This window comes from Peribacillus sp. TH27, assembly GCF_016650915.1.
Lineage (GTDB): Bacteria > Bacillota > Bacilli > Bacillales > DSM-1321 > Peribacillus > Peribacillus butanolivorans.
This window is the reverse complement of sequence record NZ_JAEKEV010000002.1, coordinates 5,030,658-5,088,328: the sequence shown is the minus strand read 5'-3', so window position 1 is coordinate 5,088,328 and position 57,671 is coordinate 5,030,658. Positions and strand designations below refer to the sequence as shown.

The 57,671-nt window shown below is 38.9% G+C and carries 64 protein-coding genes and 1 pseudogene (2 of these 65 cut by a window edge); 14 read left to right on the top strand and 51 right to left on the bottom strand.

Annotated features, from left to right (window positions below):
- The 7 genes from JFU24_RS25955 to JFU24_RS25925 all read right to left on the bottom strand — a co-directional run.
- Window positions 1–721, bottom strand: the 5' portion of a protein-coding gene (locus tag JFU24_RS25955) for an FAD-dependent oxidoreductase (protein ID WP_201223750.1). It extends 926 nt beyond the left edge of the window; the window shows 721 of its 1,647 coding nt (coding positions 1–721); it begins with the start codon at window positions 719–721; its stop codon lies beyond the left edge, outside the window.
- 174 nt (window positions 722–895) lie between these two features.
- Window positions 896–1,459 carry an alkyl hydroperoxide reductase subunit C gene (gene ahpC / locus JFU24_RS25950; protein ID WP_053346830.1) on the bottom strand — a complete coding sequence of 188 codons (564 nt, stop codon included), beginning with the start codon at window positions 1,457–1,459 and terminating at the stop codon, window positions 896–898.
- Window positions 1,460–1,922: 463 nt separating this feature from the next.
- The gene (locus JFU24_RS25945; protein WP_201185678.1) at window positions 1,923–2,810 is read right to left on the bottom strand and encodes a superoxide dismutase; all 888 of its coding nucleotides are present in this window, start codon (window positions 2,808–2,810) and stop codon (window positions 1,923–1,925) included.
- A gap of 121 nt (window positions 2,811–2,931) precedes the next feature.
- Window positions 2,932–3,420, bottom strand: coding sequence for a YpuI family protein (locus tag JFU24_RS25940; RefSeq protein WP_053346832.1), 489 nt, complete (start codon window positions 3,418–3,420; stop codon window positions 2,932–2,934).
- Between the two features lie 22 nt (window positions 3,421–3,442).
- A complete protein-coding gene (locus tag JFU24_RS25935; protein WP_201223749.1) occupies window positions 3,443–3,859 on the bottom strand; it encodes a hypothetical protein in 417 nt (138 codons plus the stop codon).
- Window positions 3,860–3,914: 55 nt separating this feature from the next.
- Entirely contained in the window at window positions 3,915–4,496 is a 582-nt protein-coding gene (gene scpB / locus JFU24_RS25930) for an SMC-Scp complex subunit ScpB (RefSeq protein WP_053346834.1), read from the bottom strand.
- Window positions 4,483–5,250: a segregation/condensation protein A gene (locus JFU24_RS25925; RefSeq protein ID WP_056525164.1), complete on the bottom strand. Its 768-nt coding sequence runs from the start codon at window positions 5,248–5,250 to the stop codon at window positions 4,483–4,485. Before JFU24_RS25925 ends, scpB begins: the two co-directional genes overlap by 14 nt.
- Window positions 5,251–5,466: 216 nt before the next feature.
- On the opposite strand from JFU24_RS25925, the gene JFU24_RS25920 reads away from it, so the two are divergent.
- Both JFU24_RS25920 and JFU24_RS25915 read left to right on the top strand, forming a co-directional pair.
- Complete coding sequence (locus JFU24_RS25920; protein WP_083450810.1) at window positions 5,467–5,550, top strand: YjcZ family sporulation protein; 84 nt, start codon at window positions 5,467–5,469, stop codon at window positions 5,548–5,550.
- Between the two features lie 153 nt (window positions 5,551–5,703).
- A complete protein-coding gene (locus JFU24_RS25915; RefSeq protein WP_309557873.1) occupies window positions 5,704–6,249 on the top strand; it encodes a DUF309 domain-containing protein in 546 nt (181 codons plus the stop codon).
- 29 nt (window positions 6,250–6,278) lie between these two features.
- Here JFU24_RS25915 and JFU24_RS25910 read toward each other — a convergent pair whose 3' ends face one another.
- Window positions 6,279–6,623: a GNAT family N-acetyltransferase gene (locus JFU24_RS25910; protein WP_201185680.1), complete on the bottom strand. Its 345-nt coding sequence runs from the start codon at window positions 6,621–6,623 to the stop codon at window positions 6,279–6,281.
- A 586-nt stretch (window positions 6,624–7,209) separates the two neighbouring features.
- Between JFU24_RS25910 and JFU24_RS25905 the strand changes: the two genes are divergently transcribed.
- On the top strand, window positions 7,210–8,079 hold the full coding sequence (locus JFU24_RS25905; RefSeq protein ID WP_446728295.1) for a DUF1002 domain-containing protein: 870 nt from the start codon (window positions 7,210–7,212) through the stop codon (window positions 8,077–8,079).
- A gap of 40 nt (window positions 8,080–8,119) precedes the next feature.
- On the opposite strand, the gene lysA is transcribed toward JFU24_RS25905, so the two are convergent.
- The 17 genes from lysA to spoIIM form a co-directional block, all read right to left on the bottom strand.
- Entirely contained in the window at window positions 8,120–9,448 is a 1,329-nt protein-coding gene (gene lysA / locus JFU24_RS25900; RefSeq protein WP_201250691.1) for a diaminopimelate decarboxylase, read from the bottom strand.
- Between the two features lie 302 nt (window positions 9,449–9,750).
- Window positions 9,751–11,241 carry a spore germination protein gene (locus JFU24_RS25895; protein ID WP_397443368.1) on the bottom strand — a complete coding sequence of 497 codons (1,491 nt, stop codon included), beginning with the start codon at window positions 11,239–11,241 and terminating at the stop codon, window positions 9,751–9,753.
- Window positions 11,198–11,803 carry a stage V sporulation protein AE gene (locus JFU24_RS25890; protein WP_201185683.1) on the bottom strand — a complete coding sequence of 202 codons (606 nt, stop codon included), beginning with the start codon at window positions 11,801–11,803 and terminating at the stop codon, window positions 11,198–11,200. The genes JFU24_RS25895 and JFU24_RS25890 overlap by 44 nt, the downstream gene beginning before the upstream one ends.
- Window positions 11,804–11,843: 40 nt before the next feature.
- Window positions 11,844–12,266, bottom strand: coding sequence for a stage V sporulation protein AB (locus JFU24_RS25885; protein ID WP_201223747.1), 423 nt, complete (start codon window positions 12,264–12,266; stop codon window positions 11,844–11,846).
- A complete protein-coding gene (locus JFU24_RS25880; protein ID WP_201187942.1) occupies window positions 12,256–12,876 on the bottom strand; it encodes a stage V sporulation protein AA in 621 nt (206 codons plus the stop codon). Before JFU24_RS25880 ends, JFU24_RS25885 begins: the two co-directional genes overlap by 11 nt.
- A gap of 166 nt (window positions 12,877–13,042) precedes the next feature.
- Window positions 13,043–14,341, bottom strand: a complete 1,299-nt coding sequence (locus JFU24_RS25875; RefSeq protein ID WP_201250690.1) for an NCS2 family permease — start codon at window positions 14,339–14,341, stop codon at window positions 13,043–13,045.
- A gap of 324 nt (window positions 14,342–14,665) precedes the next feature.
- Entirely contained in the window at window positions 14,666–15,433 is a 768-nt protein-coding gene (gene sigF, locus JFU24_RS25870; protein ID WP_053346843.1) for an RNA polymerase sporulation sigma factor SigF, read from the bottom strand.
- 13 nt (window positions 15,434–15,446) lie between these two features.
- Window positions 15,447–15,887, bottom strand: coding sequence for an anti-sigma F factor (gene spoIIAB / locus JFU24_RS25865; protein ID WP_053346844.1), 441 nt, complete (start codon window positions 15,885–15,887; stop codon window positions 15,447–15,449).
- Between the two features lies 1 nt (window position 15,888).
- The gene (spoIIAA, locus tag JFU24_RS25860; RefSeq protein WP_201223744.1) at window positions 15,889–16,239 is read right to left on the bottom strand and encodes an anti-sigma F factor antagonist; all 351 of its coding nucleotides are present in this window, start codon (window positions 16,237–16,239) and stop codon (window positions 15,889–15,891) included.
- Window positions 16,240–16,370: 131 nt separating this feature from the next.
- Complete coding sequence (locus tag JFU24_RS25855) at window positions 16,371–17,483, bottom strand: D-alanyl-D-alanine carboxypeptidase family protein (RefSeq protein ID WP_446728308.1); 1,113 nt, start codon at window positions 17,481–17,483, stop codon at window positions 16,371–16,373.
- Between the two features lie 298 nt (window positions 17,484–17,781).
- The gene (locus tag JFU24_RS25850; RefSeq protein ID WP_056525190.1) at window positions 17,782–19,086 is read right to left on the bottom strand and encodes a pyrimidine-nucleoside phosphorylase; all 1,305 of its coding nucleotides are present in this window, start codon (window positions 19,084–19,086) and stop codon (window positions 17,782–17,784) included.
- Window positions 19,087–19,158: 72 nt separating this feature from the next.
- Window positions 19,159–19,971: a purine-nucleoside phosphorylase gene (locus JFU24_RS25845; RefSeq protein WP_201250689.1), complete on the bottom strand. Its 813-nt coding sequence runs from the start codon at window positions 19,969–19,971 to the stop codon at window positions 19,159–19,161.
- Window positions 19,972–19,988: 17 nt separating this feature from the next.
- A complete protein-coding gene (gene deoB, locus JFU24_RS25840) occupies window positions 19,989–21,176 on the bottom strand; it encodes a phosphopentomutase (RefSeq protein ID WP_201223739.1) in 1,188 nt (395 codons plus the stop codon).
- A 309-nt stretch (window positions 21,177–21,485) separates the two neighbouring features.
- Window positions 21,486–22,379 carry a site-specific tyrosine recombinase XerD gene (gene xerD, locus JFU24_RS25835; RefSeq protein ID WP_201185693.1) on the bottom strand — a complete coding sequence of 298 codons (894 nt, stop codon included), beginning with the start codon at window positions 22,377–22,379 and terminating at the stop codon, window positions 21,486–21,488.
- 5 nt (window positions 22,380–22,384) lie between these two features.
- Complete coding sequence (locus JFU24_RS25830) at window positions 22,385–22,612, bottom strand: YqzK family protein (protein ID WP_053346851.1); 228 nt, start codon at window positions 22,610–22,612, stop codon at window positions 22,385–22,387.
- A gap of 222 nt (window positions 22,613–22,834) precedes the next feature.
- The gene (fur, locus tag JFU24_RS25825; RefSeq protein ID WP_053348129.1) at window positions 22,835–23,293 is read right to left on the bottom strand and encodes a ferric iron uptake transcriptional regulator; all 459 of its coding nucleotides are present in this window, start codon (window positions 23,291–23,293) and stop codon (window positions 22,835–22,837) included.
- Window positions 23,294–23,411: 118 nt separating this feature from the next.
- Complete coding sequence (spoIIM, locus tag JFU24_RS25820) at window positions 23,412–24,059, bottom strand: stage II sporulation protein M (protein ID WP_053346852.1); 648 nt, start codon at window positions 24,057–24,059, stop codon at window positions 23,412–23,414.
- 150 nt (window positions 24,060–24,209) lie between these two features.
- Between spoIIM and JFU24_RS25815 the strand changes: the two genes are divergently transcribed.
- Window positions 24,210–24,773 carry a GNAT family N-acetyltransferase gene (locus tag JFU24_RS25815; protein ID WP_201223737.1) on the top strand — a complete coding sequence of 188 codons (564 nt, stop codon included), beginning with the start codon at window positions 24,210–24,212 and terminating at the stop codon, window positions 24,771–24,773.
- A gap of 67 nt (window positions 24,774–24,840) precedes the next feature.
- Here JFU24_RS25815 and JFU24_RS25810 read toward each other — a convergent pair whose 3' ends face one another.
- Both JFU24_RS25810 and JFU24_RS25805 read right to left on the bottom strand, forming a co-directional pair.
- Window positions 24,841–26,019 (bottom strand): endonuclease Q family protein, encoded by a 1,179-nt coding sequence (locus JFU24_RS25810; RefSeq protein ID WP_201223736.1) that lies wholly within the window; start codon window positions 26,017–26,019, stop codon window positions 24,841–24,843.
- Window positions 26,020–26,571, bottom strand: coding sequence for an NUDIX hydrolase (locus JFU24_RS25805; protein ID WP_053346855.1), 552 nt, complete (start codon window positions 26,569–26,571; stop codon window positions 26,020–26,022).
- 75 nt (window positions 26,572–26,646) lie between these two features.
- Here JFU24_RS25805 and mciZ point away from each other — a divergent pair, with 75 nt between their 5' ends.
- The 3 genes from mciZ (at window position 26,647) to JFU24_RS25790 (ending at window position 28,805) form a co-directional block, all read left to right on the top strand.
- Window positions 26,647–26,808: a Z-ring formation inhibitor MciZ gene (gene mciZ / locus JFU24_RS25800; RefSeq protein WP_082527557.1), complete on the top strand. Its 162-nt coding sequence runs from the start codon at window positions 26,647–26,649 to the stop codon at window positions 26,806–26,808.
- Window positions 26,809–26,865: 57 nt separating this feature from the next.
- Window positions 26,866–27,774: an aldo/keto reductase gene (locus tag JFU24_RS25795; RefSeq protein ID WP_201250688.1), complete on the top strand. Its 909-nt coding sequence runs from the start codon at window positions 26,866–26,868 to the stop codon at window positions 27,772–27,774.
- Between the two features lie 605 nt (window positions 27,775–28,379).
- Window positions 28,380–28,805 carry an organic hydroperoxide resistance protein gene (locus tag JFU24_RS25790; RefSeq protein WP_056525211.1) on the top strand — a complete coding sequence of 142 codons (426 nt, stop codon included), beginning with the start codon at window positions 28,380–28,382 and terminating at the stop codon, window positions 28,803–28,805.
- Window positions 28,806–28,853: 48 nt separating this feature from the next.
- Here the strand turns inward: JFU24_RS25790 and JFU24_RS25785 are convergent, their stop codons facing one another.
- A complete protein-coding gene (locus JFU24_RS25785) occupies window positions 28,854–29,291 on the bottom strand; it encodes a MarR family winged helix-turn-helix transcriptional regulator (RefSeq protein WP_201223734.1) in 438 nt (145 codons plus the stop codon).
- A 182-nt stretch (window positions 29,292–29,473) separates the two neighbouring features.
- Window positions 29,474–29,734, bottom strand: coding sequence for a YqkE family protein (locus tag JFU24_RS25780; protein ID WP_201185705.1), 261 nt, complete (start codon window positions 29,732–29,734; stop codon window positions 29,474–29,476).
- 128 nt (window positions 29,735–29,862) lie between these two features.
- Between JFU24_RS25780 and JFU24_RS25775 the strand changes: the two are divergent.
- Window positions 29,863–30,776: pseudogene (locus tag JFU24_RS25775) on the top strand (alpha/beta hydrolase).
- 51 nt (window positions 30,777–30,827) lie between these two features.
- Here JFU24_RS25775 and JFU24_RS25770 read toward each other — a convergent pair.
- From JFU24_RS25770 to JFU24_RS25760, 3 genes are all read right to left on the bottom strand, one after another.
- Window positions 30,828–31,151, bottom strand: a complete 324-nt coding sequence (locus JFU24_RS25770; protein WP_053346861.1) for an iron-sulfur cluster biosynthesis family protein — start codon at window positions 31,149–31,151, stop codon at window positions 30,828–30,830.
- A gap of 397 nt (window positions 31,152–31,548) precedes the next feature.
- The gene (locus JFU24_RS25765; RefSeq protein WP_201250687.1) at window positions 31,549–32,562 is read right to left on the bottom strand and encodes an ABC transporter permease; all 1,014 of its coding nucleotides are present in this window, start codon (window positions 32,560–32,562) and stop codon (window positions 31,549–31,551) included.
- Window positions 32,562–33,290, bottom strand: coding sequence for an ABC transporter ATP-binding protein (locus JFU24_RS25760; protein ID WP_376182662.1), 729 nt, complete (start codon window positions 33,288–33,290; stop codon window positions 32,562–32,564). The genes JFU24_RS25765 and JFU24_RS25760 overlap by 1 nt, the downstream gene beginning before the upstream one ends.
- A gap of 113 nt (window positions 33,291–33,403) precedes the next feature.
- Here JFU24_RS25760 and JFU24_RS25755 point away from each other — a divergent pair, with 113 nt between their 5' ends.
- A complete protein-coding gene (locus JFU24_RS25755) occupies window positions 33,404–34,006 on the top strand; it encodes a TetR/AcrR family transcriptional regulator (RefSeq protein WP_098176785.1) in 603 nt (200 codons plus the stop codon).
- Between the two features lie 161 nt (window positions 34,007–34,167).
- On the opposite strand, the gene JFU24_RS25750 is transcribed toward JFU24_RS25755, so the two are convergent.
- Both JFU24_RS25750 and JFU24_RS25745 read right to left on the bottom strand, forming a co-directional pair.
- Complete coding sequence (locus JFU24_RS25750) at window positions 34,168–34,455, bottom strand: YolD-like family protein (RefSeq protein ID WP_242485395.1); 288 nt, start codon at window positions 34,453–34,455, stop codon at window positions 34,168–34,170.
- A 115-nt stretch (window positions 34,456–34,570) separates the two neighbouring features.
- Entirely contained in the window at window positions 34,571–35,833 is a 1,263-nt protein-coding gene (locus tag JFU24_RS25745; protein ID WP_201250686.1) for a Y-family DNA polymerase, read from the bottom strand.
- 419 nt (window positions 35,834–36,252) lie between these two features.
- Between JFU24_RS25745 and JFU24_RS25740 the strand changes: the two genes are divergently transcribed.
- Window positions 36,253–36,912 (top strand): C40 family peptidase, encoded by a 660-nt coding sequence (locus JFU24_RS25740; protein WP_201225129.1) that lies wholly within the window; start codon window positions 36,253–36,255, stop codon window positions 36,910–36,912.
- Between the two features lie 99 nt (window positions 36,913–37,011).
- Here JFU24_RS25740 and JFU24_RS25735 read toward each other — a convergent pair whose 3' ends face one another.
- The 3 genes from JFU24_RS25735 to JFU24_RS25725 all read right to left on the bottom strand — a co-directional run bounded on the left by JFU24_RS25735 (window position 37,012) and on the right by JFU24_RS25725 (window position 39,535).
- Window positions 37,012–37,542 (bottom strand): hypothetical protein, encoded by a 531-nt coding sequence (locus JFU24_RS25735; protein ID WP_201223728.1) that lies wholly within the window; start codon window positions 37,540–37,542, stop codon window positions 37,012–37,014.
- Between the two features lie 209 nt (window positions 37,543–37,751).
- The gene (locus JFU24_RS25730; protein ID WP_201250685.1) at window positions 37,752–38,543 is read right to left on the bottom strand and encodes an SDR family NAD(P)-dependent oxidoreductase; all 792 of its coding nucleotides are present in this window, start codon (window positions 38,541–38,543) and stop codon (window positions 37,752–37,754) included.
- A 23-nt stretch (window positions 38,544–38,566) separates the two neighbouring features.
- Window positions 38,567–39,535 carry an MBL fold metallo-hydrolase gene (locus tag JFU24_RS25725; protein WP_201185719.1) on the bottom strand — a complete coding sequence of 323 codons (969 nt, stop codon included), beginning with the start codon at window positions 39,533–39,535 and terminating at the stop codon, window positions 38,567–38,569.
- 525 nt (window positions 39,536–40,060) lie between these two features.
- Between JFU24_RS25725 and proC the strand changes: the two genes are divergently transcribed.
- Window positions 40,061–40,906 carry a pyrroline-5-carboxylate reductase gene (gene proC / locus JFU24_RS25720; RefSeq protein ID WP_201185720.1) on the top strand — a complete coding sequence of 282 codons (846 nt, stop codon included), beginning with the start codon at window positions 40,061–40,063 and terminating at the stop codon, window positions 40,904–40,906.
- 180 nt (window positions 40,907–41,086) lie between these two features.
- Here proC and JFU24_RS25715 read toward each other — a convergent pair whose 3' ends face one another.
- Window positions 41,087–41,518 carry a VOC family protein gene (locus tag JFU24_RS25715; protein ID WP_056525245.1) on the bottom strand — a complete coding sequence of 144 codons (432 nt, stop codon included), beginning with the start codon at window positions 41,516–41,518 and terminating at the stop codon, window positions 41,087–41,089.
- Window positions 41,519–41,803: 285 nt separating this feature from the next.
- Here JFU24_RS25715 and JFU24_RS25710 point away from each other — a divergent pair, with 285 nt between their 5' ends.
- Window positions 41,804–42,319, top strand: coding sequence for a MerR family transcriptional regulator (locus JFU24_RS25710; protein ID WP_053346874.1), 516 nt, complete (start codon window positions 41,804–41,806; stop codon window positions 42,317–42,319).
- Window positions 42,320–42,563: 244 nt separating this feature from the next.
- Here JFU24_RS25710 and JFU24_RS25705 read toward each other — a convergent pair whose 3' ends face one another.
- The 5 genes from JFU24_RS25705 to rnz form a co-directional block, all read right to left on the bottom strand.
- Window positions 42,564–43,358: an ABC transporter ATP-binding protein gene (locus JFU24_RS25705; protein ID WP_053346875.1), complete on the bottom strand. Its 795-nt coding sequence runs from the start codon at window positions 43,356–43,358 to the stop codon at window positions 42,564–42,566.
- A 4-nt stretch (window positions 43,359–43,362) separates the two neighbouring features.
- Entirely contained in the window at window positions 43,363–44,364 is a 1,002-nt protein-coding gene (locus tag JFU24_RS25700; protein WP_201185721.1) for an ABC transporter permease, read from the bottom strand.
- A 32-nt stretch (window positions 44,365–44,396) separates the two neighbouring features.
- On the bottom strand, window positions 44,397–45,392 hold the full coding sequence (locus tag JFU24_RS25695) for an ABC transporter substrate-binding protein (RefSeq protein ID WP_201250684.1): 996 nt from the start codon (window positions 45,390–45,392) through the stop codon (window positions 44,397–44,399).
- Between the two features lie 209 nt (window positions 45,393–45,601).
- A complete protein-coding gene (locus JFU24_RS25690) occupies window positions 45,602–46,423 on the bottom strand; it encodes a squalene/phytoene synthase family protein (RefSeq protein WP_201185722.1) in 822 nt (273 codons plus the stop codon).
- Between the two features lie 73 nt (window positions 46,424–46,496).
- Window positions 46,497–47,429, bottom strand: coding sequence for a ribonuclease Z (gene rnz, locus JFU24_RS25685; protein WP_201185723.1), 933 nt, complete (start codon window positions 47,427–47,429; stop codon window positions 46,497–46,499).
- A gap of 230 nt (window positions 47,430–47,659) precedes the next feature.
- Here rnz and zwf point away from each other — a divergent pair, with 230 nt between their 5' ends.
- Entirely contained in the window at window positions 47,660–49,159 is a 1,500-nt protein-coding gene (zwf, locus tag JFU24_RS25680; RefSeq protein ID WP_053346880.1) for a glucose-6-phosphate dehydrogenase, read from the top strand.
- Window positions 49,160–49,204: 45 nt separating this feature from the next.
- Here the strand turns inward: zwf and JFU24_RS25675 are convergent, their stop codons facing one another.
- The 6 genes from JFU24_RS25675 to mce all read right to left on the bottom strand — a co-directional run bounded on the left by JFU24_RS25675 (window position 49,205) and on the right by mce (window position 56,295).
- Window positions 49,205–49,366: a hypothetical protein gene (locus JFU24_RS25675; RefSeq protein WP_201185724.1), complete on the bottom strand. Its 162-nt coding sequence runs from the start codon at window positions 49,364–49,366 to the stop codon at window positions 49,205–49,207.
- Window positions 49,367–49,756: 390 nt separating this feature from the next.
- Window positions 49,757–51,169, bottom strand: a complete 1,413-nt coding sequence (gndA, locus tag JFU24_RS25670; RefSeq protein WP_201223723.1) for an NADP-dependent phosphogluconate dehydrogenase — start codon at window positions 51,167–51,169, stop codon at window positions 49,757–49,759.
- Between the two features lie 41 nt (window positions 51,170–51,210).
- The gene (locus JFU24_RS25665; protein ID WP_053346882.1) at window positions 51,211–52,485 is read right to left on the bottom strand and encodes a DNA polymerase IV; all 1,275 of its coding nucleotides are present in this window, start codon (window positions 52,483–52,485) and stop codon (window positions 51,211–51,213) included.
- 473 nt (window positions 52,486–52,958) lie between these two features.
- Window positions 52,959–54,080 carry a tripeptidase T gene (locus JFU24_RS25660; protein ID WP_053346883.1) on the bottom strand — a complete coding sequence of 374 codons (1,122 nt, stop codon included), beginning with the start codon at window positions 54,078–54,080 and terminating at the stop codon, window positions 52,959–52,961.
- 245 nt (window positions 54,081–54,325) lie between these two features.
- Window positions 54,326–55,876, bottom strand: coding sequence for an acyl-CoA carboxylase subunit beta (locus tag JFU24_RS25655; RefSeq protein ID WP_201223722.1), 1,551 nt, complete (start codon window positions 55,874–55,876; stop codon window positions 54,326–54,328).
- Window positions 55,873–56,295 carry a methylmalonyl-CoA epimerase gene (gene mce / locus JFU24_RS25650; RefSeq protein WP_201185731.1) on the bottom strand — a complete coding sequence of 141 codons (423 nt, stop codon included), beginning with the start codon at window positions 56,293–56,295 and terminating at the stop codon, window positions 55,873–55,875. Before mce ends, JFU24_RS25655 begins: the two co-directional genes overlap by 4 nt.
- A gap of 172 nt (window positions 56,296–56,467) precedes the next feature.
- Here mce and prli42 point away from each other — a divergent pair, with 172 nt between their 5' ends.
- Window positions 56,468–56,563, top strand: a complete 96-nt coding sequence (gene prli42 / locus JFU24_RS30880) for a stressosome-associated protein Prli42 (RefSeq protein ID WP_152952297.1) — start codon at window positions 56,468–56,470, stop codon at window positions 56,561–56,563.
- A 44-nt stretch (window positions 56,564–56,607) separates the two neighbouring features.
- Here the strand turns inward: prli42 and JFU24_RS25640 are convergent, their stop codons facing one another.
- On the bottom strand, window positions 56,608–57,117 hold the full coding sequence (locus JFU24_RS25640; protein ID WP_201185733.1) for a L,D-transpeptidase: 510 nt from the start codon (window positions 57,115–57,117) through the stop codon (window positions 56,608–56,610).
- 31 nt (window positions 57,118–57,148) lie between these two features.
- Window positions 57,149–57,671: the 3' portion of an aromatic acid exporter family protein gene (locus tag JFU24_RS25635; protein WP_201185735.1), read on the bottom strand. It continues 467 nt past the right edge of the window; the window shows 523 of its 990 coding nt (coding positions 468–990); its start codon lies beyond the right edge, outside the window; the stop codon is at window positions 57,149–57,151.

Here is a 57,671-nt window from a genome sequence, read left to right as displayed (position 1 = left end):
ATACGAATACTCCAAACGTACTGTCTTCTTTCTTCGCTTCATACTCAAACTCTTCCTTGGTAACGTTATTGATGAAGCGGGCACTTTGAATCATTCCATCCCCATATACCCCAAGGATTTCTGTATTGAATTTCACTTCAATCTTATCATTTGCCATTACTTTATCAACAATAGAAGGAGCACATGAGAAGCTTGATTCCCTGGCAATGATTGTGACTTTTGTAGCAAAACGAGTCAGGAAGATAGCTTCTTCAGCTGCTGCATATCCTGCCCCAATTACGAAAACTTCCAACCCTTCAAAAAATTCGCCATCACAGGTTGAACAATAAGCTACTCCACGACCAGTAAATTCTTCTTCCCCTGGGAATCCAAGTGTTCTTGGAGAGGCGCCAGTTGCAATTATTACAGCGCGCGCATGGTAATCCCCACTAAGCGTTTTAACGACCTTTACCTCACCAGAGAAATCCACTCCTGTTACATCAGCTTTGGCAAACTCCACTCCAAAATCTTCATTTTGAAGTTTCATTTCTTCAACTAACCTTGGGCCTGAAATATGACGAATACCAGGATAGTTTGCAATTTCTGATGTTGTTGCAGCTTGTCCGCCACCTGTACCCTTTTCAAGAATTATTGTTTTAATTTTAGCTCTACCTGCATATACACCCGCAGAAAGACCTGCAGGACCACCACCAATAATTATTAAATCATGTATTTTTTCCATAGTTGTTCTCCTTGCTGAATAATAATACTTACTAAAAAACAGTTTATTTTGAATAACAAAAGGCACTTATTTTAGGTAAGTGCCTTTTGTCATTAGAATCTTGTCAAACGAATTGTCTTCGTAATCAATGTGTAGATAGTGTCCAGTAACGAATTGGATTATATCCTCAAAAGATTAAAGTTTACCTACTAGATCTAAGCTTGGTTCAAGAGTAGCTTCACCTGGAGTCCATTTAGCAGGGCAAACTTTATCACCATGTTCTGCTACAAATTGTGCAGCTTGAACTTTTCTCACAAGTTCTTCAGCATTACGACCGATTCCTAAATCATTCACTTCGTATGCTTTAATTTGTCCTTCTGGGTTTACGATGAAAGTTCCACGTAGAGCTAAACCATCTTCTTCGATTAATACACCGAATTGACGAGATAAAACATTTGCTGGGTCAGCTAACATTGGATATTGAATTTTACCGATTGTATCAGTAGCATCAGCCCATCCTTTGTGGCTGAAATGAGTATCTGTTGAAACTGAGTAAACTTCACAACCAATTTCTTTGAATGTTTCATAGTTGTCTTGAAGATCAGCTAATTCTGTTGGACATACAAATGAAAAGTCAGCTGGGTAGAAGAAGAATACTGCCCATTTTCCTTTAACATCATCTAATGTTACTTCCTTGAATTCTCCTGCATGGTAAGCTTGTACTTTAAAATCTTCAACTTGTTTATTAATCAATGACATAATAAATTCCTCCAATAGATATATTTTTTAATCTGCTCCTATTTATAATAATTATTAAATAGAAACTAGTCAATAAATATACCTTAATAATTTTTAAGTTCACAAATTAGTCACAGTTTTTATATTGATATACATTAAACAATTTATAAACCGCATTGTACTTTAAAATAGCGTATTTAACACATCTTCAATGTTATATCAAGGTTAAAAATAACAACTATCCTAATTATTTCGAAAGATGATATTGTCTCCTTTTCAATAAAATAATAAATTCCAAATGAGAATCAATTGTCGATTTCATCCATACAATTTACTTCATCCTTCATATACTTCCCACATTATTCCTAATTAACCCCAAAAAACTAATCTGTACTGTCCTTTTAAACGAAAAAATGCCGAACCATAATGGCTCGGCCCTTCAACTCAAAACAATTCGTTTTTGGTAGAACATATATTTTATCCCTTATTGTTGTTTCCAAGTAAGCTTTTTCGCTTCGGTAAACCGTAATGCTGTTTGGGGCCAGTTTACAACGTCCCACCATTTATCCACATAAGAAGCTCTATTATTTTTATATTGTAAGTAATATGCATGTTCCCACACATCTAATACAAGTACTGGAATCGTATCCCATTGTGTTAAAATCATATGCAACTCTGATTGAAGAATTTCTAGTTTACGCGCACGTGGCACCCAGACTAAAATCGCCCAGCCAACACCTTCAACCTGTTTAGCTGCTTCACTAAAGTGATTTTTAAATGCTGCGAAACTTCCAAAATCCTTCTCAATCTGTTTAAGTAAGTCTCCCTTTGGCTGGCCGCCGCCTCTTGGAATCATCCCTTCCCAAAATATTGTATGCAAATAATGCCCGGATCCATGAAAGGCTGCTTCCTTTTCCCAATGTTTCAACAATGAATAATCCTTCGTCTCCCTGGCATTTTTCATCATTAATTCTGCTTTATTCAGACCATCTACATAAGTTTGGTGATGCTTATCATGGTGAAGGTACATGATTTCCTCTGAAATCGTCGGTTCCAACGCATTATAGGCATAAGGTAGCGGCGGAAGCGTATGTTTTCCAATTGGTACAGATTGAGATTGAGTTTGTCTTTGCTGAGTACCGAGATCTCTAGCTATCTCTTCAATTTCTTCGTAGACCCGAGCCATCTCTTCTTCAATCAAGACCATATTCTCATAATCTATTTCCTCTGCAACGAGATCATTAGTCCATTGGGAAAGCCTTTCAATGTTTGCCAACACTGTCGAATCGGTGATATCTATTCTCTCAAGGTATGCCATTATTTCATCAATCCAATCACTTACCTCTTTTGCATACTGTCTTACATCAGACATCTTTCAACCCCCCTGTAACCTACTTACACATAAATCATCAGAGTATTTTATGTTACGAATAAGCGAAGATTCCATTTATAAACAAAAAAAACAACAAGGCCTATTAAGCCTCGCTGTTTCTTTATCTTGACTGTAACATTTTCGTCCGGTAATCCGTTTCATAATACTCTAATTCTTCTCGCATGGTCTGAAATCCACTTTCTACAGATTTCAAAATAGATATAATGCTATCCGGTACACCTTGATGAAATTTAATCGAGTTTTTTCCCGTATAGGCAGATCGGCTGTCTTCAAACCAACGGTCCGATTTTGGGGAAAAATATTCTTCTATACATTGATGATACACTCTATATAGCGTCTTTTCAGCTGCAGCTTTATTAAAAACTTCATTTTTAAGGACGATTTGGCAAGCTTCTAAACCCTCTTCACAACTTACAAGCATTCTTCTTAAACTAGAGAGGATTCCTTTATAATAACTTTCTTCCCCGCTTTTTTCCTGTTGAAGCTTAGAATAGGTCGTCTCATTTATAAACTCTTCTAACTGAGCTACTGTCGTTTCTAAAAAGCTTTTTACATCCTCAAGCTGAGATTTTACCAATGTATTCCCCAACCGTGAACCCTCCTCAAAATGATTATGAAAGAATATTAAAATCTACATTTGATTTAATATCATATGGTTTAGCTTGGTCAATAGATATAAACACTTTCTCCAATTTTCCAAAATTTATATTTTCGAAATAACCAGCTAACTCTTTTTCTGAATTAATATATAAACGTTTTCGGCTAGCCAAATTCGGGTCTTTGAAAAGGCAAACCATTGCAATGATATCAGCCATATAAATATCTCGGTCGAAACTTTTGAATAAAGGATTGGTGGAATATGGAGTCCACCGAGCGACCATCTCATCAAAATAACGAAGATACAGCACATTCAGTGTCTTTTCTTCTCCATCCTTTATGTATTCTATAACGGATCGGTTAAAAAATTCCTCCGGAGAATTGGACTTTTCTTTTTCAAGTCCAAATCCATTGCATGCTACAATTCGCACCCGAAATCCCCCCGTATTCAGTTTTTTCTATATTATCACAATTTAAAGAAAAATGTTATTCGATTGTTTGTTGAAATTTCTCAAAAAACAAATCTGCTTCACCATTTTCGAAGCTTTCTTCTGAATTATCGGAGAGTGGCGGTAATTCTTTAATTGAGTTTAGACCGAAATAATCCAAAAACTCTTTCGTTGTCCCATATAAATAAGCCCGACCAGACCCCTCAGCACGTCCGACCTCTTTTATTAACACTTTAGTGACAAGTGTATGAATCGGCCGTTCCGTTTTGACACCGCGAATTTCATCAATCTCAGCTCTCGTAATTGGCTGCTTATACGCGATGATTGCGAGTGTTTCCAAAGCAGCCTGTGATAAACCTTGAGTACTTGAAGTTTCTACAAGTTTTTTTAAATAATCCGAGTGTTCTTTTTTTGTAGTCATTTGAAACACACCTGCTATTTCAATCACTTGAACCCCTCGTACATCCGATATATATTCTTCCTTTAAGCTTTCAATGATGTCTGTTGCTTGATATTCTGTAATTTCTAGGACAGAGGCAATTTGTTTGACTGAGAGGCCTTCATCTCCAGCAGCAAACAATAATGCCTCAAGAATCCCCTTCCAATTAATAACTTCCAACTGGTTCTACACCTTCCTTAGCTGCAATCATAATTTCCGAAAAATTATCTTCTTGTTCAACGATTATTTCATTTTGTTTCATTAGTTCCAATACCGCCATAAAAGTAATGACGATATGCTCCTTAACCGGTTGTGAAAAGAGCTCAAAAAAGCTTTTTTTCCCTTTAAATGATTGTAACTCAATCATGATTTCATCCATGCGTTTTTCAATTGATATCTCTTGTTTCGTCACTTTTGTATATAGGGGCTTTTGAATTTTTTGCCTTCGCAGTAGTTTTTGTAGAGCGCCCAACATATCGTATAGACTGATATTCAACTCTTGTTTTTCATTTTCCGTTTCTTTTACATAAACAGATAAATCACTCGGCGGTTTTGTAAACATCAAGCTTCGTTCTTCTTCCAACCCCTTAAATTCTTCTGCAGCATTTTTATACTTTTTATATTCTAATAGTTTTTCCACAAGCTCGTCCCGTGGATCTTCTTCAAATAGTTCTCCATCTTCATCAATCAATTGTTCATCTTCATGCTTGGGTAGCAACATTTTACTTTTGATAGCAAGTAGTGTCGCAGCCATTACTAAATATTCACTGGCCACATCTAATTCAAGATGCTGCATCGTATGAATATAGCCTAAATATTGCTCTGTGATATCAGCCATTGGAATATCATAGATGTCTATTTCAAGACGGTTTATCAAATGAAGGAGTAAATCCATCGGACCTTCAAAAGCATCAATTTTAATATTATAACCCATAAAAATACCCCATTTAAATCTAATTGGCCAATGTTTGGCCTATTTCTTTTACTAATCAAGTATAGTGGATTACCGGCCTTTATCCAATAATAATAATTTGGCACTTAGAAAAGTTCTTAAGAGGGATTTGTGTTTATTGGGTCAGTGCCCAATCACATTTGTAAAATTAACATAACCTAGGAATGTAAGAATACCAGAACAAAGGAGGAACTTATTATGGGTTTTGGGCATGGCGGCGGATTTGCGTTTATTGTAGTATTGTTCATTTTGTTAATTATTGTCGGTGCTTCTTGGTGTTAATTGAAGACTGATGAATCAAGCTGATTGCATAGCAATCAGCTTTCCTTATTTTCCAGGGTGTTTTTTGTGATAAACTAAAGAGAGTAAACACGCCCGGTGTAAAGCTGTTTAAAATGGCTTTTCTACCTTAAATGAACCTACCAAACAAAAGGGGTGCTCATATTGAATTACCCGGAAGACTACCTGTCTTTCCTTGTCCATTTTCATGGCACTAGGGATTACTTTGAATGTCACGAAATTCTTGAAGAATACTGGAAGGATACTGCACCAAAAGAGCGTGACTCGCACTGGGTCGGGCTGATTCAAATTGCAGTTGCCCTATATCACGACCGTAGAGGCAACAAACAAGGTGCTACAAGGACCCTTGCTAAAGCCATTGACAATCTCCGTTCGAAAAAAGTAGAGCTGCAACTGTTTGGCCTCGATCACGAAGAACTGCTTAATTTGCTTCAGAACACCCATGCACGTATGTTGTCTAAAAAACCATATGAAAGCATCAACCTTCCTATAACGGATCAAGAGTTGATTGTACAATGCCAAGCCATATGCAGTCAGGAAGGATACGTATGGTGCACAGATAGCGACATGGCTAATTTATCATTAATAGACAAGCATCTAAAGCGTGACCGTTCAGATGTTATTTCAGAAAGAGCTCGACAACTATCCCTCCGAAGAGCAAGAATAGAGGACCACTCTTAAGAGTGGTCCTCTATTCTTGCTCTCATGATCTAAGCTTCTTCACATTTGTCTAGGAAGCTTTCCGTATATTCATTTGCTTTTATTTCTTTGTCAGGATATTGCTCCTTTAGAGCCCTGACCATTGCTTTACCGATACCTTGCTTTCGAAAAGATGGATTTACAGATATATGTAGAATCTCAATGTGATTTGGAGAGACTTCTATTCCGATCAAGCCTATAATCTCTTCATCTTTCCATAAGAACAACTGTAGATTTTCATCTGTTTCGTAATTCTTCATCGTATTCCGAAGCACTTTTATCTCTTTTTCATTTGGCATGAAAGATAATAATCCCATGGCAAACTTCTCATAACTTTTCTTATACTTAATCAACATAATATCCCTCGTTACTAAATAACGTTTTTATTATCTACCTGTTTCTAATTAATTCGCTTTGAATAATAATCCCCACTTATAACATTTCCATCATACATAAAATTTTCTTTTGTTTCAACATCACTTTCAGCACTTGATTTATAGATCTCCTATGTGCTACGCGATGAACAGCCAATATACGATTCCCCACATCAAAGCGATAACAAGCATCATAAGTAAAAGAGTTTTATTACTTTTCCTCATCCCATACTCCCTTTATTCAATGGTCTAAATATTTAAATAACGAATTCATTTTACTATAACTTAGCACAATCTGACAAATACCCCTTGCAATCTTGCATTCATTTTACTACATTGATAAAGTAAACTTAGGATTCATAGCATATCTCACAGGTATATTAGACAAGGATACAATCACTTTTCGTCCTTAGTAAGAACATTAGCTATTTTGGACGAAATAAATATTTTTTATTAATCTGTATCTTTTTTACCTTTTGGTTCGTCCAATACTATGAAACTTTTATTTAAAGCGGTGCTCTTTAAATAAAAGAATCCAATTCAGCAGGAAATGTTAAGGAGGATAACAATGAAAAAAATGAAAAAATGGGTCATTGTGACCATTTTATTATGCCTATTATTGCCATATAAAGCCTTTGCGGACGCGGCTGTTGGTGAAATGATCGTCACACTAGGGGAAAATTTGACAAAAGAACAAAAAAGTATGCTATTGTCAGAAATGAAAGCTCCTGATGACGTTGAGGTTTTAACGGTTACCAATGCAGAGGAACATGAATATTTAGGGGATTATATTGCTAGCCGGCTAATTGGCACAAAAGCGATTTCATCCTCTGCTATTACATTAGAAGAAAAAGGTACTGGCATTAAATTGGAGTCGAAAAATATTAACTGGGTTACTGATGAAATGTATATCAATGCTCTGGCGACTGCTGGAGTAAAAGATGCCACCGTCTATGTCACTGCACCGATACCAGTTTCAGGTACAGCTGCTTTAACAGGAGTAATAAAAGCGTATGAGATTTCTTCCGATAAAACAATTCCGGAGGATGTGAAGCAAGCAGCTAATGAAGAAATGGTGAAGACAGCTAAATTGGGCGATGAAATCGGTACAGAGGAAGCCTCTGCACTCGTAACAAAAATCAAAGAAGGAATGGCTGAAAATCCACCGACTACGACTGAAGAAGTCCGTAAGGTTGTCGAATCGTCTGCAAATGAACTGGGAATTGTCTTAAATGAAGATCAAAAGCAAAGTTTGATTGATTTATTTAATAAGCTAAAAGAATTGAATATTGATTGGAACGCTGTTGGTGATCAGCTGACAGCAGCAAAAGATAAGCTGTCCAATTTCCTTGGATCCGAAGAAGGACAATCATTTTTAGATAAATTGAAAGAGGTTTTCAATAGTTTAATAGACGCAATCAAATCATTTTTTAACTGATTTAGATAAGAAAAGAGGATGGCATAGCCATCCTCTTTTCTTAATCCTTATTCGTAACGGCTGCTTCCTGAAGTGCCAAATCCAAATGGATAAGATCTTCGAAGGTTTCGCGTTTAATGACTAAACGAGCTTCTCTATCTTCGACGAAGACGACAGCAGGCCTCGGAATCCGGTTGTAATTATTGGACATGGAATATCCATATGCCCCTGTACAAAAGACAGCTAATACATCACCTCGTCCTGCTTTTGGCAAAGGTAAATCCCAAATCAACATATCTCCGCTTTCACAGCATTTCCCAGCAATGGACACTGTTTCTTCTACTGGATCAAGCGGCCGATTGGCAAGAATTGCATCATACTTAGCCTCATATAGAGCTGGGCGAATATTATCACTCATACCACCATCAACTGCTATATATTTACGAACATTAGGTACTTCCTTTTCAGAACCGACTTTATATAAAGTCACACCAGCGTCGCCGACTAATGAACGGCCAGGTTCAATCCAAATTTCCGGCATCTCCAAATCAGAATTAGCAACCAGGTTCTGCACTTCCCTAACGATTTCTTCTACATATTGAGAAGCTGGAAGCGGGTCGTCCTCTTCGGTATATCTGATTCCAAATCCGCCTCCAAGATTCAATACCTTTGGCTGGAAATCTAATGATTTATGCCAATTTTTAAGCTTGCTTATAATTTTTTGTGCGGCAAGCAGGAATCCAGTCGTTTGAAAGATCTGTGAGCCAATATGGCAGTGCAGTCCTAGTACTTCAATCCACTTGCTTTGTAGTGCTTGTCTAAGGGCCTCTTCAGCCTGACCGTTAATAAGATCAAAGCCAAATTTCGAATCTTCCTGCCCTGTTAAGATATAATCATGCGTATGGGCTTCAATACCTGGAGTCACACGAAGAAGAATTTTCACTTTTTGTTCTCGCTGTGTACAAATCTCTTCTAATAATGTTAGCTCTGAAAAATTATCGACTACAATACAGCCGATTTTATAATCCAAGGCCATATGTAGCTCTTCTTCACTTTTGTTGTTCCCATGAAAATGAATACGTTCAGTTGGAAAATTTGCTTTAATTGCTGTATACAATTCTCCTGCTGAGACGACATCGAGTGATAGGCCCTCTTGATCAGCCAACTGGATCATTGCAATCGAAGAAAAAGCTTTACTCGCATAGGCGACTTGAGCAGAAATACCCAATTCCTCAAATGTTCGCTTGAATCCTCTAGCACGCTCGCGAATTAACTCTACATCATAAACATATAATGGCGTTCCAAATTGTTCAATCAATTCGATTGTGTCCACTCCGCCAATCTCAAGATGTCCACGATCATTGACACGACCGGTTCCGTACAAATACATGATAGCTCACCTTCCTGACTTAAAACTAACGATTAATAAGAAATGAGGCAGCGTCAAAGAGAGTTCCCACTTATGCAAGCGAAAAAGGTTCTCCCTCTTTGAAAAAGCCTCATTCAAATTAATCGATTATCCCGAATAAAAATGTTTTCCATCCTCTTTAATCAAACAAACTGCTTAGTAGTTCGAAGGGAAAGCCAGATTGGTTTAACTTCAAAGAGACAAAAGAGCTCTTTCTCTTTGTGAAGCCTTAACTTTACTGCTTTTTCCGAATAAAATTAAATTACCACAACTTTTCGACAACATCAACCTTTAGATTTTCTTGGCTGCCTATATATATCCTGGGGATGTACAATACTCGGACGTTCTATAGAACCTGGATAAGGTCTTCTAAATATTATATGAGACAAAGCTTTCGGCTGAAACGGGAGAAGCGGCCATAAATACGGTGTATTTAACGTTTTTATACTGGTAAGCAAAATAATATGAATTGTGATACCTATAATTAAGCCCGGCACTTTAAATAAAGCAACCAACACAAGCAGCGCTAAACGGGAAATTTTATTCGCAACCCCTAGTTCTAAACTTGGAGTGACAAATGTACCGATTGTCGCTACGGAAGCGTAGAGAACCACTTCAGGGACAAATAGGCCAACATCTATTGCTATCTGTCCTATCAAAACTGCCGCAACCAAACCCATTGCAGTAGAAAGCGGGGTCGGGGTATGAACGGCTGCCATCCTTAAAAATTCTATTCCAATATCGGAAATGAAGATTTGGACAATAATCGGTATATGCGTTTTTTTATTCGGCCCGATAAATTCAAGATTATCGGGGAGAAGGGACGGTTCTAACGAAAACAATAACCAAATCGGCAGCAAATAAAGCGAAACGAAAATCCCTAAAAAACGGACCCATCGCACCAAGGTTCCAACAGCAGGTGCCTGCCGATACTCCTCAGCGTGTTGCATGTGATGAAAAAGAGTGGACGGGGTAATGATGACACTCGGTGAAGTATCCACATAAATAAGGACATGCCCCTCAAGTAAATGCGTTGCCGCTACATCAGCCCTCTCCGTGTATCTTACAAGCGGATACGGGTTATATCCTTGCTTGACGATAAACTCTTCAATCGTCTTATCCGCCATCGTTATGCCATCAACTTCTATATTTTTCAATTCCTTGCGTACGACTGCTATTAAATCCGGATCGGCAATATCTTTAATGTATCCGATTGCTATATCCGTTTTCGAACGTTCCCCCACCTTCAAAATTTCAAAACGTAATCTTTCATCCCGAATTCTCCGTCTGGTTATCGCTGTATTAATGATGATATTTTCGACAAAACCATCCCTGGATCCACGGACGACCTTTTCCGTATCAGGCTCTACTGGTTGCCTTCCAGGATAACTCCTGACATCTACAACCAATCCCGTTGCTCTACCATCGACGACGATGACTATTAAGCCGGACAGCACTTGATCAACAAGCTCATCCATTGTACTTATTTCTTCAACAGATTGGTGGACAAGCAAGTTTTTGACTGTTTCAAACACTTTTGTCGTCATAATTTCAGCATTTTTGTTATGGATTAGCGAGTCAAGAATTCCAATGATGAACTCTGTATCCGTCAGCCCGTTCACATAGTATAAATGTACATCTTTTTTTAAGACCTTTATTCTTCTTACCCCTAAGTCAAAGCTGACGCCAAGACCTACTTTTTCTTCCATGAACGAGTCTACTTCCGCTACTTTATTCGGAATCGGTTTCATGTTTTGAGGATTTTCTGAAGCCATTATGACCGCTCCTTTCCAAAATAATTTCCACCGCAAGCTTCGTGATCGGTGCACCTTTTTTAATATCATCTTGATGGGACATTTTCCCGATATCCCCTATCCCCACCACTATTGGAACATTTAATTCATCGATGCAATACACTGTATCTCCTGTAATCTTTCCTAGTTCAAATTCCTCAGCCCCGTATTTATCAACTCCGTTTGGTGTTAAATTCCCATCCCGGTCAATACATACATCCACCTTTGTCCATTCTTCCCTCCTAGTCTTTGAAGCAACTGCAATAACCCCAAGGACATCTATATCAGGATGGCCGGCAACCACCTTCATCGCCTGTTCACCGAATCCTTCACCGATAAAACCACTATCATCAAACATAACCAGTACAGGATCATACTTTGCCTTTTTTATTAATTCAACTAGCTCATTGCCCGAATAACGGGATGGATTACCTTGGGACATAGAGATGCACCGTCCACCTATTTCCTTAGCTACAAGCTGGACAGCCCGTTTTGCATACTCATCTCCATCCGTTATTAATATCACTTTTCGTTTGGTCACCATCTTGGCCCTTCTTTCATCATCAGGAATAATACTTAAGAACTTACAAATCGACAAAATAAATCCATTGGAATAAAGAACCGGCTATCTTCCCTAATACAAGTGCCATTAACAGATAAATAATCTTCTCTTGAATTCCGATTCGTTTAGAAAGAATCGGAAAAACATTCAAAACTTCAGTCAAAGCAGCAGCCAGCATCCCATTAAAAATCCCATCTGCCAAGCCAATCGGAATTAATAAAAAATGATGCAGGAAAAATTTCGTTTCCTGTAAGCCTAACCATGTTCCAGCGACAACACCTGCAATAATTGCTGCTTCATAGTAATGAATCATTTTCATCGTTTTCGTCAACTGAGTCAGTCTCGGTATCACTCCAAGTACAGTCAAAAACGCTACAAAACCGGCACCTGTTGCAAAACCTCCAGCTAGACCGACAAAGATTCCGAAGATAATTTTACCTGTCATCAAGATGGCGCACGTTTTCCTTATTTTCATTCATGGTGACATAACGGTCTAAATCCTGCTGGTAATTGAACATTTCAACTTCGAGCGGACTAGGTTCCTCATTAAAGCGTTTTTTAAAAAAGTGATTAAAAAATAAAATCATTCCTATGCCAAGTCCGAAGCTATAAGGTATCTGTATTAATAGTGGCTTTTCATCTAGCTTCCCCGTTATTAACGTAAAGACTTTTTGATGGACTTCCCCCATACTGACATCAACATGGAAATTCATAATTGTCATCCCAGCTCCAATAAATAATAAGAACCAGACTAGAGCAAAAGTTAGGTAGGACATTTTCTTTTTTGAATATATGACTTCGATGATGGTCTGAGATGGCCCAAATGTCTGCACTTCAATTTGCGGATCCACTTTACGAATGGCCATGATAAGTTGAGCCAAATCAATGACAATAATATTCTTATCTTCCTTCTTGACCGTTAATAAAAAGGTCTCTTCAATTATTTGAATCACTTCTTCAGGTCCGATTATCCTTGCAATATCTTTAATCCTCACCGTTTGATTTCCCTTTACTTGTACACGGTTCCTCATCCTGATATATACAACTGCCATTATCATCACATCCCGACCTTTTATTTCCTTATGATAGTAGTATGGATTGGAAACACAGTGAAAATGCAGGAAGTAACGGATGTCCAAATATTACTAATTACGAGGGTGAAAGATAAAACAAAAAAGACATGCTGAATGACAGCATGTCTTTTTTGTTTACATTATTAACTTAATGAGTTGGGAAAAAAATCAGTTGAACTAAAAATATCAATCCAAAAATATAAATAAGTGGATGAACTGATTTTCCTTTTCCACTAAATAACTTCATAAGGGGATATGTTATGAATCCAATTGCAATCCCCGTTGATATGCTTGAAGTAAGAGGCATCGTTAAAATAATCGCAAATGCCGGAAATGCATCATCAAACATTTTCCAATTGACTTTAGCTAAACCTTCCATCATAAAACAACCTACGATAATCAAAACAGGTGCAGTGATTGCTGAAACTGAAGAAATGGCCGAGATCAATGGAGAAAAGAAAATAGATGCTGCAAACAAGATAGCTACCACCGTGGCTGTTAAACCAGTACGGCCTCCTGCTGCCACACCTGTGCTAGATTCAACATATGCTGTGGAAGGACTTGTTCCAAACAAAGAGCCAATTGTCGTCGCAATTGCATCTCCTAAAAATGCTTTTTTCGCACGAGGTATTTTCCCGTCCTTCGTTAAACCTGCCTGCTCCGTTACTCCAATCAATGTACCTGTCGTATCAAAGATTGTCACAAGTAAAAAGGCAAAAACAACTGAATATAGAGAGTTCGTAAAGACCCCAGAGATATCGATATCGAAAAATACCGGTGTAGGCGGCACAGATAGCACTCCATTAAAGTTGAGAAGACCGATAAAGTAGCCAATGACTGCCGTAATGATCATCCCAATAAAAATTGCTCCTTTAACATTGCGTGCCATTAAAATTAACGTTATAAATAAACCTGCAAGTGCTAAAACTGTTCCAGATTGATGCAAGTCGCCAAGCGTAACCATAGTTGAATCATTCGGTACGACGATTCCCGCATTTTTCAATCCGATAAACGCGATGAATAAACCAATTCCAGAGGTGATTCCATATTTTAATGAATTCGGAATGGCATCAATTATCATTTTGCGCAAGCTCGTTACACTTATCAATAAAAATAGCAAGCCTGCGATGAAAACTGTTCCAAATACGGTTTGATATGAAAGACCTTGTGCACCAACTACACTAGCAAAATAAGCATTCAAGCCCATCCCCGGTGCAATCGCAATTGGATATTTTGCGACCAACCCCATAATAAGGGTACCTATAACAGCAGAAATGACTGTTGCCATAAAGACTTGTTCAAATGGAATTCCGATTGAGGATAATAAAGCCGGATTCACAATAAGGATATAAACCATAGTTAAAAATGTCGTAACACCCGCCATAACTTCAGTACGGACATCCGTCCCATTTTCTTTTAGGGAGAAAAACTTTTCTAAAAACATCATTTAGACCTCCAGATCTAAAGGAAACACCGATACAATCGTTTGCATGCGAAGACAAAGGTGTCCTAAAATTGTACTGCATCTACACTTTTTTCAGATTAACCATATTCGTTGAATGAAAGATAAAAAACGAATGAAAAGCGCGACCTTTACTATAATATTCGTTTTTAATTCTAAATTCAACTAAAAAATTTCATCCCCTCTCTTATTTCCGTAAATTCCCATCACCTCAAACTACTATGGGCTCCTTTTTAATATGATTAGAGTCTTTTTACCTTTTCCTAAAACCCAAATTTTTCTCAAATCAAATAAAAAAAACCACATGAATCACTGATTCATGTGGTTTTTCATCTGCTGGAGAATTTTCTTTTCCAGCCGTGACACCTGTACTTGGGATATGCCAAGTCTTGCCGCTACTTCCGATTGCGTCTGGTCTTTATAGTACCTCAGGAAAACAATTAGTCTTTCACGTTCATTCAATTCATGGATGGCTTCTTTTAAAGCGATTTGGTCAAACCATGATGTTTCATTATTGTCGGCAATCTGGTCAAGAAGAGTAATCGGGTCGCCATCATTTTCATAAACCGTTTCATGGATGGAAGAAGGACTTCGACTAGCCTCTTGGGCCATGATAATTTCCTCTGGTGACAGCTCAAGATGTTCCGCCAATTCATTGACCGTTGGAACACGGCCGTACGTTTTTGAAAGTTCCTCTTTGGCTCTACGAATTTTATTTGCCATTTCCTTTAAAGAACGGCTTACTTTTACAGTTCCATCATCACGGATAAAACGTTGAATCTCTCCAATGATCATTGGTACAGCATACGTAGAGAATTTCACTTCAAACGATAAGTCAAATTTATCTACGGACTTCAAAAGCCCAATGCAGCCAATCTGGTATAAATCATCCGGTTCATAACCTCGATTGAGGAATCTCTGTACTACGGACCAGACAAGTCTTAGATTGCTATTGACAATCAAGTTTCTTGCGTCCTGGTCACCACTCTGGCTGCGTTGGATTAAATTCCGTAATTCCTCATCTTTTAAATGGGGCTGGCCTTTTTTGCTCTTCTCTTTTTTAACCTCCACATCCATATGCAAGTCTCCCTTAATTGCACAAAGCTCTGCTTGTAGTTAAGTGCTTTTTTAATCGAATGATCGTACCTTCACCCTTATGGGAAATAATATTGATTTCATCCATGAAGTTTTCCATAATGGTGAATCCCATACCGGAACGTTCAAGTTCAGGTTTTGTCGTAAATAGTGGCTGTTTAGCTTCCTCGACGTCTTCAATGCCCAGTCCTTCATCACGGATGGTCAATTCTACAGTATCACCTTCAATAATCACAGAAATGTAGACCCATCCTTCCGGGTCACTCTCGTACCCATGAATAATCGAATTCGTAACTGCTTCTGACACGACAGTCTTGATCTCTGTCAATTCATCCATTGTTGGATCTAACTGGGCAATAAAAGCCGCAACTGTAACCCTGGCAAAAGATTCATTTTGGCTTAGTGCAGAAAATTTCGTTTCCATTTTATTTTTCATCTTAGGCAACCCCCAGTCTTTGCAAAGCGTTTTTTTCGGATAGTTCCATTTTAACAATTTTAAACAACCCTGACATCTCAAATAACCGCTTTACTGCTGGAGAAATTGCGCAGACGACCATTTCACCTTGTTTATTGTTTACCTGCTTATAACGCCCTAAAATAACACCGAGTCCTGAACTGTCCATAAAATGTAATTCTTCTAAGTTGAGAATTATGTGCTTGATGTTATGCTTTTGAATTGCTGACTCTGCCTGTTTTTTCAATTTTTCTGCTGTATGATGATCTAAATCACCTTTGAGACGAATGCATAATACACGATCTTTCGCCTCCATATTAATCGTAAGACTCATTATATACAGCCTCCTTCACTGTCTTATAAAGAGTCAAATTCTCTTTTTCACCTGCAGATTCCTTCTTCATAGCAAAACTAGTGGGCTTTCGCCTAAATTAGTACATTTATCAGGTAATGCGACAAATTATTCTATTTGACTTGAGTAAACATGCCGAAAGCCCGTTTATACAATTGCCACCAACTGGCTTTTTCAACAGTTTCCTTCGCAACAATTGGCGATTCGACATACACCTTACCGTTTTTCTTCAATTCAAGCGTACCAATTTGATCGCCTTTTTTGATTGGTGCATTCAAATCTTTATTAAGAGTAATTTTTTTTGTAAAATCCTTCGCTGTTCCGTTCTTGGTTGTCAAAACTGAAATAGGTTCACTTGTTACTCCTATAACCATTTTCTTGTGACCTTTACTTACCTTTGATTCTCCTAACATCTCGCCTCGTTTATATATAGGGTATGTGATGTATTGTGAAAAAGCATAATCAAGCATTTTGGTAACCTGCGCATTTCGCTCCTTCGGAGATGCTGCTCCGAAAACGACGGCAATGACCCGCATATTCCCTTTTTTCGCTGTAGCCGTCAGGCAATACTTCGCTTCATTTGTAAATCCTGTTTTTAGCCCATCTACCCCCGGATAAAATTTCACTAATCGGTTCGTGTTAACCAGCCAGAATTTCTTTTCGGTATTTTCACGGAGATAGTCTTCATATGTACCCGTGAACCTTGTAATTGTATCGTATTTCAATAACTCCTTCGCCATGATGGACATATCATAAGCCGAGCTGTAATGATCTTTAACAGGAAGGCCTGTCACATTTTGAAACTTCGTGTTTTTTAGCCCGAGATCTTTCGCTTTTTTGTTCATTTTCTTAACAAACTCTTCTTCAGATCCCGCAATTCGTTCCGCCATCGCCACCGATGCATCATTCGCCGAACCAATCGAGATGCCTTTAAGCATTTGCTCCGTGGTCATTTCTTCACCTGGCTCGAGGAAGATTTGAGAACCACCCATCGACGCTGCATACTCACTTGTCCTGATTTTTTCCTTCATGGTAAGATCGCCTTTATCGATTGCTTCCATGATTAGCAGCATCGTCATGATCTTGGTCATACTTGCCGGTGAAAGACGATCATCTGCGTTTTTATCATACAATACGGTACCTGTATCCCGTTCAATTAAAATAGCAGATTTAGCATTAGCCGCTAAGTCGACTCCTTTATCTTCCGCTGCTTTTGTATGCGGGATGCTAAAACCAGCAGACTATTAATACGGTTAAAAATAGAGAAAGAATCCGCTTCATCTCCATACCCTCCAATCTTTATATGATTTATTTTTTCCATTACACCCATTTTTATACAAATAAGTTCATTTAAAGATAAATTTTGTAAATATAAGAATTATTAGGAAAATTAACACAAAAATAAAAAGAGGATGCGCATAGGCATCCTCTTTTTAAAATCATAGGATTATTTTAGCTACATAAGCTAGCTAAGGTTACAAAAAGGTCACTCTCTAAAAAAAGAGCAACATTTTTGAAGTTACATTATTCCATAATCTCTTTATAGATAAGCGTAGGTTTTTCAACTTTTTCTTTCGAGATAGATATGTTTTCATACAATTTTTCTTTTACTTCTGAAACATCTTCAAAATTACTGTAAATCGTCACTAGAGATTCACCTTTTGCCACGACTTCTCCGATTTTTTTACGGAGTACTAACCCAACAGCTAGGTCAATTTCTGATTCCTTGGTCGCTCTTCCGGCTCCTAAAAGCATAGCCGCTGTTCCAACTTCATCGGCAACGATTTTTGATACATATCCGTCTTCTTTTGCTTCAAGCTCAAAAGTATAGGCAGCCTGCGGAAGTTTTTCTGGCTGATCTACAACCGAACCATCGCCTCCCTGCGCTTCTAAGAAAACCTTAAATGAGTTAAGAGCAGAACCATCTTTAATTGCGTTTTCAAGCAGGGTTCTAGCTTCTTCAAGCGAGCTTGCCTTTTTAGCAAGGAACACCATATGACTGCCTAGTGTTAAGGAAAGTTCCGTTAAATCTTCCGGACCTTCACCTTTAAGCGTATCGATTGCTTCTTTCACTTCTAAAGCATTTCCGATTGCGTAACCTAGCGGCTGGCTCATATCTGAAATTACAGCCATCGTGTTTCGCCCAACATTATTCCCGATGCTCACCATTGCATGAGCTAATTCTTCTGAGTCTTCGAGAGTTTTCATGAATGCTCCTGCACCCGTTTTCACATCAAGGACAATTGCATCGGCACCAGCAGCTATTTTTTTACTCATAATTGAACCAGCAATCAAGCCGATGCTGTTAACAGTAGCCGTTACATCGCGCAATGCATATAACTTTTTATCCGCAGGTGTTAAGTTACCACTTTGACCAATGACAGCTATTTTATTTTTATTCACAAGTCGTATAAACTCATCATTTTCTATTTCCACATGAAAACCTGTAACAGATTCCAATTTATCAATTGTTCCGCCAGTATGGCCAAGACCGCGTCCTGACATCTTCGCTACCGGAACTCCAACTGCAGCCACTAAAGGTCCAAGAACAAGTGTTGTCGTATCACCAACACCTCCAGTGGAATGTTTATCAACCTTAACTCCTTCAATCATAGTTAAATCAATTTGATCGCCCGATTCAACCATAGCCATGGTTAAATCAGCACGTTCTTGCTCATTCATACCTTTGAAATAAACGGCCATTGACCAAGCACTCATTTGGTAATCAGGAATCGTTCCATCAGTAAACCCTTGGATAATGAACTGAATTTCTTCCGTAGAAAGAGCCTTACCATCACGTTTTTTCTCGATTAGATCTACCATTCTCATATTAGATTCCCCGCTTTTTTAAAGGCACTGCTACATTTAGCTGTGCTTATTTTATTTTAAATTTAAACTGTTTTAAATGTCTTTAACGATTTGTTTAACAAATTCCAGAAAACTACTCTTTACTTTTTCCGTCGTTTCAATTACTTCTACATGTGACAACGGCTGATCCAAAATGCCTGCAGCCATGTTGGTAAGACATGAAATACCGAGTACTTTCATACCGCTATGTCTTGCCACAATAACCTCCGGAACAGTGGACATGCCGACTGCATCCCCGCCAAGAATCCTTGCCATTTTCACTTCTGCGGGTGTTTCATAGGTCGGGCCTGAATTCCCAATATAGACACCTTCTTTAATATCCATACCAAGCGATGAAGCAATTTTTTTAGCTTGAGCTCGCAGCTCTTTGTTATACGCTTCTGACATATCAGGGAACCTAGGACCAAACCGCTCTTCGTTTGAACCAATTAATGGATTTGCCCCCATTAAATTGATATGATCCGTAATTAGCATCAAGTCTCCCGGTGCATAGCTTTCATTAACACTTCCCGCAGCATTAGTTACAATTAACTGCTCAACTCCAAGAAGCTTCATTACACGCACAGGGAATGTGACTTTCTCCATAGAGTATCCCTCATAAAAATGAAAACGACCTTGCATAGCTACAACTTTTTTGCCGCTTAAAATACCGATGACAAGCTGACCTGCATGTCCCTCAACAGTTGATACTGGAAATTCCGGTATATCGTGATATGGGATCGTAATAGGATTCTCAATTTCATCTGCTAATACCCCAAGTCCTGAACCAAGAATCAATCCTATTTCTGGACAACCATCAATCTTACTTTTTATAAATGAGGCAGCTGCTTCTATTTTATTAAACATATATATTTTCTCTCCCCTTAATTCATATCGCCCAAAATATTTTTTCCGAAGGCAGGCATTTTCACATCAAAGTTAGCTGCGACTGTTGCCCCTATATCAGCAAATGTATCTCTTATTGGAAGCTCGCCAGCTTCTGTAAATCGTTTAGAATAAACTAATAATGGCACATATTCACGTGTATGGTCGGTCCCTTCATGTACCGGGTCATTCCCGTGATCAGCAGTGATGATTAATAAATCGTCCTCTTTTAGCTTATCGAGTACTTCTGGCATTCTAGCATCGAATTCTTCTAATGCCTTTCCGTAACCCTCTGGATCACGTCTGTGACCGTATAAAGCATCGAAGTCGACCAGGTTAAGGAAACTTAAACCTTTGAAATCCTGTTCGATGGTTTGGATTAATTTATCCATTCCATCCATATTAGATACGGTCCTTAAGGATTCAGTGACCCCTTCACCATCAAAAATATCAGAAATTTTCCCGATTGCCAGAACATCATATCCGGAATCTTTCAATTCATCCATAACCGTCCTGTTAAATGGTTTTAAAGCATAATCATGACGATTAGGCGTTCTTTTGAAGCTGCCTGGTTGGCCTGTGAAAGGTCTTGCGATTACGCGTCCAACCTTAAATTCATCAGCCATTGTTACTTCACGTGCAATCTCACAAATTCGGTATAATTCTTCAACCGGAACTATATCTTCATGGGCAGCGATTTGTAAAACTGAATCCGCAGATGTATAAACAATTAACGCACCCGTTTTCATATGTTCTTCGCCAAGTCTTTCTATGATTTCCGTCCCGCTAGCCGGAATATTCCCAATAATCCCACGACCCAATTTCGCTTCGAGGTCATTGACTAATAATTCTGGGAAACCATTTGGGAACACACGAAATGGAGTCGATATATTCAACCCCATAATTTCCCAGTGTCCAGTCATCGTATCTTTTCCAGTAGACGCTTCTTTCATTTTCGTATAGTATGCGAGCGGTTGCTTCGCTTTATCAATCCCTTTGATTTCACGGATATTACCTAAACCCAATTTTGCGAGATTTGGCATGTTTAATCCATTCATTTTTTCTGCGATATGACCAAGTGTATCTGACCCTTTATCACCGAATAAATCTGCATCAGGTGCTTCACCAATCCCTACTGAGTCCATAACCACTACAAAAATACGTTTAAACGCTGAATTCCCTTTCATGCTCATTCCTCCTAAAATAGTAAATCAGTTTTTATACTCTCTATATTACCCGTATACTGTTTAGTTACTCTTCAATAAAATGAAAATTACGAGAACGTCAGAAGTCTGACCTCTCTACATTGTAAACGATTACCATGATGGAGACAAATAATATATTTCTGAAAGAAAAACGTATCACTAGATCTTCACAATGTCCACTATAGCGATTTAGTATCGACCGTTTGTATCCCCTTTCAATTTCGAAAAAGGCTGCTTTCTTCATCTGTTTTGCAGTGAAGTTCACAACCTCTCTATCATTCTACTAAACTTCTAAGCTCGCGGATGAAATTTTGAATATACATCCTTAATCCGAACGTTTGTAATATGCGTATAAATTTGCGTCGTCGATATATCCGCATGACCTAGCATCTCTTGGACTGCCCTTAAATCTGCCCCATTCATTAATAGATGTGTCGCGAAGGAATGACGCAAAGTATGTGGGGTGATTTCTTTTTCTATTTGCGCCGTTTTCACAAGTTTCTTTAAAATCTTCCAAAATCCCTGTCTTGTCAGCCTGTTTCCATGATGATTCAAAAAAAGTGACTCTGTTCGGTGCTTTGGACTAGCAAATTTTCCTCGGGCCCTATCCAAATAATTTTCAATAGCACCAAGTGCCGTTTGGCCAATTGGAATGATTCTTTCTTTATTTCCTTTTCCAATACAGCGGACAAAGCCCATCGATGCATGGACATCACTCACATCCATTGATATTAACTCACTTACGCGCATCCCTGTCGCATACATCAATTCAAGCATCGCCTTATCACGCAAACCATATTCATCCATTACCTTTGGGGCCTCTAATAACGCTTCCACCTCTTCCATGCTTAGCACTTTTGGGAGGCTTCGCTCTGGTTTTGGTGTTTCTATATGTAAAGATGGATCCTGGTCGGTCACCCTTTCTCGGAGAAGAAATTGATGAAAAGACCTAATGGAGGCGATATGACGCGCTACCGTTTTCGATGATTTGCCCTGATCCTTCAAATGAACCAGAAAATGCAAGATGTTCACCCTCCGCGAATCATTCCAGTTGGTAATGGTTTCTACATTTTTCAAGTAGCTCCAATATGAATTTAAGTCGCGTTCATAAGAAACGAGCGTATTCTTGGCAAGTCCTTTTTCAATGGTTAAAAAATGAATAAAATCCCTAATTTGATTCTCCATATTCATTACTCCCCGTTTAAATAAAACAACATTAAGCGTTCAAGCCATGCATCATCACCTGTATCAACAGCCTTTGATACTTTTACAGCCATACCTTTGGGTTCGTCATAACGATGATAACTTTGATATTCCTGATTTAACCATACCATTCCTATATAAAAAAGAATAGTGAAGCTAACAAAGAGAATCATCACTTTAGCTGTATGTAGAACAAGCGACAATGAAGTTTTCATCACCTTTCCCCTCCCATTCGATCCTTTGTATCAATCTATGCCCAACAGGACAAGTTTTATACATGTTTCGGTAAGGAGAAAGTAAAAACAGCTATAAAAGAGAAAAGTGACGTTATCCTAATTTCCTGAATTCAGCTACATGTCGAATGGACCTTGCTCTGCAGATATTTACCCTTTTAAAAATGCAGAAAACCTTCTCCATTTAATGGAAAAGGTCCGACTTTATTCACCTTTATTCTCGTCTTTCTCATGGCATCGATGACAAATACCATGAAAGGTTAATCTATGATCTTTAATCTTGAAGTTCCAGTCGCGTTCTACAATGGATTCTACGTCTTCAAGTAAGTCTTCTTGAATCTCATCTACCGCTCCACATTCCACACAAACAAGATGATGATGGAAATGGGCAGCCCCTTCTTGTCTTAAATCATAACGGGAAACCCCGTCTCCAAAGTTAATTTTATCTACTATCTTCAATTCAGTCAGCAACTCTAGCGTACGGTATACTGTTGCCAATCCAATTTCCGGCGACTTTTCTTTGACAAGGAGGTAAACGTCTTCTGCGCTTAAATGATCCTCTTCGTGCTCAAGTAAAACGCGGACGGTCGCTTCTCGCTGAGGCGTTAGTTTGTAGCTGGACGAGTGCAACTGCTTTTTTATTCTATCAATTCTATTTTCTATTTCCATACCTATATTCCCTCCCGCGCCGCTATCTTATCCATTATAACAAATGAGGGAAAACTGTCAAAATAGATTTCTTGTTAATGATAAAAAAATTGTTGTGATTAGCAAATTCCCTTCAATGACCCAGGAAACTGACGACATTTTTCATTAAAGAGGGTGATAAGTATGCTTCAAATACAGCAGCTGTAATTAAAAATAATCCTGACAAAATTAATGAAAAAATATAGCGTGATATAATTGGCTTCAGCGGCTCTCGAATTTGCTTGAGGAAAATCCGGCTGATCATTTTCATTGATAGCGAGACAGCAAGGACCGTTATTACGATGAAAATCGGTACAATGAATATATTTTGTGGTAGAATTGCGACAAATGATAATAAGAACCCGCTCCACCCCATTTGATTAACTAAAAAGCCGACTGTAAACCCTACAACCATTCCTTTAATAAATAACAATATCAAGATAACCGGCAACCCAATAACCGAAATCCCAAGAATCCAGATGAGGCCTATATATTTTATGTTATGCATAATACTTTGGCTAAACATATCATGCGAAGATGCAAATTCTCCTTTGGTAACTTGTCCAAAAAATTGTGATAAATAATAGAACAAGTCCTCTTTTTGGGTAAAACTCAAACTATTTACGAGTACAGCGCCAAAAATGACACCCATTAAAAAAAGCACAGTGATAAAGACATATAATGAGGAATGTTCGTTAATGTGTTTCATTACGGCATTTTGTACGACAGATTTTTTTTTCATCTTTCATCCTCCCAACTCCGCTTACTAGAATCTATGTTTTCACTCTTTCATTTATGCTAAAGAAAACAAGTATGAATTCCCTAATCAGGAAGAACACCTCAAAGCAATATCATGTTATAATTTTCCATAACCATTACTTGGAGGTGTGATATGAAAGCTATATTAATGGATTTCCCAGAAAAAATTGAAACTCCACGGCTATATCTAAGACCTTGTCAACCTGGAGATGGCAAAGATGTGTATGAAGCCATTGTCCGTTCCCAGAATGAATTAAAACAATGGCTTCCATTTGCCCATCAGGAACCGTCCTTGGAAACCTCAGAACAGAACGTCCTAAAAGCCTTTGCGGACTTTATTTTAAAAGAGGATATTAGACTTCATATTTATAGGAAAGAAAACGACCAATTCATCGGTTCCACTGGTCTGCACCGAATTAACTGGGATATCCCCAAATTTGAGATTGGCTATTGGATTGATACGATGCACAGTAAAAAAGGGTACATAACCGAAGCGATTGAAAAGTTAACCCAATTTGCTTTTCATCATTATGGGGCAAAGCGGGTTGAAATCCGCTGTGACCCTAATAACCTTGCTAGTAAACGAATTCCCGAAAAACTAAAGTATACTCTTGAAGGAACTTTACATAATGACTGTATAAGTGCTGACGGCAAGGAATTGCGAGACACCTATATATATGCAAAAACAACAAACTAAAAAAAGTCCTGACAGTATAAACCTCCTCTGTCAGGACTCTTTTTTGTTCCCTTACATAAACAAATAATTAGCTGTTCTTTTTTACTTTCCCATACTTACCTCCGCCCCCAACTTCAAAAGTAAGCTCCCCTTTTCTGGCAGAATCGATATAGTGGGCCAATTTTTCAGGAACGATTTCTTTGAGTTGTTCAAGGGTTACCTCATGAAGGATATTCATCTCGGTTCCAAATGCCTTTAGCAGTTTTTCCATTGATTTAGGACCAAGTCCCGGGATGAAATCGAGGGGTACTTGATGGATATATGGCGGTCTTTCCCTTCGTTTCTCTCCATTCATTTTAGGAATAGATAGTTCCTCTATTCGAGTCGACACCCCTTTAATGATAGTCTTGTTTCCACATTCAGGACATTGTTCATTATCCCTTAACAATTGATGTAAACATCCTGAACAAACGGTTTGATGATATTTTCCCAATAAGGGATTCAACCCATAATTGGCTGATACCTTTCGTCCTTCTGTATCTTGAAGGGCTTTTGCCAACTCGTTAAAACTTGGTTCTTTAAGTCGAATTTTTTGATATTCACGAGCTATTTTCCCAAGCGAATGTGCGTCAGAATTCGTCACGAAGACAAAGGATTCCAACTCTTTTATATCCTTGACCATATCTGTATCAGAACTTAACCCAAGCTCGATGGCGTCGATTAACTCTGGATCGAATACTTCAGCCAGACTCGACTTTACCCCTTTACCATATAAACTTTTAAAGGGGGTAAAAACATGTGCTGGGATAAACAAGCCGCCAAGTGATTTTACGATTTTTTGCAGTGTTCTTCCGTCACAATAAATTCTTTGAGAGCTTAAGGTGATATTTTTAACATAACCGCTCATCCACACCGAAAAATTCTTCATCGCTTCCAATGTTGGAAAATAGGCAAGAACATGGATTGGGCCATTACAATGCTGATCATAAATTTCAATTTCAGAGCCTGGAATGATTGTTGTGTTCCGGTAAAGAAGACCGCCTTCATCCTTCTCTGTAATTTCCCCGTCCAGAATTCCTGCTTCAATCTCTTCGATAACTTCAGGAGAATGGCAGTCAATTATCCCGATTAAATCGAGACCTTTTCTCTCACTTGCCACTTGTATCACCTTGCTGAAGGTCAACGTTTTAGCACCGGTTATTTTTACGGCCTTTCCACTTCTTGTTCTGCCTATGTGGATATGCAGGTCAGCGTAATACTCTTTCATTTATGAAGTCATCACCTTTTTCAACTGCAGGTACTGAACTGCATATGCCGTTTTGGCATCCTGGATTTTTCCTTCATCTATATAGGTTTGAGCTTCCTCTACCGTCAGCTCAATCACCTCGACAAATTCATCCTCATCCAAGGGGGCCGCATTTTCTTTCTTTTTCAAATTGTGGGCTACATAAATGTGAACCAATTCATCGGCAAAGCCTGGGGACGTATAAAAGGATATGATGTGTTCCATTTTTTCGCATACATACCCTGTCTCTTCCTCAAGTTCCCGTTCTGCCGACAGAATCGGTTGTTCGCCTTTTTCGAGCTTTCCTGCAGGAATTTCAACTAGACTTCTCTCCAGCGCTTTACGGTACTGTTCGACCATGATGATTTTATTGTCTGCTGTAACAGCTATGATTGCAACCGCTCCCGGATGCTTGATGATTTCACGTTTACTTGTTTTTCCATCTGGAAGCTCTACATCATCCACCTGTAGGCTGATTACTTTACCGGTGAATACTTTTTCCGAAGATATCGTTTTTTCTTCAAATTTTTTCATCCTGACCACTCCTCTGTTCTAATTGCAGTATTATTCTTCATACATTTTACCATAATAGAGATGGAGGGCGATTCGATGAAAGTTTATGTATTGGACAAAGGCGTCATTTTATCTGGAAAGAGTTGGGAGATCGTTCAAAAACTAAAACAATTGCAAAATAAATATGTCTATATCAATGATTGGATTGCCGACATACACGATCAACAGGCAACCTCTCCTTTAAAACGAATCAAGTGAATTCTTTGAGCGAAATGGATTTGTCCTTTACAATGTAGGTAAAGGGAGTGGATAAAATTGAAAAATCGTAGACTAGGAAATTCAGAGTTATTCGTATCTGAAATCGGGCTCGGCTGCATGTCATTGGGTACTGTCGAAAGTCAGGCATCTGAGATCATACAGGCTGCTTTGGATGAAGGAATCAATTATTTTGATACTGCTGACTTATATAATTTCGGTGTGAATGAAGAAATCGTCGGAAAAAACTTAAAATCGGTCCGCGACCAAGTATACATAGCCACGAAGGTCGGAAACCGCTGGAATGAAAATAAGGATAGTTGGAGCTGGGATCCATCTGGCACCCATATCAAAACGGCAGTAAAGGACAGCTTAAAACGGCTAGGAACCGATTATATTGATCTTTATCAGCTGCACGGGGGCACGATTTCAGACAATATCGAAGAAACAGTTGAAGCATTTGAGGAGTTGAAAAAGGAAGGCTATATCCGGTACTATGGAATTTCCTCAATTCGCCCCAACGTAATTAAGAAATTTACCGATAAGTCTGATCTTGACTCCGTGATGATGCAATACAGCCTACTCGACCGCCGCCCAGAAGAGTGGATGCCTCTTTTGGAAAACAAACAGATCAGCATCATTGCCCGTGGCCCCCTTGCCAAAGGACTGCTTAGTGAGAAAATGCTTGAAAAGGCAAATGAAGATGGTTATCTTGACTATAGTTATCAAGAACTTAAAGATCTGCTTCCACAATTAAAGGACAAGCTTTCCGGCAGAAAGTTGAATGATACGGCCCTGCAATTTGTATTGTCACACCAAAGCGTTGCTGCTGTCGTACCTGGAGCAAGCTCAGTGCAGCAGCTCCGTGAAAACTGCCGTGCCGTTAACAGCTCTTCGCTTACTGAAGCTGAACTTGATGTGTTGAAGCAGTTGACCAAAGCAAACAAATATGAAAGTCATCGGAAATAAAAGGGAGACCTTAAACTAACCTAGTGTTTCCAAGAAAAATAAAAACCAGCAATAGGCTACCTTATCTCCGTAAAACAAGCGGGCTGAGGTAGTCTAATTTCGTTTAAACGCTATATTCATTATCTGATTTATCGCAAGCTTAACCCCATCTAATTGCCTTCTTCCAACATTTTCCCCTCCTGGATATACTCCTTTTGATTGCATTGTATTGACTCTGTTTTTTAGGGTATCACAACAATATGTGTTATCACTTTTTTCTTAATTAAGAATAGTGTTTATTTCCTTTATTAGATTATCTCGGCTAACGTCACTTTTTTTCAGCACACTGTCATTATACTTATTAAACACCCAATTGAAAAAGATTCGATCACTCCCATTAAACAAGATATTTAGTAAACAATGCGACAGAGAACCTGAAGGATTGGTGTTTTTATGGGGAGATGTATTGCCATTTAATGTAACAAGAGTTACTGAACATACTATTAATTAATTGAGAGATTTAACGATACTAATGATTTTCACAAATTCTTTTCTGTTGCTTTTCTTAAATATATGCTATACAATTCAATTGTGCACAATCTAAATAGGAAGCAAAGGAGAAAATGATGACAAAAACATTATTTACTACGTCTGTAACGGTTGATGGGGGCAGAGAAGGAACGGCCATTTCTGCCGATGGAAACTTCACAGTTGATATTGCGATGCCTGGAACGCCGAGGGCTAATAAGATGCCTGAAGCATCTAATCCTGAACAGCTCTTTGCAGCTGGGTATGCTGCTTGTTTTGATAGTGCTTTGCAATCCGTTGGTAAAATTGAACGCATTAAATTTGATTCTAAAGTCACTGCTAGTGTCAGTTTATTGATGGGTGAGATGCATCAGTACAGCTTGGCTGTCACTTTAGCTGTGAAAGGATCTGGGATCGATAAAGAGACATTTGAAACCCTTGTTCATAAAGCGCACCAAATGTGTCCTTATTCAAAAGCAATCAACGGCAATGTGGACGTCACTATTGAAATCGATGTAGATTAATATATCCGACAAAAAAACGCTTGGGCTCCCAAGCGTTTTTTCTTTTCGCTACAATTTCTGTAATGTTGTCAACAGTTGGAGCAGCGAAGCTTTCAAATCCTCAACCACCCTCTTATCCTCACCCGACATAGCTGAAATGCGATCGGGAATGAAACAGGCCTCTTCCTGTAAACCCTTTCCCTTTTCGGTCAGCTGAATCATGACAGACCGTTCATCTTGAGTGGAACGTTCACGGACAATCAAGCCATTCTGTTCCATTCGTTTTAACATGGGGGTAAGCGTTCCTGAGTCGAGGGCAAGTAAGTCCCCTAATTTTTTAACTGTAAGTGTATCCTGCTCCCATAGTAGAAGGAGAACGAGGTACTGTGGATATGTCACTTCGAGTTTATCAAGCAGCGGTTTATATTTTTTCGTCATTTCCCTTGAACTTGCATAAAGCAGGAAACATAATTGGTTTTCCAGTACATTTTCTAATCTTTTTTCCATCATATCACCAGCTAGTAGTAGTCCGTTTGATATTGTGAATACATATCAAACTTATCTTTAATATAATCGTTATACTTTATAAAATAAAGCAATATTCGTTATTGAACAAATGTCGGCGTACTCTTTCAGAAAGAGTGGTTTATCAAAAAGGGAGACAGTACCAAGTCTGCTCCCTTTTTACATTATTTATAGTTCTTCCAGTTAAGATTGCTTTCTCCCAGCAGCTCTTCGAATGATTTATTTTTCTCACGCCGTTTTCTTTCTTCGCGTTTTTTTTCTTCTTCCGCTGCTTTTTTCTCTTGTTCAGCATCATTCAGTTCTTTTTGCTTTTGACGAAGCTGGGACATGATATCTTGATTAAGCATATCACCAAGTTTCAATGATGATGACTCTTTATCTTGTATTTTGCTTTGATTTTGATTCCGCGACTGTTTCTTTTTCATCCCTAAAACCTCCTAGCCATTATGAAATTATTATATCACGACTGCGGTTTCTCTCGTTATGATTTTCAAACAGTGTTTTCTCCATTTCCCTCATGGTAAAATAAAGAAAATAACTGAGGAGGATTTTCATGAAAAAATGGTGGCTTGCATTGGCTGGAATTCTGACCTATATCATCGGCGTCGGCATTTATTTTTCTAATCGGATCATGTACATGAAAAAGAAGGAAGATGATTTTATCCAGAATCGTGAAATTATGGCTAAACGTCTAATTAAAGAGGATTTTGATATCCTACCTAAAACTGAAATCTGGGTACCTTCACCATCCGGATATTCCTTGAAATGTTTGTTTATCGAACCGTTTGAGACGAATAAGTGGATTATTATTTCACATGGTGTGACGGAGAACAAAATTAATTCGATTAAGTACATGAACATTTTTCTTAAGCGCGGCTTCAATGCTATCATTTATGATCATCGCCGTCATGGAGATTCTGGTGGTAAGACTAGCAGTTATGGCCATTATGAAAAATTCGATTTGAAGGCCGTGATCGACGAATTGAAAAGACGTAAAGGCTCCGACGACCTTCACATTGGCATTCATGGGGAATCCATGGGAGCCGCAACTCTGCTTCTGTATGCCGGGATGCTTGAAGATGGCGCTGATTTTTACATTGCCGATTGCCCATTTTCAAACTTTGAGGAGCAGATCAAACACCAAATCAGCGCGGAAATCCCTTTACCATCTTGGACCGTGTTTCCGCTTGGTCGTACGTTCATCAAACTTCGTGACGGATATTGGACTAAAGAAGTGTCACCGATTAATTATATAAAAAATATTAAAAAACCAGTACTGTTCATTCATAGTGAACATGATACCTTTATCCCCGTTTCCATGACAACGGAATTATATGCAGACAAAAGAGTGGCCAAAGCAGACTGTACATTGCTAAAAAGGGCGCCCACGCTCAATCTTATAATGAAAATCCAAAAGAATATGAAGAACAAATTGATCAGTTTCTTAAACAGCTTGTATTGAGATAGAAAAAGAGAGGATACCTATCATGAAAGCTTGATATCCTCTCTTTTCTTCTTTTAGATTTTATTAAAGTAGCTCATTCTCGGATTTAAGATTTGATTCGGACTTTTTAACTGAAAGCTGTTCGCTTCCGGTACAAAGTCTATTTTCATAACTTCATCGAGAAAAATCATTTTTGACTTTTCTACGTATAGAGAGATTCCGTTTGTTTCCACTCTCTCGTTACCTTCATCAAGTTCGTTGACTAACCATAGGGCTGTCACACCACTCACAACGCAGCCACAGCCATCTGTGTCATATTTTAACTGTAAAAATCCTTCTTGCCCCTGTATCTTATCGGCTATTTTATCTGCCGCTCTTTCCGTCCATTCAATATACATGATTTTACATACCTCCTCATGTGTTTTCGTTCCCTCATTATAAACGATAAAAACGTTTCTGTTAATGAAACTGCTTTATGCCATTTTCAAGATACTCAAATGAAGGTCCTTTCCACCAATGTTGCTTCCATTAAGAAAATCACAGCCCAATGTTCCTCGTATTTCCTCTTATTTTCGATAAAAAAAAAGGCCTATCTCTAGGAAACAGCCCTTCCACTATTATTCTATTAACCTTACGCCCGCTATATCGGCGAGACGGATATAGTGAACCTGTTAAAAACAAGCGACGATATGGATCTTTGGATAAGCTCATTATCATTATGAATCCCGCCAAACGGGTTCCTTCAAATTCCTGATTCTACTCCATAAAGAAATAGTAGCATACAACTCCTCTCATTTATAAGGCACGATATTTTTTCAAACTCAAAATATTGAAAGTGATAAAAACAACAGCAAATGCAAGGAGAATGAGTAAATCCATCACTACCTCAGCGAAGGTTAAGCCTTTGTACATAATACCGTTCAATGCATCCGACGCGTAGTAAAGCGGCATGATTTTGCCAATTTGCTGCAGCCAGTCTGCCATACCATCTAATGGAAAAATACCCGTAAAGAAGATTTGTGGCACGATGACGAGTGGAATAAATTGTACCATTTGAAATTCAGATGTTGCGAAACTTGATAATAATGTACCGAGGGATAATGCCACAAGCGCGACGAGAATATTCGTCAATAAAACGAGCCAAATGGAGCCGACGAGCATAATATCCAGTACATTTACCGCGTATAGTACAACAATTATAGTTTGAATGAGTGCAAACAAACCATATCCAATTACATAGCCTGCAACAATTTCATATCGTTTAATCGGTGTCACAAGTAACCGTTCTAATGTACCACTTGTACGTTCCTTTAGCAGCGCAATCCCCGCTATTAAAAAAACAAAGAAGAAAACGAAAAAGCCCACGAGCATAGGACTAAAAATATCAAAAATCTTCGAATCGGCATCACCATACACATAATGCGAATCAATCGAAGGATTGTTTGCATCTCCTTGCAAGCCTTGCGCTAATTGCATTTGAACGGCCTTTGCACGAGACGGTTCATCGTTTAAAAGGGTCAGCTTCATGTTGCCATTTTCAAATTGCAGCCAGCCGTCGATGTTATTTTTGGCCATGCTCTCTTTTGAAAAATGCTTGGCAACCGTTACTTGAAAATCTGCTTGTTTCAATGCTTCAGCGATGTTTTCATTACTACCTGTAACAACGATTTTTAAATCACTCGCTTCTGAATGAAAAATAAAATACATGAGCGTTAAGATGAGCAATGGTGCAAAGAAGAGCAATGCGAGTGTTCTTCGATCTCGGAGCATTTGTCGTGTAATTCGTGTAACAAGAGCTGTAATTCGCATTACAGCTCACCTACTATCTTTAAAAACACTTCATCAAACGTTTGTACCCCGTATTGTGTCTTTAATGCGGCAGGTGTGCCGGATGCGATGATTTTCCCTTCACGCAGCATCGCTAGATTATCGCAACGTTCTGCTTCATCCATTACATGCGTTGTAATGAGGATTGTTTTATGCTCATCATTTTTTAAACGTTCTAATTCCTTCCAGATGGATTGTTTCAACACAGGGTCCATACCGACAGTTGGTTCATCCAAAATTAGAATTTTCGGATTTTGGATAAGGGCAATAGCAAGTGACAGGCGACGCTTCATGCCCCCAGAATAATATGCAACCCGAATAGACAAATCATTCGTTAACTGTACAATTTCGGCTGCATACTGAATGCGTTCTCTTTGTTCCTTTTTCGATAAACGGTAAAGCTTTGCAAAAAATTCAAGATTTTCAGCACCCGTCAGCTCTGTATATAAGGCATCGGACTGCGCCATATAGCCGATTTCTGATAGCAATGCTTCATTTGGCACTTCACAATCAAGCACTGTGATTTTTCCAGTGTCCGGCTTCATCATACCGACAATCATTTTAATTAAGGTCGTTTTCCCGCAACCAGATGGTCCTAATAAGCCGAAAATTTTTCTTTCTGCAATATTTAGGTTTAATGGCTGAATGACTTTTTTGTGTTTAAAGCCTTTAGCAATTTCCTCAATGGTAATCGCATTCACTGCACGCACACCCTTCCTCTTTTATAATTAACACGGTGTTGAATGTATCAACATTCTAAGGTAGTATTTGGTCAAATACAATCAACACATTTTTGAAGACTGTTTAGTGAAGGAGAAATTCGATGGCGACGATTCATGAGCAAAAGGCTCAAAAAACGAAACTGCAGATTCAACAGCATTTTATTGCACTTGTTGAAAAAGAAGGATTTCAGCATGTATCGGTGAAAAAAATTGCAGATCGCGCGAGCATTAATCGAGGTACATTCTATTTGCATTATGCAGATAAATATGAGTTGATGGATCACTTACAACAGGAATTATTAGCAGAACTTCAATTACGCATTACTTCTATTCTACCAAAAGAGGCTTTTTTAGCCCTTCATCAGCAACAACTATATCCACCCTTTATAGCGATTTTTCAATTCATTAGTGAGCATGCCAGTGCATTGCGTGCCATTCTTGGCGATCACGGAGACCCCTCTTTTGCCAAAAAATTGAAGCATGTATTTGGTGAAATACTATTAGAACGTTTAATTCGTCAACATCCAGCAGCACAAAATGATGCTTTTCGTAATTATATGCACGCCTTTATGACATCAGCCATTTTAGGTGTAATCCAGGAGTGGCTGGATAATTGCGAAGAGCAAACGGTAGAAGAAATGGCGAAAATCCATTTTCAAATTTTAAACTTTATCAGTCATTTGCGTGCATTCATTGAGAAATAACCTGAATGCTATTCGAATTTTCGTTCGGGGAGCTATGAAATTTTGACTTGCCTTACTATCTAGTTGGTTAAATCGTAGAAATAGCCTGTTTTAATCAATCCTTTTGTTTTAAAAAACAGGCTATCCCTATTTTTCAATGGCAATTAAACCAAAAATCATACTTAATATTCAATTTCAATAATGTTTACTAACTTTAAGATACACTTCTCGGATGCATGACTAATAATTCGTAAATCTCCTTTTAGTCCATCAATATAATGAATATTACCAAGAAATTTTTTAATTTCACCATTTTGATAATAAGTAAATTGTAGGGTAATGTTCTCTTCCATGGCCCTACAGATAATTTCATTGAATTCTTCATATTTTTGTTCATCTAAAACCGGCTTTTCGACTTTATCCAGACCTTCATTATATTCTCTTAGTAATTTTACATGTTCTGGTAACATCATTGAAACCCATTTGATACGGCCCCTGTCGCGAATCACCTCGAAACACCCACTTTTCCATTGCATTTTGTGTGACATTATTATATAAAATCATTTGTCACTACTGAGCTTTCTATCACGCCTTATGCCCACCAAGCAGCCTACTTCGGTAAACAGCTGTACCTGCTTCTGTATACGAAACCGCACGCAACAGTGATTTTGATCCATATTTATGGCGAATCCGGTCAACCGTATAACCCAACTCCCGTTTTTTCCAGCGCGAAGCGTCAAATAAAGTCAGCTGCATCTCGTTATCATCCACAATATTTGAGAGCGTGACTGCTATGCTTCGAACTGTTTTTTGCTTATTATAGTTCTCATGAAAAAGCTCCAGACAGACTTTATATAACTCCATCGTAATGTTGGTCGGTTCGTTAATCGAACGAGAACGGTGAAAACCTCCGCCAAACTCATTCTTGCTGTAGCCAATGCTTAGACTGACCGTCCTTCCTGCCTTTCGATGGGTACGTGCTCTTCTTCCAACTTCTTCGCAAATTTCCACTATGACCTGCTTGACCTCATGCTCCTCCTTATAATCTCGCAGTAGAATTTGACTTTTGCCAAAGCTGACCTGTCCTTCAATAATCGCTGCTCCCATATCCGATAAATCTATTCCCCAAGCGTGGTGGTAGAGCTGATTGCCCATAATTCCAAACTTCGCTTCAAGTAATTCAAGATCATAATTGGCAAGCTGGCCAACCGAAAATATCCCCATTCCATGAAGAGTTTTTTCTACGCGTCTTCCGATCCCCCACATTTCACGAAGCGGAGAAATCTGCCAAAGTTTGTTTGGAACATCTTCATACTTCCATTCGGCAATCCCTTTATGTTTGGCCTCCAAATCAAGGCAAAGCTTCGCCATCAGCATGTTTGGCCCAATTCCAATGGCACATGGGAGTTGCAATTCCCGTTCGATTTCATCTTTTATTTTTTCAGCTATCACCCGGGCATCTCCCCATAAAGAAGCGGCTCCATCGACTTTCACAAAACTTTCGTCCACACTATATACATGAATCGCTTCTTTCGGGACATAGCGGTTGAACAAGCGGGTAATTTCCGTCGAAATCCTTAAATAGGTTGCCATTTTAGGTTCAACGAGGACAATTCTTGGATCATTCGGGATCTCAAACATCCGCGAACCTGTCTTAATACCAAATTCCCTCTTCATTTTTGGAGAAGCCGCAAGCACAATGCTACCCGTCCTATTCAAATCACCAACCACCGCTAGATAACATTCGAGTGGATTCAAACCAAGCATGACCGCTGAACAGCTTGCATAAAAACTTTTCATATCGATACACATAATTGATTGTTTCGGCATCGTCCTATAATCCATCATTTCTTCACCCTAATAAGAATATACGTTCGCTTTTTATTATATTCATAACTTTAACCGAATATACGTTCTCTTTCAATGGAAGTTTTATTACAAATTTCTACTTTTTAAGGTAATCGCCTTCAAAAAACAAAATAACCCTAATAAATACTCAATTACCATAAAAATACATTATAACCAAATAGTTTTTTTGAAAATAGATTAATTAGTATCTTGAATAATTCAAAATACAACTAAATTCCCATTATTCATTTAAAACAACATCCCTTTTCAATAGCCTTTAGTCTAATCTTATTTTAGTCTTACTGCCCATCTTTTGTAATGAAACTGTAATCAAAAATATGTCATATTGTCACAATGGTATTGTAGGATAATATTGTTAAGAACAATAGAAAGATAGAGAGAGAGAGGAAATGAGAATTATGAAGAAATGGATTGCTTCAGCTGCCGTTGCTTCTGCAATGATGCTAACCCCACTACAAGCCTTTGCAAATATTGGAGATCAAACCCTCAGACCCGGAATGACTCATAGCGATGTCAAACAACTACAACAACTTTTAAAAACTAAAGGTTATTTCACATATTCAGGTTCACTGACTACATATTACGGCACCTATTCTACATCTTCAGTAAAAAAATTCCAAAAATCTAAAGGGTTAACTGCCGACGGAATTGCCGGCCGAGGCACATTTAATGCGCTTGGTGTTTATAAGGTCAATAATACAAGCATGATAAACTATGCGAAAACCTTGATAGGCAAACCCTACAAATGGGGCGGGACAACACCAGCTGGATTCGACTGTTCAGGATTCATCTATTATGTATTTCAGAAATCACAAGGAATTACCTTACCGCGTACAACATCATTGCTCTATTCCAATACTGGTTTAAAAGTATCTTCACCATCTAAAGGTGATCTTGTATTCTTTGATACTTCTTCTGGAAGAACAGGAGTATCACATGTTGGGATCTATATCGGAAATGGTCAATTCATTAGTGCTACGTCTTCAAAAGGAATAACCATCACTGATATGGATAATTCTTATTGGAAACCAAAATACCTAGGTGCGAAAACTTTATAAAATCCGATAATAAGAACATAGGCTAAGTTCTAATCAGCCGATTCATAGAGAAATTCCTAAAAATAAACCGGACAGAATTTATATATAATTCTGTCCGGTTTATTTTATATATAAAATTTCATCCGTGAAATCTTCTACAGTCACTATAAATGATGAATCTAAGTTAGAACGATTCATCATTTCGATATTATACACATGCTCTGAAGGTAAATGCATGACTTCAAGTACCATGAATCGCTGACTTTCCGCTTTGCTCATGTGCTCAATTGCAGCAGTTACCGTCTTTTGTTCCTCCAAGCTCTTTTCGTCCGTTAGCACGCGAATCAATTCTGCTTCCGCTATCGCAGGATATGTTTTCTTAATACCACCCCGATGCCATGGTTTTACTTTCATCCCGATAACCAAGTCCGAGTAGCTGAGGTCCTTCCCATGTTGATCTTGTATATATGTACGATTGGTTACCTTGTAGTACGTCTCTTTAATCAAAATCCGATTATCGTCTAGATCCGTAATAAAGCCTTCTTCCCCCTTATCAATGGCCTCCTGCGTGTTTTTTTCCGAAGAGGATTGACAGCTTCCCAGAATAAAAGCCACTAGTGTATATACAAAAAGGTTTAACATCATCTTCATGAAAATCCCTCCTATAAAATAGACGAATTTTCCAGTAAAAGAGTTACTAATTTATCTGAAAATAAACTGAACCTCTTGTAAAAGGGACTTATGTCCCAGCTCCTCCATTTTTCTAGCTTTCCTTCATACAAAAAAGAGGAATGTCATTTGACAGTCCCCCTTTTAATTATAAGCCACCGTTCGTTTTGTCCCGATATCAAAAGTTTAGCCTATTTTTTAAAAAATGCTTTTTTCCCAAAAGTCTCGGTGATTCTTGGAAACATGTTATACCATTTCCCAGCTAAATCCATCCAGCCAGGGAGGTTGATTTCCCTCTTATTAGTCAGCATAGCCGCCACGATTTTGGCTGCGACATCCCCCGGCTTAAGCATAAATTTTTCGATATTTTTCACATATGTCCCAGATTCATCCGCAATGCTAAAGAAATTCGTTTCTATTGGCCCAGGATTGACGGTGGTCACAAAAACATGATCTTCCATTAGTTCAAGTCGAAGCGCGTTTGAATAGCCAAGCACCGCAAACTTGGTCGAAGAATACAATGTAGATTTGGGAGTGGCAATTTTACCGGCCTGTGAGGCAATATTAATGATATGCCCCGATTTTCGCTGCTTCATATAAGGGAGAACTAGCTTTGTACAGGCCATCAATCCAATCACATTGACAGCAAACATCGCTTTTGTCTCATCTAATTCTGTATCCAGGGCTTCTTTAAACGTGCCGAAACCAGCATTGTTAACCAATACATCCACCTCACCGATTTGAGCATGGATATCGCCAAATACCATTTCCACCTGGTCGGTGTCTGCCACATCAAGTTTATATGCATATGCATCAACACCATATTGATTAGTTAGTTCATACCTTAGCTGATGTAATTTATCCAGGCTTCTAGCCAAGAGAACAAGGCGCCCTCCCTGCTTTGCTGCTTGAATCGCCACTTCCTTGCCAATCCCTCCGGAAGCCCCGGTAATTACAATAACTTTCCCTTGCAACTTATTCAAAAAATTATCCTCCTCGAGAACGTTTAAGCGATTGAATACAGAATTACCCCTGATTGAGTTTCTGTTTCGATTTCACCCAAATCTTCTAAATAGTCTAGCTGACCGATCGTTTCCGATAGTGTTAGGCCGACTTCCTGAAGATATACTTTCGGGAAAAGCTGCTGACACACTTCAAATGCTGATAAAGGTTTATCTTGAAGCATACTTTTCACCTGCATGGCCCGATTATGCTGCCGCTCAAATCTATATTGAATCAAATCAGCAACCGCGTCTCCATCCACTTCAGATCCATGCCCAGAGTATACAGTGGATATAGATATTCCTAAGAATTTCTGAAGCGAAGCGTTGTATTGCAGTAACGGACGTGGACGGTCAGCGCCCGGAAGTAAAGGCGGTTCCATTAACGGATTAGGTGAAATTTTCGCAAGTAAATGGTCACCCGCAATCATCAAACCATCACTTTCACGGTAAAAGGATAAATGACTTTGTGCATGTCCAAGAGTCTCGATTGCTCGCCATCCTGGAAGTCCAGGAAGTTCATCTCCCTCAGCTAAAAACCCCTGTAACTTTCTTTCACTAAGGAATTTGATTTCGTCGCGGTAATGAATCAAATTATTTTTCAACTCTTCAGCTACTCCAAACTTCGTAGCATAGTCCAGAAAAAAACGATTATGGGTTTCAAGGAACTCATCACTGATAGTCAGCCACCGCTGATTATTTTTATGTCCGTAAACAGGAACTTCCTTATCAAAGAAATCGAGTGCACCGGCATGGTCCGGATGATGATGGGTCAAGATGATTTGTTCAATATCAGACAGTTTTAGCCCCAATTCTCCAAGCCCGTAAGTCAAAACTTCTTTTGATTGTTTTGTTTTAACGCCAGTATCAATTAAAGTTAAAGCATCCCCTTTAACTACATAAACATTTACATCGCCAACTGCAAACGGCGTTGGCAAAGCAAGTTTAGCAATATCTCCATTCCAATTCACCATAATCATTTCCACCTTAAATATTATATTTATATAAATCTTTTTATACACAATACCGATAAACCTGTCCATTTATCAAGAAAATGAATGTTTAATTACCATTTTACATGTATTCTTAAATATTGTCATTATTTTCACATAATTCACGTATTATTTTTGAAGCTAAAACATATATTATCATTGACAGAGTACTGATGCATCCTTCATAATCACAAGTAATTAAAGACGGAATGGCTGAGATTAAGGCCAAGTAAATTTATTGATGGCGTAAAGAGAGTGAAGCTCGGAAAGTGCTGAAAGGCTTCATCGCCCTCTCATTATTGAACCTACCTTATGAGCCTTCAGGAAAACCTGACGTAAATCCCGCGTTAGAGGATTCAAGTGCAGCTTTTCTATTTATTTTTTATGGAAAGTTGAACAAAGGTGGTACCACGGAAGCTAGACCTTTCGTCCTTTATCGGATGAGGGGTCTTTTTATTTTTCAAAAAAAGCGGACCATAAATAGCATGTACAGAAGGAGCGAGGAATATGAAAAAAATCGCATTTATCGGAGCTGGATCGATGGCGGAAGCAATCATTTCGGGATTGGTCACTCAACAGGTAATTGACTCAGAAAATATTTTTGTTACAAATAAATCAAATGATGAACGATTTGATTATTTAAAGAAGCAATACGGTGTGACTGCAACAAGGTCACTGCAGCAATTACTACAAGATGCAAATCTAGTCGTACTAGCAGTGAAGCCGAAAGATATTTTAGAAACGATGCAATCAATAAAAGAATACATTCACGAAGAAATGCTGTTCATTTCCGTTGTGGCAGGGGTTCATACAACTAGTTTAGAAGGAATTGCCGATAAGCAGGTCTCCATCGTCCGCGCTATGCCTAATACATCGGCAGCTGTCGGAAGATCAGCAACGGCTCTTGCAGCGAATAGTCATACAGACGAAGTACAATTACAAACAGCGATTACCCTTTTTGAAACGGTAGGATCGGTTTCCATTGTTGAAGAAACGCAGCTCGATGCCGTAACAGGCTTATCTGGGAGCGGCCCCGCTTATATTTATTACTTGGTCGAGGCATTAGAAAAGTCAGCAGAATCAATAGGGCTCGATTCTGAAACTGCGAAGCAATTAATCCTTCAGACACTGATAGGTGCGGCTGAGATGTTGCAGAAATCACCGAAAACTCCTGCCGTGCTTCGAAAGGAAGTAACATCACCGGGCGGAACCACAGAAGCCGGTTTGAAAGCACTTCAAGCGCATCAAGTTCAGGAAGCGTTCATTGCCTGTGTTGAAGAAGCGACCGAGCAATCTAAGCGGATGGGTAATCAAATTAGCAAAGAGCTCGCCAAGTATGTAGTACCGCAGTAAAAAGCACATCATAATAGGCTGTTGACTTACACCCCCTAATCGGAAGTGTTAAGCCAACAGCCTATTTATGTAGGGAGCTAGTACCTGTTAAGGAATTTACCAGAACAAGAGAAACACTAAAACGTTGTTTTTTATTATCTCAGCAAAAAGGGACCAATTCCCCTCAATTGTTGATAACTATTACTTAATAATCAGCATATCTGCTTCATCAAAACTCCAATCCTCCGAATACGCAACTTCCCAATAGTAACCATCGAGGTCTGAAAAATAGCCGCTATATCCTCCCCAAAAAACACGTTGTGGTAATTTCTCGATTATTCCTCCAGCCTTTTCAGCCTTTTTAATAATGTCATCAACTTCTTCAATTGATTTAGCGTTATAAGCAAAAGTAACACCTGAAAATCCATTCCGTTTAGGCTGTTCTTTCTCATTAATGTCTTTTGCTAACTCTTCTATAGGATATAAAGCAAGTTTTGTTCCTGCATTATTAAAAAAAACAACAGCAGGATTGTCCTCTTTACATGGTGTATGGAATCCTAATCCATCCCTATAAAATCTTAGAGATTTATTAATATCTCTAACCCCTAAAGTAATAAGGTTTATTCTGTTCATACTTGTCCCCCCCATTTTCTTTCTTCATATGATAGTTCGACACTTAGGATTTTTTTCCTTTTTTATCACTTCATCACTGTTACTAAAATAGCTCTATAACAAAATCCATTCTTTATCAGCCTTTAAAAAAGGAGCATAAAATGCCGAAGTGATTCCTTTAATAATCCATATGGATGCAAATTACGTAGGAAATTCACTTTCTTTGCCGAATGATTACTTGTTTTGTCACCTGTAAAGGAATTGCCTCTTCCATCTAGAATTCTACACACAAAAGGGGGAATTTCGATGAATACAAGTGCAGTTGCCCGGTTACTGAACGTTTCCCATAGTACGATTCAACGCTGGGTTACCCAATTGAATATGGAGGTAGAACGAAATCAGCTCGGACACTATCAGTTTTCAGACGATGACATTGCATTATTGAGAAAAGTCCAAGATCAGCTGAACGAAGGAATCATTCTCCAAAAGGTCAGCATATCAGAGAAAAAGATTAGAAAGGCAACAGTACAGAAACAACATTCCGAAACGAATAAAGAACATGATCGAATGATAGAAAGGATTGTTAGGCTTGAAAATGGACTAAAGACAAAAGCTGATGACGTTGTCTCCTATCAAATTTTACAGCACAGAAGCGATATGGAAGACCTACAAAAACTCGTTAAGAAGCTTGAAGCACGTATTGAAGAGTTAGAAACAAAAAAAGTTCCGCCAATCGATTATTTTCTGGCTGCTGAAGAAACGGCTGCCACTAAAAAAACGAAGAAATGGCCATTCATGAAAACGATTTTTGGAAATAACTGAACGTGATTCTACTTCGAAGAGCACAGCCGTCAACGATTAATACCAAAGAATATGATAGCCTTCCTTCTTCTACCTGCAAATTTAAGATCATACAAATACCATTAGACCTCGATGTACATCCTTTAGCCCATGACTCTTCGAATGCAGAAATAGTTCAAGAACCCGAGCTAGTAATTACCTCAAATATAAAAAGGCCGCGGCCCCAAGGTTAAACTTTCACCTAAGGGCCGGGCCTTTTCATCATTTAAATAAGCACAGCACGGTCGTTGAGCATTTTTTCACCTTTAATACGCTGGAATTCGTTCAGCAGTTTTTCAACGGTAAGCTCCTGCTTTTCGACGCCCCTTGCTTCAAAAATGATTTGACCTTTATCCATCATGATTAATGAATTTCCAAGATCTATTGCCTGCTGCATATTATGAGTCACCATAAGTGTTGTTAACTGGTTTTTTTCAACGATTTCCTTCGTCAGATTTGTAACGAGCTCTGCTCTAGAGGGATCGAGAGCAGCTGTATGTTCATCTAGAAGCAGGATTTTAGGATCGGTAAAGGTGGCCATCAGCAATGATAATGCCTGGCGCTCCCCTCCCGATAATAATCCGACTTTTGCACTCATTCGATTTTCTAAGCCTAAATGAAGCGTACTCAAACTTTCTTTAAAAAGTGCTTTCCTTTTTTTTGTCACCCCAAAGCCAAAGCCTCTTCTATTAGTTCTGCCATAGGCAATGGCCATATTTTCCTCAATGGTCATATGCGGGGCTGTACCAAGCATCGGATCTTGAAAAACACGGCCAATCATTTTTGCACGAGCATGCTCCTCAATTGTCGACACATTTTCGCCATCAATGATGACTTCACCGGCATCAGGGAGAATCTTACCGGATATCATATTCATCAACGTCGATTTGCCTGCGCCGTTACTGCCAATGACCGTTACAAATTCCCCCTTTGTCATTTGCAATTCAAGATTTCCAAGGGCCAGCTTCTCATCCGGTGTGCCTTCATTGAAGACCTTATAAATCTGATTTAGTTGCAGCAAATTCTTATCCCCCCTTCGATAAAGTCTCGATATGACGCATCTGTAATTCTTTGAGACGCTTTTTCTTACGGCTTTTTTCTTTTTGTTTATCAGAAATTTTTGGAATAACAAGGGCTCCAACCACGATAAGCGCGGTAATTAATTTAACATCACCCGTATCAAGGAACTCTACACGAAGTGCCAAAGTAACGACGATTCGGTATATAATCGCTCCACCAATAACTGCAAGCGTCGCCCGCGCAATCGTTTTTGCACCAAATAACGCTTCCCCAATAATGACGGATGCCAATCCAATGACAATGATTCCAATCCCCATCCCAATATCACTAAAACCGTTATATTGAGCAACTAAAGATCCAGAGAAAGCAACAAGTGCATTTCCAATTGCGAGTCCTAAAATCTTCATATTACCCGTATGGGCGGAAAAACTCTTAACCATGGCTTCATTGTCACCTGTCGCACGTAGTGCAAGACCAATTTCCGTTTTTAAAAATGCAGACATTCCAGCCTGAATAATTACAGCTACAATAAGCATCACAATTAAAATAGCCCATGTTTTTGGCAAACTATCACCAGCGCCCATGATTGATAATAGACCATTCAACATATTGTCCAACCCAGTGCCAGCCCAAGCATCCTGAATATTCGTGATAATTGTTGTTTGAGAAAGCAACGGAATGTTCGATGCACCCATAATTCTTAAATTGATAGAATATAAGGCAATCATCATTAAAATTCCTGCAAGAAGTGGATTAATTTTCCCTTTCGTATGCAGCAGTCCCGTCATCGTCCCTGCGATAAACCCGGCAACCATGGCACAAAACGTGGCTACAATCGGCGAGAAACCGTTAACAATCATAATAGCGGCAACAGAGGCCCCTGTCACAAAACTACCTTCCACTGTCATATCCGGGAAGTCGAGAATCCTAAATGTTAAATAGACACCAAGTGCCATAATCGCATAAATCATTCCCGACTCAAAAGAGTTGAATAAGGCTGAGAACATTTTTTTCTTCCTTCCCTGAACTAAAGCAGAGTTTATTTTACAAACTCAGCATCTGCTTTCCATTCTTCTTTTATTTCAACACCCATACCTTTTGCTGCTGTTTCATTAATAACCAATTTCAACTTTTGTGGATATTGAACGGCGATGTCTCCCGGTTTCTTACCATCCTTTAAGATTTCAACCGCTTTTTGCCCTGCCTCATAGCCAATATCATAGTAACTGAAGCCATAGGCTGCAAAACCACCAGCTTTCACAGAATCAAGTTCACCAACAAATAATGGAATATCTTGATCATTCGCCACCGAAATGACTGATTCCAATGCCGAGACTACTGTATTATCAGTAATGATATAGAAAGCATCTGCTTTCCCGATTAATGATTCTGCTGCCTGTTTGACCTCAGCAGAAGTCGAGACAGATGCTTCCACGACTTTTAATCCGGCTTTTTTTGCTTCCGCTTTTACGTTTTTTATTTGGACGACCGAATTTTGTTCCCCTGTATTATAAACGGTCCCAATTGTTTTGGCGCCAAGTTCTTCTGCTAGAAATTTCATAGACTTTGCAATCGCTTCCGGATGAGAATCCGTCGTACCCGTCACATTTCCACCTGGTTTCTCCATGGATGTAACAAGTTCCGCTGCGACTGGATCCGTTACAGATGTAAATACAATAGGAATATCCTTTGTTGCATTTAAAGCACTTAATGCACTTGGAGTCGAATTAGCAAAAATCAAATCCACTTTATCCCCAACGAAGTTATTGGCAATCGTCTGACTGTTGTTTTGATCCCCTTGTGCGACCTGAAGATTATACTTGGAATTGATGTCACTATCCTTCAATGCAGCCTGAAACCCTTCATATGCTTGATCAAGTGAATCATGCTGAACGATTTGTGTTACCCCAATATTGAAGGTATCCTTACCGCTTTCATTTTTCGCAGTATCATTCGCTTTGTCATTTCCACAGCCTGCCAGTAATAATCCCGCTACTAAGGTCATTGCTGCAGTCGAATATAATTTCTTCTTCATATTTTCCCCCCGCTTTTTTCTTATTTTAAGATTCTGCCTTTCTACGATGGCGACTCTTACGCTTTTATTTACTAAATTATAATCGTTTATTCTCAATTATATCAATATATTTTTTAACTTTTTAGAATTTTACAAGTTTTTATGTTTAAAACAATAAAAAAGTCTGCTGTGAAAGTTATTATTACTTTCACAGCGACGATACTAAAATGTCAGTGTTCGACGACTTGGTTAACAATTTTGGTAACAGTCGCCCGGTCGATTTTTTCTTTTCCTTCTTTCAAGGCTTTTAAAGTAGCTTTTGCCAATTCTAATGGTATTTTACAGAATTGGATAATTTCCTTTGTTTCAATCTCTGCTATATACGTATCAGCTAATGCAAGATTATGTTCCGTATAGGCAAGCATCTCGTCGAAACCCCAACCATCTGGATAAAAGTTAACACCGCGCTCTGCATCTTCCTCACGGTTTCGAAGAATATTAACAGTTTGAAGTCCACGGCCAAATGCAATAGCAAGATCACGATCTGTTTCAGTTCCATCATACCAGTTCCAAATATCAGATAGCATGACTCCAACTAAACCAGCAACATAATATGTGTAATCATCAAGTTCTTCCTTATTGTGTATCTGCCAGTCCTTCGCAACCCACTTTGCCATGCCTTCGGCCATTTCCTGTGTCGAGCCCAAGACTTTTGCGGTCGCACTAGGCGGACAATATTGAATCCAATCCGAAAGAAGCAAGGTCACTTCAGGTAAATCGTCCTTATACGGTTCAAACAAGGTCTGAAGTCCCTTTTCACTATAATCATCAGTCTTAAGCAGCTCACTGATAGTCTGTAATAGGGAAATCTTACTATCGGCAGGTAATTCGGGATGGTCTTCAATTTCATCGATAGCCCGCATGCAAAGGTAAGCAGCTCCAATGGCTTCCTGTAATCCCTTTGGAAGGTAGCTGATTGGAATGAAAAAAGTCCGGCTTGTTTTTAAAAGAAAATCCATTGCCTTAGTATGTAGATTGCTTTGGTCAGTCATTTTTTACACTCCTTTGTATATCCAATAAACAATTGAATTATTATATCAAACAATCGCTTTGATTTCAGCTTCTCTATTCCTCTACATATAAGGGAATTTTAATCGCCATTAAATCTTCTGCCATTATCGTGTTTGCGAAAATTGCCTTACTTTCCTCTTTTAGCCGTTCCGAATCCTCGAGAGTATAGCGAGAACTAATATGAGTAAGAATTAGCTGCTTAGCTCCTGCTTTCATCGCCGTTTCTGCAGCCTGCACGGTGGTCGAATGAAAATAGGCCGATGCCATTTCAGTTTCTTCTGCCGAAAAGGTAGCTTCATGAACAAGAAAATCCGCAGATTCAGCAAGAATAAGGGCATTACTGCATACTCTTGTATCACCAAGAACTGTGATTATCCGACCTTTTTGAGGATCACCAAGATAATCTTTTCCATTCAAGACGCGACCATCATCGAGTCGGACCATTTCACCGTTTTTCAACGCTTTAAAAAGAGGTCCCGGCTTCACACCTTCCTGAAGCAACTGATCTACAAGTAAGCTTCCTGGACGGTCTTTCTCTACAATTCGGTAACCGACACTATAAATACCGTGATCAAGAGACAAAGCAGTCACTGTAAACTGCTCGTCCTCAAACACTATGCCTTCCTCTATTTCAATAATTTCTAATGGATATTTTAAATGAGTGCCACTGACTTGTAAGCTTGTCGTAATATAGGCATCAATACCCTTTGGGCCATACACAGTCAATTTTTCTACCCCGCCCTGAAAAGACCTGCTACTTAACAAACCAGGAAGCCCAAAGATATGGTCACCATGTAAATGGGTAATAAAAATTTTTTCTATTTTACGCGGTTTAACTGCCGTTTTTAAAATTTGATGCTGTGTTGCTTCCCCACAATCGAATAACCAAACCGTTCCTCGTTCTTCCAATAATTGAAGAGCGATTGCCGTCACATTACGCGCTTTTGCCGGAACACCAGCGCCTGTACCTAATAAAACAAAATCCACATTCCTACCTCCGTTGCAAAAACTTTATAATTTAACTATAGCATAACAAAGGTGCTCTTTCATTTATGACTCTTTTAAAACTAGAGCCATTTTAATCTTTTCATGAAATATGAGAAAAAATGCGCAAATTGATTGCTTTGAGGGTAAGCTAACCGTAAAATTAGAAATTGGTACATATACAGAAATTCCAACTTCATACGACGGAATTAACGGAAAGTTGAGGTTTTAACATGACAGAAAACAATAAACCCACAGCATTAATCATGATTTTTGGTGCTACCGGAGATTTAGCGAAACGGAAACTGTTTCCTTCCATATATCGACTATTTCAAAAACAGAAAATCAACAAATTTGCGGTCGTTGGTGTAGCAAGAAGACCATTGTCCACCGAGGAGTTTCAATCAAGTGTTAAAGAATCCATCCTTACGTTCGGACATGCGGAAGAAAGAGTCGATGAATTCATTTCCCATTTCCATTATCATTCTCATGATGTAACGAGCTCTGAATCGTATTTGCAGTTAAAAGGTTTTGCTGAAAATTTAGACGGACAGTATCAATTAGAAGGTAATAGAATCTTTTATTTAGCGATGGCACCGGAGTTTTTCGGGACAATTGCCGAGCAGATTAAAGCACAAGGCTTAACTGATACGACTGGCTATAAGCGTCTTGTCATAGAAAAGCCGTTTGGACACAGTTTCGAAACAGCACAAATATTGAATGAGCAAATTCGTACCGCTTTCGCGGAAGATGAAATCTATCGAATCGATCATTACCTAGGAAAAGAAATGGTTCAGAATATTGAAGTCATTCGTTTTTCCAATGCTCTCTTTGAACCGCTTTGGAATAACCGCTATATTTCTAACATTCAAGTTACATCAAGCGAAACGCTAGGGGTTGAAGAACGGGGTCGTTACTATGAAACCAGCGGTGCCCTTAGAGATATGGTCCAAAACCATCTGCTGCAGATGGTTGCCCTACTTGCTATGGAACCTCCGATTGCTTTGACAACAGAAGAGGTGCGTAGCGAAAAGGTACGAGCACTGCGTTCGCTACGGCCAATGAAAGTGGAAGAAGTCAATCAATACTTTGTCCGTGGTCAATATGGCAGCGGTAAAGTAGGCGCACAAACACTTTCGGCTTATCGCGATGAATTGAACGTAAATCCAGATTCCAACACAGAAACCTATGTTGCAGGTAAATTGATGATTGATAACTTCCGTTGGGCCGGTGTTCCCTTTTATATCCGAACAGGTAAGAGAATGGATGTAAAATCAACAAAAATTGTCGTCCAATTTAAAGATATTCCAATGAATCTGTATTATAAAACGGAAGAAACCTTGAACCCGAATCTTCTGGTTATTCATATCCAGCCTGATGAAGGAATCACTCTATACTTAAATGTTAAAAAATCTGGGACAACGTCGAATACGAAGCCTGTGAAGCTTACCGTCTCCAACAAAGGAATTGAACATATTAACTCTCCTGAAGCCTATGAGAAGCTATTGTTTGACAGCATGCGTGGAGATGCTACAAACTTCACACACTGGGACGAAGTGGCCCTTTCATGGAAGTTTGTCGACACCATTTCTAATGCATGGGAAAATACTAAAGAAGAATCGTTCCCTAATTATGAAGCAGGATCGACAGGCCCCCTTGCATCCGATGAGCTTCTAGCCGAAGATGGACATATTTGGTGGCAAATCGAGAAATCAGAAAAGAAAAATGATTAATTAAATAATAAAGAGGATGCAGTGAATCTGCATCCTCTTCTCTATTCATGAGGCACTCTTCCTGACTAATTTCGCTCGGATAGTATGAATCATTTCCTTGGATTTCGACATTTCTTTATCTGTTTCTGAATTAAGCCAAAATGATACACCAAATTCAAAGGCAATAAAAAATAACATTATAGCTAAAGCCACCCAAATGATATACACAGTTACCCGCTCCTTCTCTCTCTCTTAACGTCATACTGTATCCTTCGATCTTCATTAGACTTTACTAACCATTCCTTATATTGCAGGTGTTTAAACCTAAAGAACAAGATTGAATGACATATATAATACTATGTTTTTTATCAAAAAAGAAAATGCAAAGGCCCTATTTATTACCAGTATAACATTACCATTTTATCCTTTCTCCAGCCAATATATAAAAATTTTATTCACCATATTTCCTCCACATGCTTTAATTCGTACACCCCTTTTCATGTTCTATGTGAGGAGGAAGTGGCTTAAATGGCAAAGTGACCAAACTGCATTGGCGTTAAAAGGCCAAAAAAACCGACTTAAAAAGGAAATCTCCCTTTTTAAGCCGGCTACTTTCATTTATTTTTCCATCCATTCTGTATGGAAAGTTCCTTCTTTATCGATACGTTGATACGTATGTGCACCAAAATAGTCGCGTTGAGCTTGAATCAGGTTTGCTGGTAGCGTTTCTGTACGATAACTGTCAAAATAAGCAAGTGCAGATGACAAGCATGGAACAGGAATTCCATTCATAACTGCTGTAGATACTACCTCACGTAAAGCACCTTGATAGCTTTCGACAATACCTTGGAAATAAGGATCAAGAAGCAGATTGTTCAAGTTCGCTTTACGATCGTACGCTTCTTTGATTTTTTGTAGGAATTGTGCACGAATGATACAGCCCCCACGGAAGATCATTGCGATTTCTCCATATTGGAGATCCCAGTTATTTTCTTCGGATGCTGCCTTCATTTGGGCAAAGCCTTGTGCATATGAACAAATTTTACTCATATAAAGAGCTTTCCGAATACTTTCAATCAATGCCTTTTTATCACCAGTAAATGACTCAGCTTTTGGTCCACGAAGGATTTTGCTCGCTTCTACACGCTCTTCCTTGATTGCTGAGATAAACCGCGCAAATACAGATTCCGTGATGATTGGAAGCGGAACCCCAAGGTCAAGGGCACTTTGGCTTGTCCATTTCCCTGTTCCTTTTTGGCCTGCTTTATCTAAAATGATATCGACCATTGGCTTGCCGGTTTCATCATCATATTTTTTGAAAATATCAGCAGTAATTTCGATTAAATAGCTATCAAGCTCTCCTTTATTCCATTCTGTAAACACTTCATGGAATTCTTCAGCAGTCAGACCAAGAAGGTTTTTCAAAAGGAAATAAGATTCGGAAATCAACTGCATGTCTCCATATTCAATTCCATTATGCACCATCTTAACATAATGTCCGGCTCCATCTGGTCCGATATATGTACAGCAAGCATCGCCATCTACTTTAGCCGAAATATCCTTCAAAATTGGTGCAACAAGTTCATATGCTTCTTTTTGACCGCCAGGCATGATTGAAGGACCTGTTAAAGCTCCTTCTTCCCCTCCTGAGACACCCGTACCGATGAAATGAATACCTAGCTGGCTTAATTCCTCGTTACGGCGCTGAGTGTCCTTAAAGAACGTATTTCCACCATCAATGACGATATCGCCTTTTTCAAGCAGTGGTTTTAATTGTTCGATTGTAGCATCAGTTGCAGCACCAGCTTTAACCATCAATAAAATTTTGCGAGGTGTTTCCAGAGAATTCACGAATTCTTCTAGGGTATACGCTGCAAATACATTTTTACCTTCTGCTTCATTCATCATTTCGTCTGTTTTTGATCCTGAGCGATTATAGACGGAAATTGAATATCCTCTGCTTTCAATATTAAATGCAAGATTCTTACCCATTACGGCTAGTCCGATAACGCCAATCTGTTGTTTTTTCATGGTTATCTTTCCCTTCTCTATATCTTTACACAACTTATAAGCTAATCTTTGTCATCAGAAGGATTCTTCCTCCTTGATTGTTCAAAGAAATCTTTGCTGAAGCTTGTGTCTGTTCCGATCGAACGGTTTTTCAAGGATAATCCCTTTTTAATAATATTTTCTCCGTACTTATTTTGCAAGTGTTCCATCGCTTCGTACAAAGGTTCTTTTTCGGCGTCTTCTTGAAAGGAAAATATATCAAGCTGTTTGAAGGCCGATTCTTTTTCAATAACATCATACGCAGTAACACCAAGAAGCCTAATTCCTTCCCCATTCCAATTTTTCAAAAACAGGTCAACAGCTCTATTCAAAATATCCGCTTTTTCAAAAACTGGATTAGGAACTGTTCTACTTCTGGTAATGGTGCGACGGTCTTTATAGCGGATCGTCACACCAATTTTCTGACCAAGCAGACGTTTATTTTTTAATCGGACAGCAACCTTTTCTGAAAGCTTTTCCAATATCCCAATCAGTTCCTTTTGATTAGTAGAATCATGTGGGAGAGTTGTCGAATTTCCAATGCTTTTATGATCAAAAATGGCTTCCGGATCAACAACCCGAGGATCGATACCATTTGCTCTATCCTTTAAACGGGCGCCATTGATTCCAAGCAGTTGCTTCAGTTGCCTATCGTGAGCATGAGCAAGGTCCCCTATTGTCATAATACCGATGGAGTGAAGTTTTTCCGATGTCTTACTGCCGATGCCATGCATTTCGCCCACTTGTAAAGGCCAAAGCTTCTTAGAAATATCTCTTTTCCTTAACACGGTGATGCCCATTGGCTTTTTCATATCAGAGGCAGTTTTGGCCAAAAATTTATTAGGGGCAATGCCGATGCTACAAGGAAGGTCCATCGTTTTATAAATTCTTTCCTGAATGCTTTTGGCAATTTCTAGAGGCGAACCTAATTCGACGCATTCGCTAATATCCAGATACCCTTCATCGATGGAAACCGGTTCAACCATCTCTGTATATTGTCGCAATACCTCAAAAATAGCCAGTGATGCTTTTCGATAACGTTCAAAATTCGGTTTCCGAATAATTAATTGAGGGCAAAGTTTTTTCGCCTGCCAAATAGGCATAGTCGTTTTAACGCCGAATTTTCTTGCTTCATAGCTGCACGTGACGATGATGCCTCTTCTTTCCTCTACATTACCGGCTATGGCAAGCGGCTTACCTTTCAATGAAACATCATAGGACATTTCCACTGAAGCATAGAAACTATTCATGTCTACATGGAGAATGACCCTGCCATTTTTGGGATACATGTCCTTCATGTGACCGTCACATCCTTGTACAAGAAAAAATACCGTATAATAGGGTCAATTAAAAATAACTATTTCTATTTCTTTTAAGGTACCCATATTTATCCTTGGTAACCAAAGTGAAATGATACTTCTACTCCAAGAAAAACAGCCATCATATTATTGATGACTGTAGATATATTCCTGCAATACTTGAACGCCTTCTAGAGATGATACGAATATTTGCGAATCAATGATTGTAATCAAAAGGTTACCTATTCTGGCAACCCCCTGCATATATCCAGTTTTTTGATTGCCTAATAAACCGATTTGTTCATTAGGTAAGTCTGTAAAACAAGTATTTCATCGAGCTGCTTGCACAACAAGTCCTATGGACAGGCCATCTGTCCTTATCGCAATCCCCATCTCTGTTCATGCATGTCCGACTCAGGTTTACCTGGAAATAGCACCTGATTTATTTCAATCAATGGTTTTAAGCGTGATTACTATTCCCCAGCAACTTCCTTAATGATACTGACTACCATTTCAGCAAGCTTCGTTAATTCTTCAACAGGAATTCTCTCATTCGTAGTATGAATATCTTCATAGCCTACAGCTAGATTGACAGTAGGAATTCCAAATCCTGCAATCACATTCGCATCACTTCCACCGCCACTTTTAACTAACTCGCATGGACGTCCGATATTCTCTGCTGCTTTTCTCGCGATTTCGACTACATGATCACCAGCTCCATATTTAAAGCCAGGATACATGACGTTGACCTCTACTTCGGCCCGTCCACCCATTTCGATGGCTGCGGTCTCGAATGCCTCTTTCATTCTTGCTACCTGTTTTTCCATTTTTTCAGGAATTAAGGACCTTGCTTCTGCTAAGATTTCAACATGGTCGCAAACAATATTGGTTTGCTGTCCGCCTTGGAAACGTCCGATGTTGGCTGTTGTTTCATCATCGATACGGCCTAGGGGCATTCTTGAAATTGCCTTGGCAGCAATCGTAATCGCTGAAACGCCTTTTTCAGGAGCAACACCAGCATGAGCTGTCTTACCTAAAATTACAGCTGAAACTTTAGCCTGAGTAGGTGCGGCAACCACAACATTTCCTACTTTTCCATCACTATCGAGTGCAAAACCAAATTTGGCCGTCACAAGAGAGCGATCTAGTGCTTTTGCCCCAACTAACCCTGATTCTTCACCAACAGTAATAATGAATTCAATCGTTCCATGTTCGATATTCTGTTCTTTAATCACTTTAAGCGTTTCTAACATAACCGCTAATCCAGCTTTGTCATCCGCTCCTAAAATAGTCGTTCCGTCTGACACTATGTATCCATCTTTAATGGAAGGCTTGATTCCGTTCCCAGGCACAACCGTATCCATATGAGACGTGAAATAAATGGTATCTACGCCCTCTTTGGTACCTTTTAGAGTACAAACTAAATTACCTGCCCCATGGCCAGTAACTGCCGTTGTATCATCTTCAAAAACATTTACACCAAGTGCCGTGAATTTTTCTTTCAACACTTTGGCAATTGCGGCTTCATTTTTTGTTTCAGAATCAATTTGTACTAATTCCATAAATTCGCTAACCAAACGTTCTTCATTAATCATAAAATAAAACCTCCAAAAAAGTTTTCCTCTTTAAGTATACTTCTAAAAGTGGTAACCCGGCAAATAATCCGAAAAAAGAGCCTTCATTAAAATTGTTTGTGTCTTCTTACATGTCGATAGATCAAATTGAACTATCGAATGCAGAGGAGGACACGGATCTATGATAAGTTATTTACTACTTCATACTTAACTTCGCCAAAAAGAAGCCCAAAACAGATTTGTTTTGGGCTCCTTACAAGTTAGAATCACAACGGAATATTTCCGTGTTTTTTCCATGGTCGAGTTTCTTTTTTGTTGCGTAGCATTTCAAGAGATTGAATAATCTTGATCCTGGTTTCTCGAGGATCAATAACGTCATCTACCATCCCAAGACTTGCAGCTACATATGGATTGGCAAATTTCTCACGGTATTCTTCAATTTTATCTGCACGAGTTGCTTCCGGGTCTTCACTATTTTGAATTTCACGGGCAAAAATGATATTCGCTGCTCCAGCAGATCCCATAACCGCAATTTCAGCATTAGGCCATGCAAACGTAAGGTCCGCACCGATTGATTTACTATTAAGAGCCACGTAGGCGCCGCCGTATGCTTTACGGAGAATGATTGTCAATTTTGGCACTGTTGCTTCAGAATACGCATATAGCAGCTTTGCTCCGTGACGAATTATGCCACCGTGTTCTTGTTTAACACCAGGAAAGAAGCCAGAAACGTCTTCAAACGTAATTAATGGAATGTTAAACGAATCACAGAAACGAATAAAACGGGCAGCTTTATCAGATGAATCAATATCCAGCCCTCCTGCTAATACTTTTGGCTGGTTACAGACAAGTCCCACCACTTTTCCTTTAATACGTGCCAGACCGACCACAATGTTTTTCGCAAATCCAGCTTGTACTTCCATGAACGAACCATCATCGACAACTTGCTCCAATACTTTACGAACATCATATGGACGAATCCCTTCATATGGAACAACATCCGTTAAGTCTGGACGGTAGTCATCTTCATCGTCTGCCTCCAAAACTGGTGGCTTTTCTTCATTGTTTTGTGGCAGATAACTTAGAAGACGTCTAACATCCTCTAAAACTTGTTCCTCTGAAGCTCCCTTGAAATGAGCATTGCCACTTATTGTGTTATGTACTGTTGCCCCACCTAATCCTTCAGATGAAATCTTTTCGCCTGTAACCGTTTCAATAACTTTTGGTCCTGTAATGAACATCTGACTCGTTTTTTCAACCATGAAGACGAAGTCCGTTATCGCTGGAGAATATACTGCTCCACCAGCACAAGGCCCCATAATAACAGAAATTTGTGGAATAACCCCTGAATATATAGAGTTACGATAGAAAATCTGACCATATCCGTCCAGAGAAACTACTCCTTCTTGAATACGCGCTCCACCAGAATCGTTTAAACCAATGAACGGGGCTCCATTTTCTGCTGCCAAATCCATAACATTGGCAATTTTCAGAGCATGCATTTCCCCTAGTGCTCCACCAAATACGGTAAAGTCTTGTGAGAACAAATAAATATCGCGCCCATTGACTTTTCCGTAACCAGTGACAACCCCTTCTCCTGGCCCTTCTGCCTTTTCCATACCAAAATTAGTATTACGGTGTTTGATAAAAGGATTTAGTTCAATGAACGTGCCTGGGTCCACTAAAAGTTCAATTCTTTCCCTTGCTGTAAGTTTACCCTTCTCATGCTGCTTATCGATTCTTTCTTCACCGCCACCTAGTTCTACTTTCCGGCGTCTGTCGTACAAGTCATTAATTGTTTCATATATATCTGTCATTTCTGCTCCTCCTTTGATTCAGCTCTTTCACAAAGCTCATATAATACACCCGCTGTTGATTTAGGGTGAACGAAAGCAACATCAGCATGGTGCGCTCCTTTTCTTGAGGTATCATCAATCATCCGAATGCCTGATTCTTTAATTTCTTTAATCCGATCTTCGATATGTTCTACACCTAGGGCAACGTGATGAATACCTTCACCGCGTTTTTCGATAAATTTGGCAATTGGGCTTTCTGGTGACAACGCTTCCAACAACTCTAAACGAGTATTTCCTGCTAAGATAAAGGCCACTTTAACGCCTTGGCTTTCTACTGTCTCAATTCCTTCGAGCTCCAACTTTAGCGTATCAGTGTAAAGCGGCAAAGCTTCATCAAGTGACTTAACAGCTATGCCGATATGATCGATATTTTTAATCATTCAAATAAACCCCTTTTGCTATGTACTATTAGACACCTCTATTAAAATTCTACTAATCTGGTTGAAAAAGCCTTTAACTTTCGGAATAATGAGAACATTATACTTTTGCTTGTTTCTACTAAATGTTCAAGTTAAAATAATATTAATCAAACTGTTTTGAGGAGAGAGCATAATGAGAAATAAAAAAATAAGAAAGATCGTTGTGTATTTAATGCTTATCTCGATGATATTAACGACCTTATTATCAGGTATCGCATTTCTTTTGTAATAGATATCCGGAAGGGAGAGGGGAGCCAAAAGCTTCCCTCTTCTTTATTTAATGGCTCCATATTTTTTTGCCAATGTTTTAAAATCCTCGTTTGATATAGTAATTAACACCTTTGATCCAATCGGGACTTTTTCATACAAACGCTCTACATCGGATTTATGCATTCGTACGCAGCCATTTGAAATATATTTTCCAACTGATGCAGGTTGATTTGTACCATGTATCCCATAAATTCTGCCATCGGTATTTCGTGCGTCAAATCCAATCCACCTTGATCCAAGTGGATTCCTAGGGTCGCCACCCGGAATATTCTTTTTTCGATAATAGGGATTAACCGCTTTGACCTTAACCGTAAATAATCCTTCAGGTGTCAATTCTTGACTCTTTCCTGTGCCGACCGGTAGTATCTCCTGAACCGCGTTATCATCGATAAAGGCCAATTTGTTGTTAGCTTTATTGATGATTATAAACGGGTCACCGGTCTTAACAGGTTGAGCCTGTACCTGAAGTGGCAACATAGACAGGATAAGCAATAAAGAAAGGATGCATTTCATTTCTATCAATTCCTTTACTTTTTTGCTTAGTTTAAGCCAAGTGCCTCTTTTTCATTCGATTATTGGTCGGCTTAGGTAATCCCTTGAAGGAATGCTTAAGCAATAAGTAGCGCTCCATTTCCTTCATGAGCTGCAGTAACGCGGCCCTTGATTCAAACTCTTCTCGGGTTAGCGGAAGTTCCATTCCCCTAAAAAATATCTCCATTTCTTCAAGCTTCTTCAGATAAAGTATGGCTGTATTTTGCGGGTGAACATTTTCTGCAAGATCTTCTATAAAATCAGCCACTATCCCGCTTTGCTTAACTATCAGAGGAATATTTGTAACTAAAGGAAGAATCCGCTCAATTATTTCAAATTGCTTTTCACGCATCTTGAAATAATGGTAATAAAGGTCTTCTTCCCTTAAAAAATGATTTTCAACGTCTCGGAAAGCAAGGCTTTTTGCTTGATTAAGAAGATTAGCTGTTTCTGTAATTTCCTTTCCATCCCAGGTGTGATCATTATCCCGTAAATAGCGAACAATCCCCATCAAAATCGCACTAAAATTAGTTTCA

Coding starts and splice junctions, on each gene's coding strand:
- ahpC (WP_053346830.1), bottom strand. CDS start 1,459: ATGTCATTGATTAATAAACAAGTTGAAGATTTTAAAGTACAAGCTTAC.
- JFU24_RS25945 (WP_201185678.1), bottom strand. CDS start 2,810: ATGTCTGATGTAAGACAGTATGCAAAAGAGGTAAGTGATTGGATTGAT.
- JFU24_RS25925 (WP_056525164.1), bottom strand. CDS start 5,250: ATGGGTTATAATATTAAAATTGATGCTTTTGAAGGTCCGATGGATTTA.
- JFU24_RS25920 (WP_083450810.1), top strand. CDS start 5,467: ATGGGTTTTGGGCATGGCGGCGGATTTGCGTTTATTGTAGTATTGTTC.
- JFU24_RS25910 (WP_201185680.1), bottom strand. CDS start 6,623: ATGTTGATTAAGTATAAGAAAAGTTATGAGAAGTTTGCCATGGGATTA.
- JFU24_RS25905 (WP_446728295.1), top strand. CDS start 7,210: ATGAAAAAAATGAAAAAATGGGTCATTGTGACCATTTTATTATGCCTA.
- lysA (WP_201250691.1), bottom strand. CDS start 9,448: ATGTATTTGTACGGAACCGGTCGTGTCAATGATCGTGGACATCTTGAG.
- JFU24_RS25895 (WP_397443368.1), bottom strand. CDS start 11,241: ATGGCTTCAGAAAATCCTCAAAACATGAAACCGATTCCGAATAAAGTA.
- JFU24_RS25890 (WP_201185683.1), bottom strand. CDS start 11,803: ATGGTGACCAAACGAAAAGTGATATTAATAACGGATGGAGATGAGTAT.
- JFU24_RS25885 (WP_201223747.1), bottom strand. CDS start 12,266: ATGACAGGTAAAATTATCTTCGGAATCTTTGTCGGTCTAGCTGGAGGT.
- JFU24_RS25875 (WP_201250690.1), bottom strand. CDS start 14,341: ATGATGTTTTTAGAAAAGTTTTTCTCCCTAAAAGAAAATGGGACGGAT.
- sigF (WP_053346843.1), bottom strand. CDS start 15,433: ATGGATGTGGAGGTTAAAAAAGAGAAGAGCAAAAAAGGCCAGCCCCAT.
- spoIIAB (WP_053346844.1), bottom strand. CDS start 15,887: ATGAAAAATAAAATGGAAACGAAATTTTCTGCACTAAGCCAAAATGAA.
- spoIIAA (WP_201223744.1), bottom strand. CDS start 16,239: ATGAGTCTTACGATTAATATGGAGGCGAAAGATCGTGTATTATGCATT.
- JFU24_RS25850 (WP_056525190.1), bottom strand. CDS start 19,086: ATGAGAATGGTAGATCTAATCGAGAAAAAACGTGATGGTAAGGCTCTT.
- JFU24_RS25845 (WP_201250689.1), bottom strand. CDS start 19,971: ATGTTTAATAAAATAGAAGCAGCTGCCTCATTTATAAAAAGTAAGATT.
- deoB (WP_201223739.1), bottom strand. CDS start 21,176: ATGAAAGGGAATTCAGCGTTTAAACGTATTTTTGTAGTGGTTATGGAC.
- xerD (WP_201185693.1), bottom strand. CDS start 22,379: ATGGAGAATCAAATTAGGGATTTTATTCATTTTTTAACCATTGAAAAA.
- JFU24_RS25830 (WP_053346851.1), bottom strand. CDS start 22,612: ATGAAAACTTCATTGTCGCTTGTTCTACATACAGCTAAAGTGATGATT.
- spoIIM (WP_053346852.1), bottom strand. CDS start 24,059: ATGAAAAAAAAATCTGTCGTACAAAATGCCGTAATGAAACACATTAAC.
- JFU24_RS25815 (WP_201223737.1), top strand. CDS start 24,210: ATGAAAGCTATATTAATGGATTTCCCAGAAAAAATTGAAACTCCACGG.
- JFU24_RS25810 (WP_201223736.1), bottom strand. CDS start 26,019: ATGAAAGAGTATTACGCTGACCTGCATATCCACATAGGCAGAACAAGA.
- JFU24_RS25805 (WP_053346855.1), bottom strand. CDS start 26,571: ATGAAAAAATTTGAAGAAAAAACGATATCTTCGGAAAAAGTATTCACC.
- mciZ (WP_082527557.1), top strand. CDS start 26,647: ATGAAAGTTTATGTATTGGACAAAGGCGTCATTTTATCTGGAAAGAGT.
- JFU24_RS25790 (WP_056525211.1), top strand. CDS start 28,380: ATGACAAAAACATTATTTACTACGTCTGTAACGGTTGATGGGGGCAGA.
- JFU24_RS25785 (WP_201223734.1), bottom strand. CDS start 29,291: ATGGAAAAAAGATTAGAAAATGTACTGGAAAACCAATTATGTTTCCTG.
- JFU24_RS25780 (WP_201185705.1), bottom strand. CDS start 29,734: ATGAAAAAGAAACAGTCGCGGAATCAAAATCAAAGCAAAATACAAGAT.
- JFU24_RS25770 (WP_053346861.1), bottom strand. CDS start 31,151: ATGTATATTGAATGGACGGAAAGAGCGGCAGATAAAATAGCCGATAAG.
- JFU24_RS25765 (WP_201250687.1), bottom strand. CDS start 32,562: ATGCGAATTACAGCTCTTGTTACACGAATTACACGACAAATGCTCCGA.
- JFU24_RS25755 (WP_098176785.1), top strand. CDS start 33,404: ATGGCGACGATTCATGAGCAAAAGGCTCAAAAAACGAAACTGCAGATT.
- JFU24_RS25750 (WP_242485395.1), bottom strand. CDS start 34,455: ATGTTACCAGAACATGTAAAATTACTAAGAGAATATAATGAAGGTCTG.
- JFU24_RS25745 (WP_201250686.1), bottom strand. CDS start 35,833: ATGATGGATTATAGGACGATGCCGAAACAATCAATTATGTGTATCGAT.
- JFU24_RS25740 (WP_201225129.1), top strand. CDS start 36,253: ATGAAGAAATGGATTGCTTCAGCTGCCGTTGCTTCTGCAATGATGCTA.
- JFU24_RS25735 (WP_201223728.1), bottom strand. CDS start 37,542: ATGAAGATGATGTTAAACCTTTTTGTATATACACTAGTGGCTTTTATT.
- JFU24_RS25725 (WP_201185719.1), bottom strand. CDS start 39,535: ATGGTGAATTGGAATGGAGATATTGCTAAACTTGCTTTGCCAACGCCG.
- proC (WP_201185720.1), top strand. CDS start 40,061: ATGAAAAAAATCGCATTTATCGGAGCTGGATCGATGGCGGAAGCAATC.
- JFU24_RS25715 (WP_056525245.1), bottom strand. CDS start 41,518: ATGAACAGAATAAACCTTATTACTTTAGGGGTTAGAGATATTAATAAA.
- JFU24_RS25710 (WP_053346874.1), top strand. CDS start 41,804: ATGAATACAAGTGCAGTTGCCCGGTTACTGAACGTTTCCCATAGTACG.
- JFU24_RS25700 (WP_201185721.1), bottom strand. CDS start 44,364: ATGTTCTCAGCCTTATTCAACTCTTTTGAGTCGGGAATGATTTATGCG.
- JFU24_RS25695 (WP_201250684.1), bottom strand. CDS start 45,392: ATGAAGAAGAAATTATATTCGACTGCAGCAATGACCTTAGTAGCGGGA.
- JFU24_RS25690 (WP_201185722.1), bottom strand. CDS start 46,423: ATGACTGACCAAAGCAATCTACATACTAAGGCAATGGATTTTCTTTTA.
- zwf (WP_053346880.1), top strand. CDS start 47,660: ATGACAGAAAACAATAAACCCACAGCATTAATCATGATTTTTGGTGCT.
- gndA (WP_201223723.1), bottom strand. CDS start 51,169: ATGAAAAAACAACAGATTGGCGTTATCGGACTAGCCGTAATGGGTAAG.
- JFU24_RS25665 (WP_053346882.1), bottom strand. CDS start 52,485: ATGAAGGACATGTATCCCAAAAATGGCAGGGTCATTCTCCATGTAGAC.
- JFU24_RS25660 (WP_053346883.1), bottom strand. CDS start 54,080: ATGATTAATGAAGAACGTTTGGTTAGCGAATTTATGGAATTAGTACAA.
- JFU24_RS25655 (WP_201223722.1), bottom strand. CDS start 55,876: ATGACAGATATATATGAAACAATTAATGACTTGTACGACAGACGCCGG.
- mce (WP_201185731.1), bottom strand. CDS start 56,295: ATGATTAAAAATATCGATCATATCGGCATAGCTGTTAAGTCACTTGAT.
- prli42 (WP_152952297.1), top strand. CDS start 56,468: ATGAGAAATAAAAAAATAAGAAAGATCGTTGTGTATTTAATGCTTATC.
- JFU24_RS25640 (WP_201185733.1), bottom strand. CDS start 57,117: ATGAAATGCATCCTTTCTTTATTGCTTATCCTGTCTATGTTGCCACTT.